Annotated in this window: 44 protein-coding genes and 2 tRNA genes (1 of these 46 running past the window's edge); 20 read left to right on the top strand and 26 right to left on the bottom strand. The window is 73.2% G+C overall.

Annotated elements, in window-relative coordinates; all coding sequences use genetic code 11:
• From ACFSHS_RS08230 to ACFSHS_RS08215, 4 genes are all read left to right on the top strand, one after another.
• Positions 1 to 1,071 carry the 3' portion of a branched-chain amino acid ABC transporter permease gene (locus tag ACFSHS_RS08230; RefSeq protein WP_376873972.1) on the top strand. Its footprint begins 99 nt before the window's first position, so 1,071 of the gene's 1,170 nt are visible here — the last part of the coding sequence; its start codon lies beyond the left edge, outside the window; it ends in the stop codon at positions 1,069 to 1,071.
• 86 nt (positions 1,072 to 1,157) lie between these two features.
• Positions 1,158 to 2,519, top strand: a complete 1,362-nt coding sequence (locus tag ACFSHS_RS08225) for an ABC transporter substrate-binding protein (RefSeq protein ID WP_376873970.1) — start codon at positions 1,158 to 1,160, stop codon at positions 2,517 to 2,519.
• Between the two features lie 231 nt (positions 2,520 to 2,750).
• A complete protein-coding gene (locus ACFSHS_RS08220) occupies positions 2,751 to 3,746 on the top strand; it encodes a UDP-glucuronic acid decarboxylase family protein (protein ID WP_376873968.1) in 996 nt (331 codons plus the stop codon).
• Positions 3,747 to 3,872: 126 nt separating this feature from the next.
• Entirely contained in the window at positions 3,873 to 5,510 is a 1,638-nt protein-coding gene (locus ACFSHS_RS08215; protein WP_376873966.1) for a substrate-binding domain-containing protein, read from the top strand.
• Between the two features lie 149 nt (positions 5,511 to 5,659).
• Here the strand turns inward: ACFSHS_RS08215 and ACFSHS_RS08210 are convergent, their stop codons facing one another.
• From ACFSHS_RS08210 to ACFSHS_RS08165, 10 genes are all read right to left on the bottom strand, one after another.
• A complete protein-coding gene (locus ACFSHS_RS08210; protein WP_376873964.1) occupies positions 5,660 to 6,592 on the bottom strand; it encodes a glycosyltransferase family 9 protein in 933 nt (310 codons plus the stop codon).
• A 59-nt stretch (positions 6,593 to 6,651) separates the two neighbouring features.
• Positions 6,652 to 8,037, bottom strand: coding sequence for a D-glycero-beta-D-manno-heptose 1-phosphate adenylyltransferase (gene rfaE2 / locus ACFSHS_RS08205; protein WP_376873962.1), 1,386 nt, complete (start codon positions 8,035 to 8,037; stop codon positions 6,652 to 6,654).
• Positions 8,034 to 8,717 carry a D-sedoheptulose-7-phosphate isomerase gene (locus ACFSHS_RS08200; protein WP_376873960.1) on the bottom strand — a complete coding sequence of 228 codons (684 nt, stop codon included), beginning with the start codon at positions 8,715 to 8,717 and terminating at the stop codon, positions 8,034 to 8,036. The genes rfaE2 and ACFSHS_RS08200 overlap by 4 nt, the downstream gene beginning before the upstream one ends.
• Positions 8,714 to 9,922, bottom strand: a complete 1,209-nt coding sequence (locus tag ACFSHS_RS08195; RefSeq protein WP_376873958.1) for a glycosyltransferase — start codon at positions 9,920 to 9,922, stop codon at positions 8,714 to 8,716. The genes ACFSHS_RS08200 and ACFSHS_RS08195 overlap by 4 nt, the downstream gene beginning before the upstream one ends.
• Positions 9,923 to 9,977: 55 nt before the next feature.
• The gene (locus tag ACFSHS_RS08190) at positions 9,978 to 10,958 is read right to left on the bottom strand and encodes a glycosyltransferase (protein ID WP_376873956.1); all 981 of its coding nucleotides are present in this window, start codon (positions 10,956 to 10,958) and stop codon (positions 9,978 to 9,980) included.
• A complete protein-coding gene (locus ACFSHS_RS08185) occupies positions 10,955 to 11,968 on the bottom strand; it encodes a glycosyltransferase family 9 protein (RefSeq protein WP_376873954.1) in 1,014 nt (337 codons plus the stop codon). The genes ACFSHS_RS08190 and ACFSHS_RS08185 overlap by 4 nt, the downstream gene beginning before the upstream one ends.
• A complete protein-coding gene (locus tag ACFSHS_RS08180) occupies positions 11,965 to 13,464 on the bottom strand; it encodes an HAD-IIIA family hydrolase (protein WP_376873952.1) in 1,500 nt (499 codons plus the stop codon). Before ACFSHS_RS08180 ends, ACFSHS_RS08185 begins: the two co-directional genes overlap by 4 nt.
• 91 nt (positions 13,465 to 13,555) lie before the next feature.
• Positions 13,556 to 14,056 carry a MarR family winged helix-turn-helix transcriptional regulator gene (locus ACFSHS_RS08175; RefSeq protein WP_376873950.1) on the bottom strand — a complete coding sequence of 167 codons (501 nt, stop codon included), beginning with the start codon at positions 14,054 to 14,056 and terminating at the stop codon, positions 13,556 to 13,558.
• 25 nt (positions 14,057 to 14,081) lie between these two features.
• Positions 14,082 to 15,074, bottom strand: coding sequence for a hypothetical protein (locus ACFSHS_RS08170; protein WP_376873948.1), 993 nt, complete (start codon positions 15,072 to 15,074; stop codon positions 14,082 to 14,084).
• Positions 15,075 to 15,232: 158 nt separating this feature from the next.
• Positions 15,233 to 16,522 carry an Nramp family divalent metal transporter gene (locus ACFSHS_RS08165; RefSeq protein ID WP_376873946.1) on the bottom strand — a complete coding sequence of 430 codons (1,290 nt, stop codon included), beginning with the start codon at positions 16,520 to 16,522 and terminating at the stop codon, positions 15,233 to 15,235.
• Between the two features lie 90 nt (positions 16,523 to 16,612).
• On the opposite strand from ACFSHS_RS08165, the gene ACFSHS_RS08160 reads away from it, so the two are divergent.
• Entirely contained in the window at positions 16,613 to 17,938 is a 1,326-nt protein-coding gene (locus tag ACFSHS_RS08160) for an alpha-hydroxy-acid oxidizing protein (RefSeq protein ID WP_376873944.1), read from the top strand.
• 412 nt (positions 17,939 to 18,350) lie between these two features.
• On the opposite strand, the gene ACFSHS_RS08155 is transcribed toward ACFSHS_RS08160, so the two are convergent.
• Positions 18,351 to 19,715 carry an aminotransferase class V-fold PLP-dependent enzyme gene (locus ACFSHS_RS08155; RefSeq protein WP_376873942.1) on the bottom strand — a complete coding sequence of 455 codons (1,365 nt, stop codon included), beginning with the start codon at positions 19,713 to 19,715 and terminating at the stop codon, positions 18,351 to 18,353.
• Between the two features lie 130 nt (positions 19,716 to 19,845).
• Between ACFSHS_RS08155 and ACFSHS_RS08150 the strand changes: the two genes are divergently transcribed.
• Complete coding sequence (locus ACFSHS_RS08150) at positions 19,846 to 21,624, top strand: putative bifunctional diguanylate cyclase/phosphodiesterase (protein WP_376873940.1); 1,779 nt, start codon at positions 19,846 to 19,848, stop codon at positions 21,622 to 21,624.
• A gap of 57 nt (positions 21,625 to 21,681) precedes the next feature.
• Here the strand turns inward: ACFSHS_RS08150 and ACFSHS_RS08145 are convergent, their stop codons facing one another.
• The 4 genes from ACFSHS_RS08145 to ACFSHS_RS08130 all read right to left on the bottom strand — a co-directional run bounded on the left by ACFSHS_RS08145 (position 21,682) and on the right by ACFSHS_RS08130 (position 24,756).
• Entirely contained in the window at positions 21,682 to 22,911 is a 1,230-nt protein-coding gene (locus tag ACFSHS_RS08145; protein WP_376873938.1) for a DUF4032 domain-containing protein, read from the bottom strand.
• A gap of 285 nt (positions 22,912 to 23,196) precedes the next feature.
• Positions 23,197 to 23,269, bottom strand: a tRNA-Arg gene (locus ACFSHS_RS08140).
• A 20-nt stretch (positions 23,270 to 23,289) separates the two neighbouring features.
• Positions 23,290 to 23,378: transfer RNA gene (locus ACFSHS_RS08135), tRNA-Ser, on the bottom strand.
• 169 nt (positions 23,379 to 23,547) lie between these two features.
• Positions 23,548 to 24,756: an MFS transporter gene (locus ACFSHS_RS08130; protein WP_376873936.1), complete on the bottom strand. Its 1,209-nt coding sequence runs from the start codon at positions 24,754 to 24,756 to the stop codon at positions 23,548 to 23,550.
• Positions 24,757 to 24,858: 102 nt separating this feature from the next.
• On the opposite strand from ACFSHS_RS08130, the gene ACFSHS_RS08125 reads away from it, so the two are divergent.
• The 7 genes from ACFSHS_RS08125 (at position 24,859) to ACFSHS_RS08095 (ending at position 32,287) form a co-directional block, all read left to right on the top strand.
• Entirely contained in the window at positions 24,859 to 25,389 is a 531-nt protein-coding gene (locus ACFSHS_RS08125) for a CGNR zinc finger domain-containing protein (protein WP_376873934.1), read from the top strand.
• Between the two features lie 118 nt (positions 25,390 to 25,507).
• Positions 25,508 to 26,944, top strand: coding sequence for a bifunctional phosphatase PAP2/diacylglycerol kinase family protein (locus ACFSHS_RS08120; protein ID WP_376873932.1), 1,437 nt, complete (start codon positions 25,508 to 25,510; stop codon positions 26,942 to 26,944).
• Between the two features lie 452 nt (positions 26,945 to 27,396).
• Positions 27,397 to 27,945, top strand: coding sequence for a DoxX family protein (locus tag ACFSHS_RS08115; RefSeq protein WP_376873930.1), 549 nt, complete (start codon positions 27,397 to 27,399; stop codon positions 27,943 to 27,945).
• Positions 27,942 to 28,991 carry a PHP domain-containing protein gene (locus ACFSHS_RS08110; protein ID WP_376875154.1) on the top strand — a complete coding sequence of 350 codons (1,050 nt, stop codon included), beginning with the start codon at positions 27,942 to 27,944 and terminating at the stop codon, positions 28,989 to 28,991. The genes ACFSHS_RS08115 and ACFSHS_RS08110 overlap by 4 nt, the downstream gene beginning before the upstream one ends.
• Before the next feature lie 346 nt (positions 28,992 to 29,337).
• On the top strand, positions 29,338 to 30,210 hold the full coding sequence (locus ACFSHS_RS08105; RefSeq protein WP_376873928.1) for a glycosyltransferase family 2 protein: 873 nt from the start codon (positions 29,338 to 29,340) through the stop codon (positions 30,208 to 30,210).
• A 107-nt stretch (positions 30,211 to 30,317) separates the two neighbouring features.
• Complete coding sequence (locus ACFSHS_RS08100; RefSeq protein WP_376873926.1) at positions 30,318 to 30,815, top strand: metal-dependent hydrolase; 498 nt, start codon at positions 30,318 to 30,320, stop codon at positions 30,813 to 30,815.
• A 524-nt stretch (positions 30,816 to 31,339) separates the two neighbouring features.
• On the top strand, positions 31,340 to 32,287 hold the full coding sequence (locus ACFSHS_RS08095) for a glycosyltransferase family 2 protein (protein ID WP_376873924.1): 948 nt from the start codon (positions 31,340 to 31,342) through the stop codon (positions 32,285 to 32,287).
• A 63-nt stretch (positions 32,288 to 32,350) separates the two neighbouring features.
• On the opposite strand, the gene ACFSHS_RS08090 is transcribed toward ACFSHS_RS08095, so the two are convergent.
• Genes ACFSHS_RS08090 through ACFSHS_RS08070 form a run of 5 tightly spaced genes read right to left on the bottom strand, consistent with a single transcriptional unit; the run spans position 32,351 to position 39,588 of the window.
• Positions 32,351 to 33,259: a glycoside hydrolase family 16 protein gene (locus tag ACFSHS_RS08090; protein WP_376873922.1), complete on the bottom strand. Its 909-nt coding sequence runs from the start codon at positions 33,257 to 33,259 to the stop codon at positions 32,351 to 32,353.
• Positions 33,256 to 35,088 (bottom strand): hypothetical protein, encoded by a 1,833-nt coding sequence (locus ACFSHS_RS08085; RefSeq protein WP_376873920.1) that lies wholly within the window; start codon positions 35,086 to 35,088, stop codon positions 33,256 to 33,258. Before ACFSHS_RS08085 ends, ACFSHS_RS08090 begins: the two co-directional genes overlap by 4 nt.
• Positions 35,085 to 36,383, bottom strand: a complete 1,299-nt coding sequence (locus ACFSHS_RS08080) for a glycosyltransferase family 2 protein (protein WP_376873918.1) — start codon at positions 36,381 to 36,383, stop codon at positions 35,085 to 35,087. Before ACFSHS_RS08080 ends, ACFSHS_RS08085 begins: the two co-directional genes overlap by 4 nt.
• Entirely contained in the window at positions 36,380 to 37,846 is a 1,467-nt protein-coding gene (locus ACFSHS_RS08075; protein ID WP_376873916.1) for an oligosaccharide flippase family protein, read from the bottom strand. The genes ACFSHS_RS08080 and ACFSHS_RS08075 overlap by 4 nt, the downstream gene beginning before the upstream one ends.
• Complete coding sequence (locus ACFSHS_RS08070; RefSeq protein WP_376873914.1) at positions 37,843 to 39,588, bottom strand: glycosyltransferase; 1,746 nt, start codon at positions 39,586 to 39,588, stop codon at positions 37,843 to 37,845. The genes ACFSHS_RS08075 and ACFSHS_RS08070 overlap by 4 nt, the downstream gene beginning before the upstream one ends.
• 479 nt (positions 39,589 to 40,067) lie before the next feature.
• On the opposite strand from ACFSHS_RS08070, the gene ACFSHS_RS08065 reads away from it, so the two are divergent.
• From ACFSHS_RS08065 to ACFSHS_RS08045, 5 genes are all read left to right on the top strand, one after another.
• The gene (locus tag ACFSHS_RS08065) at positions 40,068 to 41,294 is read left to right on the top strand and encodes a glycosyltransferase (protein WP_376873912.1); all 1,227 of its coding nucleotides are present in this window, start codon (positions 40,068 to 40,070) and stop codon (positions 41,292 to 41,294) included.
• Positions 41,291 to 42,211, top strand: coding sequence for a sulfotransferase (locus tag ACFSHS_RS08060; protein ID WP_376873911.1), 921 nt, complete (start codon positions 41,291 to 41,293; stop codon positions 42,209 to 42,211). The genes ACFSHS_RS08065 and ACFSHS_RS08060 overlap by 4 nt, the downstream gene beginning before the upstream one ends.
• Before the next feature lie 11 nt (positions 42,212 to 42,222).
• Entirely contained in the window at positions 42,223 to 43,470 is a 1,248-nt protein-coding gene (locus ACFSHS_RS08055; protein WP_376873909.1) for a glycosyltransferase family 4 protein, read from the top strand.
• A 125-nt stretch (positions 43,471 to 43,595) separates the two neighbouring features.
• Positions 43,596 to 44,114, top strand: a complete 519-nt coding sequence (locus ACFSHS_RS08050) for a hypothetical protein (protein WP_376873907.1) — start codon at positions 43,596 to 43,598, stop codon at positions 44,112 to 44,114.
• 45 nt (positions 44,115 to 44,159) lie between these two features.
• Complete coding sequence (locus ACFSHS_RS08045) at positions 44,160 to 45,065, top strand: sulfotransferase family protein (protein WP_376873905.1); 906 nt, start codon at positions 44,160 to 44,162, stop codon at positions 45,063 to 45,065.
• 229 nt (positions 45,066 to 45,294) lie between these two features.
• On the opposite strand, the gene ACFSHS_RS08040 is transcribed toward ACFSHS_RS08045, so the two are convergent.
• The 3 genes from ACFSHS_RS08040 to ACFSHS_RS08030 all read right to left on the bottom strand — a co-directional run bounded on the left by ACFSHS_RS08040 (position 45,295) and on the right by ACFSHS_RS08030 (position 50,447).
• Positions 45,295 to 46,575: an O-antigen ligase family protein gene (locus tag ACFSHS_RS08040; protein ID WP_376873903.1), complete on the bottom strand. Its 1,281-nt coding sequence runs from the start codon at positions 46,573 to 46,575 to the stop codon at positions 45,295 to 45,297.
• A gap of 606 nt (positions 46,576 to 47,181) precedes the next feature.
• Positions 47,182 to 48,579: a hypothetical protein gene (locus tag ACFSHS_RS08035; RefSeq protein WP_376873901.1), complete on the bottom strand. Its 1,398-nt coding sequence runs from the start codon at positions 48,577 to 48,579 to the stop codon at positions 47,182 to 47,184.
• A 389-nt stretch (positions 48,580 to 48,968) separates the two neighbouring features.
• The gene (locus tag ACFSHS_RS08030; protein WP_376873899.1) at positions 48,969 to 50,447 is read right to left on the bottom strand and encodes a tyrosine-protein kinase domain-containing protein; all 1,479 of its coding nucleotides are present in this window, start codon (positions 50,445 to 50,447) and stop codon (positions 48,969 to 48,971) included.
• Positions 50,448 to 51,367: 920 nt separating this feature from the next.
• Between ACFSHS_RS08030 and ACFSHS_RS08025 the strand changes: the two genes are divergently transcribed.
• The gene (locus tag ACFSHS_RS08025) at positions 51,368 to 51,595 is read left to right on the top strand and encodes a hypothetical protein (RefSeq protein ID WP_376873897.1); all 228 of its coding nucleotides are present in this window, start codon (positions 51,368 to 51,370) and stop codon (positions 51,593 to 51,595) included.
• 103 nt (positions 51,596 to 51,698) lie between these two features.
• Positions 51,699 to 52,946: a CDP-glycerol glycerophosphotransferase family protein gene (locus ACFSHS_RS08020; protein WP_376873895.1), complete on the top strand. Its 1,248-nt coding sequence runs from the start codon at positions 51,699 to 51,701 to the stop codon at positions 52,944 to 52,946.
• A 623-nt stretch (positions 52,947 to 53,569) separates the two neighbouring features.
• Here ACFSHS_RS08020 and ispD read toward each other — a convergent pair.
• The 3 genes from ispD to ACFSHS_RS08005 form a co-directional block, all read right to left on the bottom strand.
• Positions 53,570 to 54,991 (bottom strand): 2-C-methyl-D-erythritol 4-phosphate cytidylyltransferase, encoded by a 1,422-nt coding sequence (gene ispD / locus ACFSHS_RS08015; protein ID WP_376873893.1) that lies wholly within the window; start codon positions 54,989 to 54,991, stop codon positions 53,570 to 53,572.
• Between the two features lie 103 nt (positions 54,992 to 55,094).
• Positions 55,095 to 56,492, bottom strand: coding sequence for an alkaline phosphatase PhoX (locus ACFSHS_RS08010; RefSeq protein ID WP_376873891.1), 1,398 nt, complete (start codon positions 56,490 to 56,492; stop codon positions 55,095 to 55,097).
• A gap of 76 nt (positions 56,493 to 56,568) precedes the next feature.
• A partial coding sequence (locus tag ACFSHS_RS08005) for an Ig-like domain-containing domain (protein WP_376873889.1) occupies positions 56,569 to 57,671 on the bottom strand: 1,103 nt, incomplete at its 5' end.

Raw genomic sequence — 57,671 nt, 5'->3', positions numbered from 1 at the left:
GTGGGCGGACGGTCGTTCCTGCCGAAGTCGACGCTGCTGCGCCACCTGGTGCTCGTGCTCCTCGCCGTCGTCGGCGCCGTGGTGCTGCTCGAGATCACCGACCCGTTCACGAATTCGCAGCTGGCCCAGCTGAGCTACTACGCGATCGCCGCCGGCGGCCTCACGGTCCTCACCGGACTCAACGGCCAGATCTCCCTCGGCCACGGTGCACTGATGGCGGTCGGCGCGTACACGACGGCCCTGTTCCTCCAGGCCGACGACCCGCCGCCGCTCGCGGTGATCCTGCTCGTCTCGGTGCTGACGGCGACCGTCGTCGGCGCCGTGGTCGGCGTCGCCGCGGCCCGCCTGCACGGGCCCTACCTGGCCGGCGCGACCCTGGCACTGGCCGTGGGCCTCCCCGGGCTGGCGATCTACTACCACGACACCCTCGGTGGCGAGCAGGGCCTGCGCGTGCGGGCCCCGCAGCCGCCGGACGTGTTCAAGGACTTCATCGACTGGGTGTCGGGCAATCCCGCGACCGGCACCAAGTGGCTGGCCTACGTCGGCGCGATCTGCCTGATCATCACCTACTTCCTGCTGGCCAACCTGGTGCGCAGCCGGATCGGCCGCACCTGGCGGGCGGTCCGCGACCAGGACGTCGCCGCCGAGCTGGCCGGCATCAACCTGGGCGCCTGGCGGGTCCTGGCCTTCACCGTGAGCGCGGCCGCCGCGGGGCTCGCCGGAGGGGTGCTGGCGCTCGTCATCCGGCTCGCGGCGCCCAGCGGCTTCACCCTGGTGCTCTCGCTGGCGCTGCTCACCGCGATCGTCCTCGGCGGGCTGGGCAGCCTCCTGGGCGCGCTCCTCGGCTCGGCGCTGCTGGTCTTCCTGCCGCCGTTCGTCACCGACCTGGGCGTCGACCTCGGGCTGAACAACACCGAGGCGGCCCAGCTGGCGCCCTTCGTCTACGGCGTCGTCCTGATCGTGGCGATGATCTTCGCTCCGGCGGGCTTCGTCGGCACCATCCGCCTGCGCTGGCTGACCTACCGGGCCAAACAGCGTGCGGCGGCCGCCCGCGCCGCCAGCGGGGGGTGAGGACCCGACCGATCCGGCGAGTCCCACTCCCCCGCCCTCATCAGACTCCCGGGCACCGAAGCCCGGGCCGCACCAGAGGAGAACTGTTGTCCAGATCCTCCCGACGTCTCGTGTCCTTCCTGGCCGCAGCCACCGTCGTCTCCACCGTCGCCGCCTGTGGTGGCGGCGGCAACGATGACGACGGTGGCGGCGGTGGTGGTGGCGGCGCCGGCGCCAACGAGGCCTCCGACATCGGTGTCACCGAGGACACCATCACGCTCGGCGCCCACTACCCCCTGACCGGCGTGGCCGCGCCCGGCTACAGCGAGATCCCGACCGGCGTCCAGGCGTACTTCGACTACGTCAACAAGAACGGTGGGGTCTACGACCGGCAGATCGAGTACATCTACCGCGACGACGCCTACAACCCGACCAACACCACGCAGGTCGTCAACCAGCTGGTTCTGGAGGACGAGGTCTTCGCCATCGTCGGCGGCCTGGGCACCCCCACGCACAGCGCCGTCCTGGACTTCCTGAACAGCGAGGGCGTGCCCGACCTGTTCGTGTCCTCCGGCTCGCTGCTGTGGGGTGAGGACCCGGAGACCAACCCCTACACCTTCGGCTGGCAGACCGACTACCAGAGCGAGGGGAAGATCATCGGCGAGTACATCGCCGAGGAGTTCCCGGACGCCAAGGTCGGTCTCTTCCTGCAGGACGACGACTTCGGTGAGGACGGCGAGTCCGGCATCCGCCAGTACCTCGACGACCAGATCGTCGCGGCGGTGCGCTACACGCCGGGCAACACCAACGTCGCCCCGCAGATCTCCGAGCTGCAGGCCGCCGGGGCCGACTTCGTCGTCGGCTTCAACGTGCCCAGCTACACCGCCCTGTCGCAGCTGACCGCCCTGCAGCTGGGCTACCAGCCCGAGCAGTGGTTCTACTCGAACGTGGGTTCGGACCCGACGCTGGTCGGCTCGCTGCTGGCCCGCTTCTCGCAGGGTGCGGTCAGCGACGCCAGCCTGCTCGACGGCGCACTGACCACCGGCTACCTGCCGACGGTGGACCAGACGGACAACCCGTGGATCCAGCTGTTCCAGCGGATCTGGGACGAGTCCGGCCAGGAAGGTGAGCTGACCAACTACCGGGTCTACGGCATGGCCCAGGCGTACACCACGGTCCAGGCCTTGCAGGCCGCCGGCCAGAACCCGACCCGCGACGGCATCGTGGAGGCCATCGAGGCCGTCGGTGCCGAGTGGGAGGGCCCGGTGTTCGCGCCGTACCGCTACTCCGAGGACAGCCACATGGGCACCAGCGGCATGTCCATCGAGCGCATCGTCGGCAACGGCTCCGAGGAGGTCCAGCCGGTCCGGGTGACCGACATCGGCGACGCCGAGATCGAGGAGTTCGACGGCGAGGCGGCCACGCCGCCCGACAACGGCATCCCGGACGAGGAGCCGTACGACGGGTGAACGAGGGCCCCGTCCTCCTCACCCCTCGTAGGTCCGGGGTGAGCCTCTGGACGGGGCGGTCCGGCGGGCCGCCGGTCTCCTTCGGGAGGCCGGCGGCCCGTCGCCTTTCCGCATCCGGGCTGCCGATTCCGCTGGCACGACCGATGATCAACTCGTACGGCCGGCGACGTGTGCGCCCCCGGGGCCCGGGTAGGGCCGCAGCGGAAGTGGCGCGCGGAGGAGGAGCGGACGATGACGCAGGGAACCCGACCGGTGCGCGAGGTCCGCACGATCCGGCGGGCGGTGGTGACCGGCGGCGCGGGCTTCCTGGGCTCCCACCTCTGCGAACAACTGCTCGAGCGCGACGTCGAGGTCGTGTGCCTGGACAACTTCCTCACCGGCTCCCCGGAGAACGTGCTCCACCTGATGGACCACCCGGGTTTCCGGCTCCTGCGCTGCGACGTGACCGACTACGTGCACGTCCCCGGACCCGTCGACCTGGTGCTCCACTTCGCCTCTCCCGCCAGCCCGCTCGACTACCTGAAGATGCCGATCGAGACACTCAAGGTCGGCAGCCTCGGAACCCTGCACACGCTGGGACTCGCCCACGACAAGGGCGCCCGCTACGTCCTCGCGTCCACCTCCGAGGTGTACGGCGACCCCCTCGTGCACCCGCAGCACGAGGAGTACTGGGGCAACGTCAACCCGGTCGGTCCGCGGGGCGTCTACGACGAGGCCAAGCGCTTCAGCGAGGCCCTGACCACGGCCTACCGGACGTCGAAGGGCACCGACACCGGCATCGTGCGCATCTTCAACACCTACGGGCCCCGGATGCGCGCCGACGACGGCCGGGCCATCCCCGCGTTCGTCGGCCAGGCCCTCGACGGACGGCCCCTGACCGTCGCGGGCGACGGCTCGCAGACCCGCTCGATCTGCTACGTCGACGACACCGTCCGAGGTGTCCTCGCCATGGCGTTCTCGTCCCACGCCGGACCGGTCAACATCGGCAACCCCGACGAGCTGTCGATGCTGCGGCTCGCGCAGTGGATCGCCGAGCTCACGGGCTCGGACTCATCCGTCGAGTTCATCGACCTGCCCGTGGACGACCCGAAGGTCAGGCGCCCCGACACGACCCGGGCCGAGCAGCTCCTCGGCTGGCGGCCCACGGTGACCTCCGAGGAGGGCCTGCGCCGCACGGTCGCGTGGTTCGCCGCGCAGCGGACGGGGGCCGCCCTGCAGGCGGGGTGACCCCTGGGCTGTGACCGGGGACCGGTGACCGGCCTGTGTCCGGGACCCGCGGGCGTGGGCAACTAGGCTCGGGAGTGGCGGGCTCGGGGGGCCGCGCTGTCCTCCAGTCGACCACAGAGAGCGAGCATGGGCCGTCACGCCGATACCACCGCCCCCCGCCGTCCCGCGCTCCTCCCCCTCCTCGCCGTCGGCGTGGTCCTCCTGCTGGCGGCCGGCGGGGTGGCCTGGTGGCTGACCGCCTCGGGCGGCGGGTGCGACACCCGCCAGCAGGTGGCGGTGACCGTCGCGCCGGAGCTCGGGGAGCTGGCCGAGGAGCTGCTGGCCGCGCCGGTCGAGCTGGACGGCGGTGTCTGCGCCGTGGCGGAGGTGAGCACGCAAGAGCCACTGCAGACCGTCGGTGACCTGGCCGCCCTCGAGGCCGGCGCCCTGCCCGACGTCTGGGTGCCGGACTCCTCCCTGTGGGTGGCCCGGGCGGCGGACGCGCCCCTGGAATCCGTGGGGTCGCTGGCCTCCTCGCCGGTCGTGCTGGCCACCAGCCGCGACGTGGTGGAGTCCTTGGGCTGGGAAGAGACGGCGCCCGGATGGGGACAGGCCCTGGCGGGGGCGCAGCCGCTCGCGGTGCCCGACCTGGCCACCAGCGCCGAAGGGCTGGCCGCACTCGGCGCCGTCCGGACCGCGCTCGGCGGCGGGGCGGAGGCCGACAACGCCGTCGTCCAGGCCGTCCTGGCCGCCGAGCGCGGACCGGCGGTGTCGGTCGCGGACGCGCTGGCCGCGGGGCGCGCGGGTGGAGCGGACGCACCGCTGGTCCCGGTGAGCGAGCAGGAGGTGTACGCCGCCAACCAGGACGCGGAGGAGTCCGCCCTGGTCGCCGTGTACCCGGCCGAGGGCAGCCCGTCGCTGGACTACCCGGTCGTGCGCGTCGGCTCGGCATCCGGGGAGCGGGCCGCGGCCGTCGAGGCGACGGTGCGGGCACTCACCTCGGAGGCCGCACGGACCGCCGCCTCGGCCGCGGGCTTCCGCGGTCCCGACGGCGCAGCACCCCGCGCGACGGATGAGGGCACGGGGATCCGTGCGGAGGCCCCGGAGCCCCTGGAGCTGGACCCGGCGGAGGTGCAGGCGCTCCTCGCGCGGCTGACCAGCCTGGCCGCGCCCTCGCGCATCCTCGCGGTGTTCGACGTGTCGACGTCCATGGAGGCGCCGGTCGGCGGCGGCACCCGCGCCACCCTGGCCCGGGACGCGGCCAAGGCCACCCTGTCCCTCGTGCCGGGCGACTTCGCACTGGGCCTGTGGGTGTTCGCCTACCAGCTCGACGGCGGGCAGGACTGGGCCGAGCTCGTGCCGATCCGCGAGCTCGACGCCGACGTCGGGGGTCGCCCGCAGCGGGACCTCCTCGACGAGCAGCTCGACAGCATCCCCGACCGGCTCACCCCCGGCGGCACGGGCCTGTACGACACCACGCTGGCCGCCGTCCGCGCGGCCCGCGAGGAGTACGACCCGACCGCGGTCAACAGCGTCCTCGTGCTCACCGACGGCACCAACGAGGACGACGGCACCGGCATCGGCCTCGACGAGCTGCTGAGCACGCTGCGGGCCGAGGCGAACCCGGAGCGGCCGGTCAAGGTGATCGGCGTGGCGCTCGGCCCGGACGCCGACCTCGGGGCACTCCGGCAGATCGCCGAGGCCACCGCCGGTGCCGCGTACTCCGCGGTCGATCCCGCCGACCTGCAGACCGTCCTGTTCGACGCCCTCCGCCAGCGCGGATAGTCCGTCGCGGACGCTCTGCCTCTGCCCACTCGTGTGGGCAGAGGCAGAGCTTCCGGGGAACGGGTGCCCCTGAGCCCCCGGAGGGGGCTCCCGGAACGAAGGAGCGCCGGGGGAGCACCCCGGCGAGCCAAGGTCAGGGACGAGGGAGGTCAGACGCGCTCGAGCAGGGCGTCCAGGGCGACGACGACCTCCTCGACGGTCACCAGTGCCAGGGCCGGATCGAGCTCGGTCCCCCACGGGTCGCCCGTGCCGTCCCCGTGCCAGAGAACGACGTGCAGCCGCCCGCCCCGCTCGTGCCGGATCGGTGGTCCCCACAGCGCGGGCGACACCGGCCCGAAGAGCACGATCGAGGGGCGGCGGTAGGCGGTCGCGAGATGGGCCACGCCGGTGTCCCCGCTGACCACCACCCGCGCGGCGGCCACCACGGCGGCCAGCTCGAGCGACGACGTCCGGCCGGCGAGGACGGCCTCCTCCCCCAGCCCGGCCAGCTCCGCCACCGAGCACGCCAGCGCCACCTCGGCCGGGCCGCCGGTGATCCGCACGTCGTGCCCCTGGGCCGCGAGGTGCCGGGCGACGGCGGCGAACCGCTCCGGCGGCCAGCGGCGACCCGGATACGCCGCGCCCGGGTGCACCACCGCCGCGCCGGAGACGGGCGGAGTGACGGCCGGGACGGCCAGGTCGAGGGCGTCGGGGTCGGCCTCGACGCCCAGCCCCTCGGACACCAGGCGGCACCAGCGCCGCACCTCGTGCTCGTCGGGGTACCAGGTGGGCCCCGGATAGCCCGGGCTGTCGAAGGTCAGCAACCGGTCGGGCTGCAGCTCGGCGACGATCACGTGGGAGGCCGGCCCCTTGCCGTGCAGGTCGACGGCCAGCTCCGGCGGCGGGCCCGGCCAGTCCAGCGGCTCCAGCTCACGCGCGGGGAGCACCTCGTCGACGGCATCGATCAGCCGGGCCAGTGGTTCCAGGGCGGCCGTCGTCGCCAGCACCAGCCGGTGGCGCGGAACCGCGGCCCGCACGGCCCGGATCGCCGGGACCCCGGTCAGCAGGTCACCGAGCCCCAGCGGCCGCAGCACCACCGCCACAGGCCGCCTCGCAGGGGCCCGCCGCGAGCTCGCGAGTGGCGGGGGGCGAGGTGGTCCTTTCACACGCGGGAGCGCTCGACCAGCGCCGTCGTCGAGTGGCCGTCGAGGTAGGGCAGGACCACCGCCTGCCCGCCCCAGGTCCGGAGCACCGCGGCCTCCGGGAGGTCGGCCCCGGCGTAGTCGCCGCCCTTGGCCCACACGTCGGGCCGGAGCCGGTCGAGCACCTCCGCCGGGGTGTCCTCGTCGAAGACGACGACGGCGTCCACGAACTCCAGCGCCTCCAGCACCCGCGCGCGGTCGGTCGCGGTGACCAGCGGCCGGGAGGGTCCCTTGAGCCGGCGCACCGAGTCGTCGGAGTTGATGCAGACGATCAGGCAGTCCCCGAGCCCGCGCGCCGCCCGCAGGGTCGCGACGTGACCGGGGTGCAGCAGGTCGAAGCAGCCACCGGTGGCGACCACCGTGCCGCCGGCGGCACGGACCCGCGCCAACAGCGCGTCCACCGTGGTCGCACCCTCCACGGCCGGCTCGGGCCGGACGTCGGTGTCCCATGCGCTCGCGCCGCCGCGCCCGACGAACGCCGACGCGGCGGCCACCGCCGCGGTCACGGCCTCGCCCGTCACCGCCCCGTCGGCCAGTGCGAGCGCCGCGGCCGCTGCGAACGAGTCGCCGGCGCCACACGGATCGCCCCCGGCGACCGGCACGGCCGGCACGACCATCGGCGCCCCCTCGCCGTAGGACAGCAGCGCCCCGCGTGCGCCGAGGGTGACCGCGACCGCGCCCACGCCCCAGCGCCGGATCAGCGCCTCCGCGCGGGCACCCACGGCCGCGAGCCCGGAGCCGTCGGCGGGCACGTCGGTCGCCACGCGGGCGGCCTCGGCGCCGTTCGGAGTGACCAGGCGGGCGTTCGACACCGGGTCCGCGCCACGCGGGTGCGGGTCCCAGACGACCGGGCCCCGGGCCGCGGCCAGCGCCGCGCGCACGTCCGGCGCCGACGTCGTCCCCCGGCCGTAGTCGGCGACCAGCACGGCGGCGGCGTCGCGGATGGCGGCGGCCGCCTCGTCGGGCAGCGACCCGAGCTCGGCGACCGGCGCTCCGCTGTCGAGCCGGACGACGGAGTGGTCGCCCACCCGCACCCGCTGCTTGACCGCGGTGCCCCCGGTGGCGGGGATGCCCAGCAGCCGCACGCGGCCGTCGAGCAGGGCGCGCAGGCGGGCGGCGCCGTCGTCGCTGTCGACGGGCGCGACGAGCACCACCTCGCGGGACGTCGCCGCGGCCGCGATCACCGCCGCCAGCGCGGCACCGCCCGGGCGCTCCCGGGTCTCGACGTCCTCGACGACCGGCACCGGCGCATCCGGGGTCAGCCGCGACGCGGTCCCGACCAGGTCGACGTCGAGCAGCGCGTCACCGACGACCACCAGGGGTGCCCGATCGGGGCGCCGGCTCATCGCGCCGTCCCCAGCACCGGCCCGGAGGGCACCCGCGCGGGCTCGGCGAGCACGGCGGCGTCGAAGGCCGCGCACACCAGGTGCAGGGCCACCAGGTGGCACTCCTGCACGGTGGCCGTCCACGGGGAGTCGATGCAGACGGCGTCGTCGGCGGCGGCGGCCAGCGGGTTCGGCTCGGGCCCGGTCAGGGCCAGCACGGTGATGCCGCACTCCCGGGCCCGGCGTGCGGCCGCGACGGCGTTAGGACTGCGCCCGGAGGTGGACAGCAGCACGAGCACGTCCCCGGCGCGACCGTGCGCCTCGACCTGCCGGGCGAACAGCTCGTCGGCCGGGTAGTCGTTGGCGATCGCGGTGAGGCTCGAGGTCTCCGCGGTGAGGCAGATGGCGGAGAACGGCGGCCGGTCGGCCCGGTAGCGCCCGACCAGCTCGGCGGTGAGGTGCTGGGCCTGCGCGGCGCTGCCGCCGTTGCCCGCGGCCAGCAGCCGGCCGCGCGACTCCCCGCACAGGACGTCGGCCAGCAGGCCACCCCAGCGGTCCAGCGCGTCGACCTGCTCGCTGAGCGATGCGAGCGCCGCGGTGAGTGAGGCGACGTGGTCGCTGCCGGTCAGGTGCGTGCAGGTGTCCGGCGAGGGGACCCCGGCGGCCGTGTTCTCGAAGAAGGAGTGCGGCGGGATGCTCATCGGGCGACCTCCACGGGACGGCGGCTGGCGAGGACCTGTCGGTAGACGGCTTCGGTGTCGGCGACCACGCGGCTCCACCGGTAGCGGGCGCGGGCGCGGCGCACGCCCGCGGCGCCGTAGGCGGCCCGGCGCTCGTCGTCGGCGAGCAGCGCCGCGAGCGTCTCCCCCAGCCGGTCGGGGTCGCGCGGCGGAACCAGGTCACCGGTGATGCCGCCGACGACCGTGTCGACCAGACCACCCACGGCGGTGGCGACGACCGGCCGGCCGCACGCCATGGCCTCCAGCGGGGTGATGCCGAACGGCTCGTACCAGGGGACGGCGAGCACGACGTCGGCCGACCGCACCCAGGCGGGCACGTCGGCCCGGGCCACGGCGCCTGCGAACACCACCCGGTCGGCGACCCCCTCGGCCTGGGCGATCCTCCGCAGCCGGCGCACCTCCGGGTCCGCGTCGATCCCCTCGGCCGGCGGCCCGCCCACGACGACGAGCTCGGCGTCGGGGACCGCGCGCAGCGCCCGCACCGCGTCGTCCTGGCCCTTGCGCTCGACGAGGCGGCCGAGCACCAGCAGCCGGGGCCGCCCCGAGCGGGGGGCCACGGGACCCCGGGGCGTGAACACCGACGTGTCCACCCCGCACGGCACGACCGTGGCGCGGTCGCTGGGCAGACCCAGCCGGCGCAGCTCGAACACCTCGTCGGAGCAGGTGGCGACCACGTGGTCGACGTCGCGGCACAGCCCGCGCTCGAGGCCGATCCGCCCCGCCGGCGACGGGTCGGCCGCGCCCTGGTGCCGGCGCTTGACCGACCCGAGCGCGTGGAAGGTCTGCAGGACCGGAGTGGGCAGCTCCGCGGCCGCCTCGACCGCCGCCAGGCCGCTCATCCAGAAGTGGGCGTGCACGACGTCGGGCGGAGCGATCGACCACCGGTCGCGCAGGACCGCGGCGAACTCGGCCATGTACGGCAGCAGCTCGTCCTTCGGCAGCTCCCGCGGCGGTCCCGCGGGCACGTGCGCGACGTCGTAACCGTCCTGCGTTCGCACCCGCTCGGGCAGCGCGTCGTCGTCGCGCCGCGTGTGGACGGTGACCTCGTGCCCGCGCCGGGCGAGACCCGCGGCCAGGGCCGCGACGTGCACGTTCTGGCCGCCGGCGTCGACGCCGCCGATCGCGGCGAGGGGGCTGGCGTGCTCGCTGACCAGGTCGATCCTCATCGGACTCCCTCACGACGGCGGGCAGGGCGGAGGTGGCGCGAGGGGTGCTCGGTCGTCACCGGGTGACCTCCTCGAGGAGACGGTCCCAGTCGTGCAGGAACCGGCCGAGGCCGTAGCGCTCCAGGGCCGCGGCGCGGGCCGCCTTGCCGGCCAGGCGCGCGGCGTCCTGGTCGTGCAGGAGCTCGCGGACCGCCTCCCACAGCCGCTCCGGCCGGGTGGAGAGGATTCCCGCCTCCGCCGGCACGGCCTCCACGGCCTCCGTGGTGGCGAGCCCGACCACCGGCATGCCCAGGTGCATGGCCTCGAGCAGCGAGAGGCCCAGGGAGGTCCAGCGGACCGGGTGCACGTAGACCCGGCGCCGGGCGAGCTCGGCGTGCATGGCCGCCTGCGGCGGGTCGTCGTGCAGCGCGACGCGATCGGGGTCCAGGCCGTACTGCTGGTGCAGGCCGGACAGCCCCATGCCGAAGACGTCGACCGGCGCGGCCGCCGCCAGGCCGGGCAGCAGGTCGGCGCCCACCGTGCGTCCCCGGCGGACCGGCTCGTTGGTGACGACGGCGGCGCGGGCCAGCTCGCCGGTGTACCGCTCCCCCGGGTCGACGATGCCGTGCTCGATGACGGTCGTCGGGGCCCGCCCGTTGTCGTAGAAGAGCCGGTTGAAGTGGGTGACGTGGGCGATCGGGATGTCGTCGCGGTCGGCCATCGGGTGCCGGGTGTGCGGGACCGGCCCGTCGCCCGGCTCGAGGCCCGGCGCGTTGTGCTCGAGGAATACCGCGGGCAGGTCGCGGCCGGGCTCCCGGCCCAGCCACTCCCGAACCAGCTCCAGGTCCCGCCGCCGCTGGAGGACGACGACGTCCACCTGCTCCTCGCGCAGCGCCTCGGGGGTCACCTCCCGCGCCGACGCCGGCCAGTCCCAGGTGCGGGCGCGCCCGAGCCCGTCGGCGTCGCGGTCCGGCGTCACGGGCAGCAGGTAGTCGTGGCGGCCCTGCACGAACGCCGTCGTCCAGGAGCCGTGCACGTGCCAGAGCAGGACGTTCATCGGGTCACCAGCTTCTCCACCGCCGCGACCACGTCGTCGGCCGTCACCGAGGTCAGACAGGGGTGGCCGGGCACGGGGCACTCCCGCGCCCGGGTGTCGCGGCAAGCGGCGGACTGGTCGCCGAGCAGCACCGTGGGCACGCCGTAGGGCGCCCAGCGGACGGCCGGGACGACCGGCGCGAACAGCGAGACCACGGGCGTCCCGACCGCGGCGGCCAGGTGCGCGGGGCCGGTGTTGCCGACCACCACGGCGGCGGCGCCGTCGAGCAGCGCGGCCATCTCGGCGAGCGTCGTGGCCCCGCCGAGGTCGGTGCCCGCGGAACCGGCCACGGCGGCGGTGAGCGCCGTCTCCCCCGGCCCTCCCGTGACGAGGACGCGGTGGCCGGCGGCGGCCAGCGCCTCCACGGCCTCCGCGCAGCGGTCCGGCGGCCAGGCGCGCGCCGGGACCGACGCCCCCGGGTGCAGCACCACGTAGCCCGGCTCGTGTGCGATCTCCGGCAACGGCCGCCGCACGGCCAGCCGGCCCCCGTCGCCTGCGGGCAGCGCGAACCCGGCCGCGCGGGCCAGGGAGAGCGCCCGCTGGGGCTCGGGGAGGTCGTCGTCCACCCGGTGGCGGACGTCGAGCAGCGAGCCGGGATAGTCCACGCTGATCGCCGAGATGCGGGGCACCCCGGCGGCGCGCAGCAGCAGGGCGAGCGGCAGCGGCGACTGGTGGAAGGACGTCGAGATCACCGCCTCGTCCGGCGCGAGGGCGCGGACCCGCTCGGTGAGCTCCGCGAGGTCGTCGGCGCCGACGGGCGGCGGATCGCCGAGGATCCAGGGGCAGCGCCAGGTCCAGACGTCGTCCACCCCGGGGAGCAGCCGGGCGGCCTCGGCGCCGGCCGGACCGGCCAGGAACACCACCCGCTCGGCGCCCGCGGCGATCGCGCGGACCATCGGGCCCTGCAGCAGGACGTCCCCGGCGTTGTCCAGCCGGGCGACCAGCACCGTGCGGCCGCCGGCGCCGGTCACCATCTCCCCGCCAGGACGTCGTCGACCGCGGCGGTCAGGGTCTGCGCCCGGCGGGCGGCGGCCTGCACCTCGGCGCGGCGGGTCACCGGCGTCGGCACCATGATCCCAACCGCGCCGGCTGCCTCGGCGGCCTCGACGTCGGCGCCGATGTCACCGATCACCACGCACCGCGCCGGCTCGACATCGAGCTGGGCGCAGGCGGCCTTGACCATGCCGGGCGCCGGCTTGCGGCAGCTGCACCCGTCGTCGGGCCCGTGCGGGCAGACCTGGAGGGTGTCGAAGGGACCGAGCAGCTCGGCCAGCCGGTCCATGCAGGCGTCGACCTGCTCCCGGGTGATCAGCCCGCGCGCCACCCCGGACTGGTTGCTGACCACGCCGACCCGCACGCCGCGGGCCCGCAACCGGTCCAGCGCCTCCTTCGCGCCGGCCACCGGCCGCACCCAGTCGGGGTCGCCGTTGTAGGGGAAGTCGTGGACGAGGGTGCCGTCCCGGTCGAACAGCACCAGGTCGGGCAGCCCCCGCCAGCGCGCCACCCGGCGGTGGCGCACGACGCCGCGCAGCCAGTGCCAGGTGGCCACGGGCGGGATGAGTGCGCTGGTGGCGGCCATCGTGGCCACCTCGGCCCTCGTGCGGGGACCGGGCGCGATCCGGGCCCAGGCGAACTCCGCCGTGCCGGCCAGCCAGGCGGCGGCCGCGACCGCGGCGGCGCGCGGCCGGCCGCCGGCGGCGAGCCCGGCCGCGGCCAGCGCGGCGGCGGTCACCGCCGTGTGCTGCGGACGGCGGCCCAGCGGGGCATCGGCGCGGGTGCGCCAGTCGGGCCCGTGCAGCCGACGCATGAGGACGTCGTCGGCGTTGCCCGCCTGCACGCGGACACTGATCCAGCGGTCGGCCGGCCGGACCGGGTGGGTGATCCACCGTCGGCCGCGCACCAGCCGGGCGCCGGTGTCCATGACCCGCAGCGCGAGGTCGGAGTCCTCGCGGAAGGCGCGGGGGAAGCGCTCGTCGAACCCGCCGACGGCCGACAGCGCCGCCCGGCGGTAGGCGAGGTCGGCGGTGATCCAGCTGCTGGTGGCCAGCCCTGCGGTGCCGCGCTCCCAGTCGGTGGGCCGGCGGTCGGGGGGCAGCGGGACGCGCACCCGCCCCTGGCTGCCCGCGACGTCGGCGGGCAGGCGGGCGAGGTCCTCGGCCAGCCGCTGGTACCAGTCGGGATCGGGCACGACGTCGTCGTCGAGGAAGGCGATCCACTCCGTGCGGGCGGTGCGCCAGCCGAGGTTGCGGGCGCGGGCCGGGCCTCCGCCGCCGGTGCGGACGACGCGGACGGGCGGCAGTCCGGGGCGGTCGGGCCGCAGCGGGCTGCCCGCCGGGCGGTCGTCGACCAGGATCAGCTCGGCCGGGCGGGGCCCGGACGCGGTGGCCAGGGCGTCGAGGAGCACGTCGAGGGATGGTCGCCCGATGGTCGGGACGACGACAGTGCTGGTCCCGAGCCCTCCGTCCATGATCGCCTCCTGCCCGATCGCGTTCCGGCGGAAACACTACGGGCTTGAAGCTTTTCGAGGGCCGACCTCTTCTACCCCTCGGAGAGGCCGTCTAACGCCGCGATCGGGTAGCGGCCGACACCCGGGCGAGCGCGTCGGTGACCAGGGGCGCGTCGTCCCCGAGCATGCCCAGGAGGTGGGCGACGAGGTCGTCGTGCGTGACCGCCGCCTGCTCGACGCGAAGCCGGCCGGCCGGGGTGAGACGGGCGTGCAGCAGCCGACGGTCCCCCGCGGCCCGCTCGCGGAGGACCAGGCCCTCGGCGACGAGCCGGTTCACCGTGCTCGTCACGCCGGCGCGCGACAGTCCGAGCGCCTCGGCCAGATCCCCCATGCTGGCCCGCTCCCCCGGCGACTCGGCCAGGCGGCGCAGCGCCTCGAAGCCGGTCAGGGACAGGTCGTGCTGGCGGTGGAGAGCGGAGTCGACGCGACGGGTGATCCGGTCGTGGACCTGAACGATGCGCAGCCAGGTCTCCGCGGGGCGCGGGGCGACACCCGGGACGGCACCGGCGTCCCGGGGAACACCGCGAGCGAGCGCGTCCTCGGGCCGGGGCACGTCCCCATCGTCGCCGAAAGCGGGCTCAGGCGCTCCCGGTCCCGGCGTGTCGCCGGCCGGCTGCCCGCTGGGAGCCGGCGACGGAGGCCAGGCCGGCGACGGTGCCCACGAGGGCGACCGCCGCGGCGGTGAGCGGAACCAGGTCCCGCCAGCCCTCGGCGGGGGCGGGCCGGCCGGCGCCGGCCACCTGCAGCTCGACGTCGGCGACCACGGCCGAGTCGCTCCCGACCAGGTCCACCGTCGTCGTGCCCGCGCCGCTGCCGTCGGGGATGCGGATCCGCGCCTGGACCGTGCCGTCGGAGGAGGCCACGGCCGTGCCGAGGACGTTCCCGCCGTTCCGCAGCCGGATGGTGACCCGCTCACCGGGCAGGAAGCCTGCGGCCTGCACGGTCACGATCTCCCCCGCGTCCGCCCCGGACGCGAGGGGCTCGCCGGCGCCGGCTGCGGGCACCGCCGAGCCGGACGCCCACGGCTGGCCGGGCGCGGGGGCGGAGGAGGAAGCGCCCGGCGCGCCGGCCTCCGCCGAGCCGCCCGGGGAGGCAGTGGGCGACGTCGTCGTCGGCGGAGCGGGCTCCGGAGTGGTGGGCGCGGCCAGTGCGGCGCAGTCCTCCTGCGCGGGCCGGGTGAAGCTGTACTCCTCCAGCTCGTCGGTCCAGACGGCGCCGGAGCCGTCCTGCGCGGTGTACTCGAGCCGGCCGTCGATGGTCTCGCCGTACGCGACGTCGCCGCTGCGGAGGACCACCGTCTCGCCGGGCTGGAGCACCGCCTCGTCCTCGCCCGCGGGTGCGCGCGTGGTGGCGAGCCGGACCGTGTAGGGCGCGGTACCGGCGACGATCTCCACCACCAGCCCACCGGGGCGGCAGCTGGGCCCGTGGGTGACCCGCGCGTCCGGGCGGGTGGGGTCGTCGATCGCGGCGGCCGGCGCCGCCGCGGCCAGCCCGGCACCGACGAACAGGGCCACGAGACCGGTGAGCAGCCCGGCCGACAGGGCCGGGCGGGCGGGCAAGGCGGAGGTCACGGACCGTACGGCGACGGGCCACCGGGTGGTGCTGATACGTGCTCCCCCATTGCAGTTCTGCTTCGTGCCGAATCATGACGGAAGTGACACTTCGTTTCCAGCCCGTTACCGGCGCGGCGCGCGTGTCGTGCGGCGTGTCACGAGATTCCCCCGCGCGGTCACCCGCCGAGGCCGGCCAGTTCGTTCACGCAGAGGACGAGGAACAGCGCGGCGGCTGCCACGAGAAGGGCGTTGGACAGCCACCCGTTGCGCCACGGGGCAGGTGTGCGGCTGCTGTTGAGCAACCAGACCAGGGTGATCGCGAGGAAGGGCATGAAGAAGGCCCCGAGCGCGCCGTAGGCCACCACGAGCGCGAACGGCTGCCCGACGAGGACCAGCACCATCGGCGGGAAGGTCAGCCAGAGCAGGTACGCCCGGTACGGCAGGCTCCGCTGGGCCGGGCCCTCGGTGAGCTGCCCGCGCGCCTCGCGGCGGGTGCGTACGAAGTCGGTGAACAGCAGGCTCACGCCCTGCCAGACACCCAGCAGCGAGGAGAACGACGTCGCCCAGAAGCCGACGAGGAAGAGCGTGGACACGATCTGGCCGAAGCGGTCGCGGAGCATCTCGTCGAGGTCGAGCAGCCCACGGTCGCCCTCGGTCAGGGTGATGCCCGACCGGTGGAGGAGGTCGGCGCCGACGACGAGCATCGCGACCACGAAGACGCCGGTGGTGATGTAGGCGACCCGGTTGTCCAGGCGCATCACCGTCATCCACGACGCGTCGCGCCAGCCCTTGGCGTTCACCCAGTAGCCGTAGGCCGCCATCGTGATGGTGCCGCCGACCCCGCCCACCAGGCCGAGGGTGTAGATGGCCGACCCCTCGGGGAGGCGCGGCACGAGGCCGGAGAGAGTGGCCCCGAGATCGGGCACCACCAGCACGGCGAGGCCGACGACGACCACGAACATGACCCCGATGAGGATCGTCATCGCCCGCTCGAACAGCCGGTAGTTGCCGAACCACACGAACACCAGGCCGACCAGCCCGGACAGGATCGCCCACGCCTCCAGGGGCAGCCAGGGGAACAGTGCGGCCAGGGGCAGCGCGGACGACGTCATCGCGGTCGCTCCGTAGACGAAGCCCCAGATGAGCACGTAGAGCACGAAGTAGACCGACGTCCACGCGCCGAGCGAGCGCCAGCCGGTGAAGATCGTGGAACCGGTGGCCAGGTGCCAGCGCCCGGTCGCCTCGGCCAGGGCGATCTTCACGACGACGCCGACGACCACCGCCCACAGCAGCGCGTAGCCGAACCGGGAACCCGCGACGAGGGTGGCGACCAGGTCACCGGCCCCCACCCCGGTGGCCGCGACGACGATGCCGGGCCCGACGAGGCTCCACCGCCGGCCCTTCTGCTGCTCGGCCACCGGACGGGGATCGACGTCCTCCCCCAGCGGTCCGGTGGGCTGCGGCACGGCTCCTCCCAGGGATCGCGAGGCCAGTCCAGCCCAGCGGTGCTGGGCTCGCAACCGGCGGGTGAGAGGCCGGTCACTACGGTGGCCGGCGTGGAGGAAGCAGGAGCCGGCCGTCGTCGGCAGAACGAGGTGTACCGGGCCGGCGTCTACGGCCGGCTGCCCCGTGTTCCCGTCGCCGCCCGGAAGCTGCAGGACCGCGCGAAGCGGGCCCTGGACGCCCGGACCTACGCCTACGTGGCGGGCGGCGCCGGGGACGAGGTCACCCAGCGGGCCAACCGGGCGGCGTTCGACCGGTGGGCGGTCGTGCCGCGGGTGCTGCGGGACGTGAGCAGCCGCGACAGCTCCATCGAGCTGTTCGGCCGGCGGCTCCCCGCACCGCTGCTGCTCGGCCCGGTGGGAGCCCTGGAGCTGGTGCACCGGGAGGCCGACCTGGCGGTGGCCCGCGCCGCCGCGTCGACCGGCGTCCCGATGGTCTTCTCCAACCAGGCGTCGGTCCCCATGGAGGACTGCGCCGCCGCCATGGGCTCTGGTCCGGACGCTGCCCCGCGCTGGTTCCAGCTGTACTGGTCGACGTCGGACGAGCTGGTCGAGAGCCTGGTCGGACGGGCCGAGGCGGCCGGGTGCGACGCCCTGGTGGTCACCCTCGACACCACGATGCTCGGCTGGCGGCCGCGCGACCTCGACCTGGGCCACCTGCCGTTCGCGCTGGGCAAGGGCATCGCGCAGTACACCTCCGACCCGGTGTTCCGGCGGCTGGTCGAGGAGCGGGTGGTGGCCGCGGGAGCCCCGGCGCCCGCCGAGCCGGCCGCGTCGGCGAAGCGCGACCGGCAGCCCCGGCCGACGCCCGCCGCGGTGCGGGCCCTGGTCGGGATGGCCCGTGCGTGGCCGGGCTCGCTGCGGGAGAACCTGCGGTCCCCGCTCCCCCGGGCCGCGGTGGAGACGTTCCTCGGCATCTACTCCCGCCCCTCGATCACCTGGGCCGACCTCGCCTGGCTGCGGTCGCGGACCCGGCTGCCGATCCTGCTCAAGGGTGTGCTGCACCCCGACGACGCCCGCCGCGCCCTGGACGAGGGAGTGGACGGCGTGGTCGTCAGCACGCACGGCGGCCGCCAGGTCGACCGCTCGATCCCCGCCCTCGACGCCCTGCCCGAGGTCGTCGGCGCGGTCGCCGGGCGCGCCCCGGTGCTGCTGGACAGCGGCATCCGCAGCGGGGCCGACGTCTTCATCGCCGTCGCGCTCGGCGCCAGCGCGGTCCTGCTCGGCCGGCCGTTCGCGTGGGGTCTGGCGCTGGCCGGCGAGGAGGGCGTGCGGCAGGTGATCTCCGACGTCCTCGCGGAGTTCGACCTGACCCTGGGGCTGACCGGGCACACCGCCGTCGACCAGCTGTCCCCCGACGTGCTCCGCCGCGTCGGCTGACCTGGGTCCTGCCGCGATCATGGCGCCCTGACCACCGTCGGAGCGGCCGGAGTGGCAGGCCGCCATGATCGCCGGGGTCGTCCGTGGAACACGCCGGATACGACACTCCGACGTCGTCTTGACGGATGGTGTGACCCGGCTCACAGTGGTTCTCGGGCGGGAGAGCCGGCAATCGAGTGGCTGTCCACTGCTGGACAGACCGACCAACGCGGCCAGACCGTCAGGCCCGGCCTCCCGCCCCCACATCCTCCGCCCGGCGGTCCGTTCGCGCGCCCGCGACGACGGCGGCTCCGTCCCGGCAGGACCCGCGCGCCGTCGTCCGACGCCGCAACCGTCGCTCCGGCGCCGGACGCACCACGACCCCCGTCCGGCGTCCGGACGGGGGTCGTGCGGTCCTGCCGCCCCGCAGCCGTCAGGCGACGGGCGAGCTGACGAGCGACCGGCTGCGCGGCACGTAGTCACCCCGGCCGTCGAGCACGTAGCGCTCGGCACCCTCGGGCGTGGCCGCGATCTCCCGCAGGGCCTGGCCCAGCAGTGGGATGTCGGTGAGGTAGGTCTGCCGGTTGGCACTGACCCGGACCGCGCCGGGGAGCCGGTGCCTGCGACCGGCGCGCACGTCGGCGTGGAACTGGTCGACCTCCGCCTCGGAGAGGCCGAGCAGGCGGCCCATGTAGGGGTGTGCGCAGAAGCAGCCGCTGCGGGTACCGATCGCGTACTCGTTGGCCAGCCGGGCGGCCAGCAGGCCGTGCGGCACACCCTCGAGGTTGAAGGCCGCGACGGGCAGCCGGTCACCCGTCACCGGACCGAGGCGGTGCAGCCCGGGGACGGAGGCCAGCTCGGAGTCCAGGCCGCGGACCAGGTGCTCCTCGTGGGCCAGGACCGAGGACCAGCCGTCGCTGCGGAGTTCGTCGGCCGAGGCGGTCAGCGCGACGACCCCGAGGACGTTGGGGGAGCCGGCGTCCTCACGGTCGGGGCCATCGGCCCAGACGACGTCGTCGAACGACACCGCCTGCACCGCCCCGCCACCCACGAGGAACGGCTCACCGGTGGCGAACAGGTGGCGCGGGGCCACCAGGGCGCCGGCGCCGAACGGCGCGTACATCTTGTGACCCGAGAAGGCGATGACGTCGACGTTGAGCGCGGTGATGTCCACCGGGCGGTGCGGCACCAGCTGCGCTCCGTCGACCACGACGAGGACGCCGCGCTGGCGTGCCGCGGCACCGATGGCGCGCAGGTCGGGAAGCCAGCCGGTGACGTTCGAGCCACCGGAGACGGCCAGCACCTTCGGTCGGGGGTACTCGTCGAGAGCCGCCTCGACGGCGGCGACGTCGAACGTCCCACGCTCGTCGACCTGCACGGTCCGCAGCCGCGCGTGCCGTGCCCAGGGCAGCAGGTTGGCGTGGTGCTCCACCGCCGTGGTCGCGACGACGTCGCCCTTGGTGAGGCGCAGCCGGTAGGCCAGCAGGTTGAGCGCCTCGGTGGTGTTGCGGGGGAACAGCGCCAGGTGCGTGGCCGGATCGGCGCCGACGAAGCGCACCATGATGTCGCGCGCCTCCTCGTACCGGGCGCTGGTGATCTGCGACCGGATGCCGGCGCCGCGGTGGACGCTCGCGTACCAGGGGAGGAACTCCTGCACCGCCTCGGCGACGGCGACGGAGGCAGAGCTGGTGGCGGCGGTGTCGAGGTCGACGTACTGCCGCGGGCCGCCGTCGAGGACGGACACCCAGAGGTCGTCGCCGACGAACTGGCCGGCCGTGAACGCCGGGGTCATCTCCATGCCAGCCTCATCGAACGGAATCCACCGAAACTTGAGCGACCGCCTCCGGGGCTGCGGCTTTCACACCCAGGGGGGAGGGACGGACGTGTAGTCGTTCAAGTCATCGCCGGGGCGTCCCGATGGGGACGGCATGACGACGCCCGTGTCCGCCGCCGAGAGCCGGCGCCACCCCCGCCGTGCGTTCCGGCTGACCTCACGGGTCTTCTGGGACATGGCCATCTACATGGTCGGCCTCGGCCTGGTGGTGGGACTGATCTTCCCGCCGTTCGCCATCCTGCTCGGGGTGCCCGAGTCGATCGCGGAGCGGCCGATCTTCCGCTCCGCCTGTCTGGTGGCCGGCTTCCTCGTCGGCGCGATGAACTACGCCCTGTGCAAGGGCGTCGTCGGGGGCCGGATGGAGGTGCTCGGCGGCCACCTGCGGTCGGCCACGAGCTCCATCACCTCCGCGACGCGTACCGGCGACTGGTCCGAGGCGGTGTTCGAACGGATCACCGTCGACTCGAACGACCAGATCGGGGAGGCCGGCCGGGCCTTCAACAGCCTGCTGGGCGCCGTGGAGGGACGCAAGGACCTCGAGAACCGGCTGCGCTACCAGGCGTTCCACGACCAGCTCACCGGACTGCCGAACCGGGCCTTCATGATGGACAAGCTCGTCGAGGCCGAGCAGCTCCGCGAGGCCGGGACGCCGTCGGCCGTGCTCTTCCTCGACGTGGACAACCTGAAGGCCGTCAACGACAGCCTCGGGCACGACGGCGGCGACACGCTCATCAAGCTGCTGAGCGAGCGCATGGTCGGCAGCGTCCGGGACACCGACACGGTGGCCCGGCTGTCCGGCGACGAGTTCGCGATCCTGCTCATCGGTCCGGGCAGCGAGCACCAGGCGGAGCGCGTGGCCCACCGCCTCATCGACTCCCTGCGCGCGCCCACGCGGATCGGCGAGCACCTCGTGCGCACCGGCTTCAGCATCGGGCTGGCCACCTCCGGCACCTGCGCGGCCAGCGGCATCGGCATGCTGCGCGCCGCCGACATGGCGATGTACGCGGCCAAGTCCGGCGGCAAGGGAAGGCTCGAGGTCTTCCAGCCCAGCCACCACACGGCACACGTGCAGCGCGACGCCGTCCGCGGTGAGCTCGCCGGCGCCCTCGACGCCGAGCAGCTGGAGCTGCACTACCAGCCCATCGTCGACGTGTCCACGAAGCACATCGTCGGCTTCGAGGCCCTCCTGCGGTGGCGGCACCCCGAGCGCGGCCTGGTGTCCCCGCTCGAGTTCATCCCCCTGGCCGAGGAGACCGGACTGATCGTGCCCATCGGCCGCTGGGTGCTCCAGGAGGCCACCCGCCAGGCCGCCGCGTGGCAGAACCGGTCCCCGCTGGGCCGGTTGCGCATGAGCGTGAACGTCTCGGTGCGGCAGTTCCAGCACCCCGACCTGGTCGGGGACGTGGCGGAGGCGCTGCACCGGTCGGGCCTGGACGCGTCCCTCCTCACGATCGAGATCACCGAGTCGCTCTTCGCGCAGGACACCGAGGAGACGATCCGCAAGATCGGGCTGCTCAAGGACCTGGGTGTCCGCCTCGCCCTCGACGACTTCGGGACCGGCTACTCGTCCCTCAGCTACCTGCGGCGGTTCCCGATCGACACGCTGAAGATCGACAAGTCCTTCATCGACGGCGTCACGACCAGTCCCGAGGGGCACGCCGTGGTGGCGGCCATCACCCAGCTCGGTCAGACCCTGCGCCTCGAGGTCGTGGCCGAGGGGCTGGAGACCGCGGACCAGGTGGAGGCGCTGCGCAGCCTCGACTGCCCGTTGGGTCAGGGCTACCACTTCTCCCGTCCGCTGGCCGCGGGGGATGCGGTGAAGCTGCTGCTGACCGGGCAGAAGCCGGCGCCCACCATGCTCGTCCCCGCCTGATCGGCCCGGCCCGCCGGGCGGGCCGGCCGGACGCTCCGAGGATCCGGCTCGCGGACGCTAGACGGACGCCGCGGTGGCCGTGGACGGCGCGGAGGGCTCCGGCGTCCGGGGCAGCACCGTGGCCACGTAGGACTTCGCGGCGGCCGCCGTCCCGACGTCCACGCCCTCCCGCTCGGACAGGTACCAGCGGTGCTCGAGCACCTCGTGGAAGACCTCGGCCGGCTCCAGCCGCCCGGCCAGCTCCGCCGGCACGGAGTCGACGACGGGCTGGTAGACCTCGGCGAGCCACCGGTGCCCGGCGACCGTGTCCCGCACCGCCGCGCCGTCGCGCTGCTCCAGGCAAGCGCGAAAGCCGTGGACGTCGTCGAGCAGCCGGCGGGCCTGGTTCTCCTGCGTCATCAGGCCGGTCAACCGGGCCAGCTCGTGTCGGTACTGATCCGGCTCGGCGACCCGGGTCTCCACCCGCAGCCGGGTCGCCTCCTCGGAGGTCACCAGCTCCAGCTGCCCGACGCCGAAGCCGAGCGCGTCCAGCTCCCGCAGTCGCTCCGCCAGGCGGACGTCCTGCTCGGCCGGGTGGAACACCTCCTCGCGGGTGACCGCCTCCCACAGCGCCTCGTACCGCTCGGGCAGGCGTTCGGCCAGCTCCCCCGGGTCGATCCCCGACGGGAGCAGACCACCCGTCCGCAGGTCCAGCAGCTCGGCTCTCACCCGCTCCCGCGCCAGGTCGACGTCGTGGGTGCGCTGACCTCGGGTCAGGTGGGGGTGCCGCTCGACGGTCTCGGCGTCCACGAGGTAGGCGGAGAACGACCCGGCATCGGGCCGGAACAGCGTGTTCGACAGCGAGCAGTCGCCCCAGAACACCCCGGCGAGGTGCAGCCGGACGAGCAGCTCGACGAGCGTGTCGATGAGCTGCTGCGCCGAGTGGTCGGCGCGGGGGCTGGAGAAGAGGTACCGGTAGGACATCGAGTACTCGAGGTACCGGGTGACCAGGACGGCGGGCAGGCCGCCCGGGCGGTCGACGCAGATGCCGAGCACCGACACCGCCGGCAGGCCCTCGGCCTCGAACTCGCCGAGCAGCGCGTACTCGTGCCGCGCGAGCGGCTCCGCGATCTCCTTGAGCGCGTGGACCCGGCCCTCCGCCGACACGAAGCGCACCGGGTGCCGCGAGATGCCGCGCTCGGCTACGTCGAGGAGCAGGTCGGCGGGCCACTCCTCGAGGGGCAGCTCCCAGGGCAGGGACAGCAGGCCGGCGGCGTCGTCGGCAGGGGGACGGAACAGGAACCGCATGGGGGTCTCCGCGTGCAGGGACGGTCGATGGGCCTACCGAGCGTCATCGACCGGTCACAGCACGAACAGTCGCAGTATGCCCGGGACGGCACCTGCCGAACCCTGGTGCACGGGGTCCGGGCGCCACTGTGGCGAAGAACGCCTCCCGGCGGGTGTGCGACCGGCGGCACGGTCCGGGCGGATCACCGGACGGCGGAGGTGACCCCACCCTCCCCGGCCCGGGAGACGAATCTGCCGCGCCTCCCCCGTCGGGGCGGCGCGGCAGATCGGTGTCTCAACCAGACGTGCACCCGAAGGGATTCGAACCCCTAACCTTCTGATCCGTAGTCAGATGCTCTATCCGTTGAGCTACGGGTGCCGGTGTTCAGTTGTCGTGCGCGGAGGCTCCGGGATTTGAACCCGGGATGGGGATTAACCCAAACCGCATTAGCAGTGCGGCGCCATAGACCGGACTAGGCGAAGCCTCCCGGGGTCCGAGTCCCCTCGGAACCACCGAGGAGAGAGACTACCAGCGGCTCCCGCGGCGCTCCCAGCCCGGGTGCCCTCTCCCCCGCGATCATGACGTTCCGGTGGCGACGCACCGCTCCTCCCGGGCGTGTCGCCCCGCGCACTCCATGATCGCGGCGGGGAAGAGGCTCAGGCGGTCACCGACTCCCGGTCGGCGCCGGCGGGCACCGACGGCCGCCGTCCGGGCACCAGCGTGACGACGACGGCCAGCGCCGCGCCGAGGGTCGCGAGCACCAGGCTCCCCGGCACCCCGGCCGGGCCCTCGATGAGCGCGCCACCGAGCGCCGCCCCGATCGCCGACGCCCCGACGGTGATCGTCGACAGCCACGTGAAGGCCTCGGTGGTGGCGTGCACCGGCGCCATCGTGCCGATCAGGGTGTTCTGGACGGTCAGCGTCGGGGCGATCGCCGTCCCCCCGAGGAACAGCAGCACGCCCAGCGCCCAGGGGCTGGAGATCCAGGCCAGCGGAGCCAGCCCGATGGTCACGCCGAGCAGCAGCAGGCGGTACTGCCGCGGCAGCGACGTGCTCAGGACGCGGGCGCCGAACCACAGGCCACCGGCCGTCGAGCCGAGCGCCCAGACGGCGAGCAGCAGCCCGGACAGGCCCGGCGACCCGACGGAGTCGGCGAACGCGGGGATGGCGACCTCCAGCGCGCCGAAGCCGAGCATCAGCGCCGCGCCGCTGAGCAGCAGACGGGGCATGCCGGGGGTCAGCACGGTGGAGAACAGGCCGGCGCGGGCGCCCACCACGGGCACGTACGCCCGCGTCGCGGCCGACATCGCGATGCCCAGGGCGCCGGCGACGCCGAGGGCACCGGCCACGGCCACCGCGGCCGCCGCGGACACGAACACCGCCAGCCCCGCGACCAGTGACGGACCCACGACGAAGACCAGCTCGGTCGCCGTCGCGTCGAGCGCGTAGGCGGTGGGGCGGACCCGGACGTCGGCCCGCGACCAGAGCGCACGGACGGTGCCGGACACCAGCGGCGTCGCCATGCCGGCCAGCGCCGCCGCGGCGACGACCACCACGTCGGAGACACCTCCGAGGACGACGGCGATGACCAGCGCGAGCAGGAGCGGATAGGCCGCCGCCTGCGCGAACAGGACCGGGCGGGGGCCCCGGCGGTCGGCCAGCCGACCGAGGACGGGCGCCATGAGGGCAGAGGCGATCCCCAATGTGGCTGACGCGAGCCCGGCAACCGCGTAGGAACCGGTCTGCTGCTGCACCATCAGCAGCAACGCGAGCGGGACCATGGCGGAGGGGAGGCGCCCGGCGAAGCCGGCAAGGAGGAGCACCGGAGCGGAGGGCAGCCGCCAGACGGTGAGGTACGCACGCACGGTCGTTCTCGTTTCACACTTGCAGGGAAGGAATCTGTAGGGGGCTAACGAGCGTTCATCCCCTACGCATTCCGAGGCTAGCATCCACCGGTAGGGAGTCACATGGATTACGACACCTACGGGTCGAGTGCCGTCGAACTCGCCATCGAGCTGGCCAACGCCGATCGCACCGATCCCGAGTGGGCCCGCGCGTTCCTGAGCTCCCACGACGAGTGGTTCACGCCCGGCACGCCGCTGGAGCTCTCACCACGCGAGACGCACCAGGCGGATGCGACCGCCGAGCTGGTGCGCGCGGTCGCCGTGGCCCAGACGCAGGACGACGTCCTGGCCCGGCTCAACGAGCTGCTCGTCCTCGCCCGGCCGCACCCCTACGCCACCGACCACGACGGCGAGCTGCACCTGCACTACGCCCGCCCCGACGCGCCGGTGCTGGAGCAGCTGACCACGACGGTGGCCATGGGGCTGTCGCAGGTGGTCGTCCAGCACGGCTGGCAGCGGCTGGGGGTCTGCTCCGCCGAGGGCTGCGGCAACGTCTACGTCGACACCTCGCGCAACGCCAGCCGCCGGTACTGCTCCAACACCTGCGCGAGCCGCTCGACGGTGGCCGCCTACCGGGCCCGCCAGAAGGCCTGACATCCCAGCTTCCGGTACGGAAATCTGCGCTGGGCGCGTCAGCTTCCTGTACCGGAAGCTGAGGTGGGCCGTCCGGTCCCTGGACGGGCCGACACGTGAACTCCACTAGCGTCCGGGCGTGGCCTCCGCCCGGCAGCTCGATCGGCGCCTGCACGCGTTCATCGGCGGGCTGCCCATGACGCCGGCCGACCGGTGGCTGCGCCGGCTGTCGACCGCGGCCGACCACGGGCGGCTGTGGCTGGCGATCGCCGTCGTGCTGGGCGCCCGGAAGGGGTCGCTGCGCCGGGGCGCCCTGCGCGGCGTCGGCTCGATGGCCTTCTCCAGCGCGCTGGTCAACCTGGTCCTCAAGCGGGTCTTCGGCCGGGTCCGGCCCGACCTGGAGAACCTGCAGGCGCACCGGCGGCTGCGTCGCGAGCCGGGGAGCCTGTCCTTCCCGAGCGGCCACTCCTCGTCGGCGGCGGCGTTCGTCACGGGGCTGGCGATGGAGTGCCCGCCGGCCGGGGCGGCGCTCGCGCCGGTGGCGCTGGGCGTCGGCTACTCCCGGGTGCACGTGGGCGTGCACTACCCGGGGGACGTCGTCGCGGGCCTCGCCGTCGGGGGCGCGGTCGCCGTCGCGACCCAGCACTGGTGGCGGGTCCGGCCCAAGGTGCCGGCCCGGGTGCGCCCGGCCACCGCGGCGCCGGCCCTGCCGGAGGGCGGGGGCCTGGTGGTCGCCGTCAACCCGCGTTCGGGCCCCGACGACTACGACCCCGCGGCCGACATCCGCCGCGTCCTGCCGCGCGCCGAGGTCCTCGAGGCCACCAGGGCCACCGGGGTCGCCGACCTGCTCGCGGAGGCCGCGGCGTCCGGTCGGGCGAAGGCCCTCGGCGTGGCCGGCGGCGACGGCAGCGTCGCCGCCGCCGCGGCGGTCGCCGCCCAGCACGGTCTCCCGCTGGCCGTCATCGCGGCGGGGACGCTGAACCACTTCGCGCGGGACGTCGGCCTGGAGACGCCGGAGGACACCGCCGAGGCGGTCGTCACCGGGCAGGCGGTGCGGGTCGACGTCGCCGAGGTGAACGGGACGCCGTTCCTCAACACCTCCAGCATCGGCGCCTATCCGGAGATGGTCCGCCGCCGAGACGAACTGTCCGGGCGGCTGGGCAAGTGGCTGGCGTTGACGGTGGCCGTGGCACAGGTGCTGCGGACCCAGCAGCCGGTGTCGCTGCTGGTCGACGGGCAGCCCCGGTCGGTGTGGATCCTGTTCGTCGGCAACTGCCGCTACACGCCGCGCGGGCTCTCCCCCGCCTGGCGGCCGCGCCTGGAGGACGGCCTGCTCGACGTCCAGTACCTGCGGGCGGACCTCCGCTTCGGCCGGACCCGCGCCGTGCTGGCCACCCTTCTCGGGCTCAGCTCCCACACCCGCAGCTACGGGCACGCCACCACCAGGGAGCTGCGCATCGTGTCCTGCTCGGGGCCGCGGCAGGTGGCCTACGACGGCGAGATGGGTCCGCACGCCACCGAGTTCCTCTTCCGCAAGCGTGCCCCGCTCACCGTCTACTGCTGCCGCACCGCCTGAGCGCGCCGTCACGGGAAGCGACCGCGCGGACCCGTGTCCTTCCCGCCGCCGCCCGGCTGGCGTCGCGGCGCCCGCGCCGACCGGGAGCGATGAGGCTGCGATGACGCCGACGACCCGCCTGCCCACCGTCGCCCGCCGCGGCCTCGATCCGTCGACCACCGTGCCCTTCCGGGTGGTCGACGGGGTGGCGGCGCACGTCCAGCAGTGAACCCAGCGAGCCGACGGACGGCGCCGGACCGGGCAGGTGCTGTGCACGCTCGACGGCCTGGAGTGGCACCTGGTCGCCACCGTCCTGCGCAGCGGCGCGGCCCGGACGGCCGTCCGCGAGCGCCTCAGGACGGCTGGGCAGGGCCCGGGCCGCCTCGCTACGGTCGGGCCGGGGATTGCCCGGGCGATCTTCCGGGCAGTGCACGCCCCGACGTCCACCGCGGTACCGAGGGAAAGAGGACACCATGCTGGTCCGCCGGATCGCCCGGCCACTGCTCGCCTCGTCGTTCATCTACGGCGGCATCGACACCCTGCGCAATCCGCAGACCCGGGTTCCGGGCGCACAACCGGTCGTCGAGAAGATCACCGAGCAGGCCGACAAGCAGCTGCCCGTCCAGGTCCCCCGGGACGTCGAGCAGTGGGTGCGGATCGACGCCGGCGTCAAGGTCGGCGCGGGGGTCCTCTTCGCTCTCGGCAAGCTGCCCCGGTTGTCCGCGCTGGCCCTCACCGCGAGCGTCGTCCCCACCACCCTGGCCGGGCACCGCTTCTGGGAGCACACCGACCCGAAGGAGCGCTTCGGCCAGCTCTCGCACTTCCTGAAGAACCTCGGCCTCCTCGGCGGGCTGCTGCTTGCCGTCGTCGACACGGAGGGCAAACCGTCGGTGGGCTACCGGGCGCGCCGCGCCGCGAAGAAGGCCACGGACAGCACCGAGAAGAGCCTCGCGAAGGCTCAGAAGCGCGCCGCGAAGGCGCAACGGAAGGCGGAGAAGCGCCTGGAGAAGGCGTCCCGCTGACCGCACCGCTCACACCCGCGGCCGCGCTCCGGAGGATCGCCTTCCTCCTGGAGCGCGCCCGCGAGCCCAGCTACCGCGTCGGTGCGTTCCGCACCGCCGCGGCGGTCGTGGACGCGCTCACCGAGGACCAGCTCGACCTCAAGATCCGCACGAACACGCTCAAGGACCTCAGGGGCGTCGGCCCCAAGACCGCCACCGTCGTCGTCCAGGCGCACCGCGGAGAGGTCCCCGAGTACCTCGCCAAGCTCGAGCAGGACTACGCCGAGCTCGTCCCGGCAGCCGACGACGTCGCCGGGTTCCGGGCCGCGCTGCGCGGCGACCTGCACGTGCACAGCGACTGGTCCGACGGGGGCAGCCCGATCCGCGAGATGGCGGAGGCGGCCATCGCCCTGGGCCACGAGTACATGGCCCTGACCGACCACTCCCCCCGGCTGACCGTCGCCAACGGCCTGAGCCCGGCTCGGCTGGAGCGGCAGCTCGACGTCGTGGCCGCCCTCAACGAGGAGTTGGCGCCGTTCCGGATCCTCACCGGCATCGAGTGCGACATCAACGTCGACGGCAGCCTCGACCAGACCGACGAGCTGCTCGGCCGGCTCGACGTCGTCGTCGCCAGCGTCCACTCCGACCTGCGGGCGGACCCGAAGGCCATGACGGCCCGGATGCTCGCGGCGGTGGCCAACCCGCACACCGACGTCCTGGGCCACTGCACCGGACGGCTGGTGATCGGCCGCCGCCAGCGCAACGGCACGCAGAAGCCGCGGCCGGAGAGCCGGTTCGACGCCGAGGCGGTCTTCTCCGCCTGCGTCGAGCACGGCACCGCCGTGGAGATCAACTCCCGGCCCGAGCGGCTCGACCCGCCCAGGCGCCTGCTGTCGCTGGCGGTCGAGCTCGGCTGCGAGTTCGCCATCGACACCGACGCGCACGCGCCGGGACAGCTGGACTGGCAGGGCAACGGCTGCGAGCGCGCCCTCGAATGCGGGGTACCGGTGGAGCGGGTGATCAACACCTGGACCGCCGAGCGATTGGTCACATGGACGCGGCGATGACACCCGTACGGGTGACACGACCGCACCCCCGTGCGCGCAGCGTCACGAAATCCCATGCATTCGTCACGGCTCCGAGTGGACGCTCACCGTCCTCCCAGCTAGAAAGGGTGCGCCACTCAGCCCAGCGGTGAACTTCCGTGACGCTGGGTGATAAGACGGTCAGTCGACGACGACCCCGTCACCGATGGGGAAACCGGTCGTCCTGCAAAGGGCGGGCCCGGGAAACCACTCGGACTCCAGCGTCAGCACCACGGGGCAGCGATGACCCGCCGGGCGTCCACCTGGTCGCCATGGCCCGGCGGTGAGCAGAGGCGAAACCGGGCCCCTCTCTCAGGAGGGAACCGGCATGCGCGACCGCGCGGTCATCGGCCTGTTCGGCACCGAACCGGCCGGTCGACGACGGCCCCGCGTCAGCGTGGTGATCCCGACGTACAACGAGGCCAAGAACCTGCCGCACGTCTTCGGGCTGCTGCCCGACGACCTGCACCAGGTCGTCGTCGTGGACGGGCACAGCGTCGACGGCACCGTGGAGGTGGCCCGCGAACTCCGGCCCGACGTGACCGTCGTGCGGCAGAACCGTCGCGGCAAGGGGAACGCGCTGGCGTGCGGCTTCGCCGCGGTGACCGGCGACGTCGTGGTGATGCTCGACGCCGACGGATCGGCCGACCCGCGGGAGATCGAGCGGTACGTCGACGCCCTGCTGGCCGGAGCGGACGTCGCCAAGGGCTCCCGCTTCGTCGACGGTGGCGGCAGCGACGACATCACCGCCATGCGGGCGTGGGGCAACCGCTGGCTCAACCGGGGGGTCAACCTCCTGTTCGGCACCCGCTACACCGACCTCTGCTACGGCTACAACGCCTTCTGGGCCTACTGCCTGCCCACGCTGGAGCTCCCGGTCGAGGACCGGGGCCGGTCGAGGAAGCTGTGGGGCGACGGGTTCGAGATCGAGACCATCATCAACACCCGGGTGGCCAAGGCGGGCTTGCGCATCGTCGAGGTGCCGAGCTTCGAGTTCGCGCGCATCCACGGGCAGAGCAACCTGAACACCTGGCGCGACGGGCTGCGGGTGCTCGGCGCGCTGCTCGTCGAACGGCTCAACCGCAAGGGCGCGCGCCGGCCTCCCTCGCCGGTCACCGCCCTGCCGGCCACCGGGACGCCGGCCGACGGCACGCCGACGGCCCTGGCCGAGGCGCCGGCGCTGGGGGCGCAGTCGGCCTGAGCGGCCCGGCCCCCGAGCCGCGGTCACGGGGCGCGGCACGGGCGGGGCAGCGCGCCGGCTCCGTCGCGGCACCTCCGGCGGCGGTCGTCCTGGTCTGCGCGCTGGACGTGGTGCTGCAGGTCCGGTCGTGGCCGGTGCCGGTCGTCGCGCTGCTGGACGAGCCGGCCCACCTCCTGACCGCGTGGCTGGTCCTGTCCGCCCTGCCCGGGGAGCGGCCCCGCGCCTGGGTCCCGTGGGCGCTGGTGGGTGCGGTCGCCATCGACGTCGACCACCTGCCGCTCTACCTCTCCAGCGCCGATGTGGCGGCGCCGGGCGGACGGCCCTTCTCGCACTCGCCGGCGACCCTCGCCGTCCTGGCGGTCACGGCGGCGGGAACGCGCGGGCGGCTGCGCACCGCCGCGCTGGGCCTGGCCGGTGGCGTCGTCCTGCACCTGCTCCGCGACCTGGCCACCGGGCCGGGCGTGCCCCTGCTCTGGCCCCTGACGGATGCCGGCGTGCGGGTGCCCTACGCCGCCTACCTCGCCGTGCTGGCCGCCGTGGCGGGCGTGGCCGCGGCGCGCCGGTACGGAGCCGCCCGACGGCCGGTCAGCGACCCCGGCGGCTGAGCAGACGGGCCAGCAGCGGACCGCGGTAGCGCCGGCACGCGCAGAGCGAGCAGTCCGTGCCCCGCCGGTAGTGCTGGTGGGCCTGCTTGCCGTGACCGCACGCGCAGGCCCGTCCCGCGACCTCGGGCGCCGGCCGCGGGGGTGGCGCGACCGGCTGCTGCACCGGCGGGCGCCCGCTGCCCGCGCCGCCGGGCTCGACCCCGCCGGGTTCGCCCCCGCCGGGCTCGGGCCCGCCGGGTTCGCGCCCGCCGGGCTCACCGTCCCCGGGCGGCGTCGGAGGAAAGCGGAGGGGGTGCACAACGGGTCCTCGGGTCGGTGGGGGCGCGCGGTGGCCACCACGCGGGTGCGGTTCGACGGTAACCCCGCGCGACGTCGACGAGCAGCACCACGCGCCGGGACCCCGCGAGCGGCGACTCCCCTCCCGCGGTCGCGACCGTGCCGCTGCGGTGCGCTCGGCCGATCGGGCGCCCTTGTAGTGTGCGAGCCATGACTGCCGGCCCCCGCCCGGTCGCGGAACGCGACCGGTGAGTGCGGCCCCTCCTGCTCCCTCGCCCCCGCGCACGCTGAGCGTGGTCGTCTGCGCCTACACCCTCGACCGGTGGAGCGACATCGAGGCCGCCATCGAGAGCCTCCGCCGGCAGATCCGGCCGGCGGACCAGATCATCCTCGTGACCGACCACAACCCCGAGCTCCTGCAGCGGGCCCGCACGGCGTTCCCCGACGTCGTCTGCGTCCCGAACGCCGACGCCCGGGGGCTGTCCGGAGCCCGGAACACCGGCGTCCGCACCGCGACCGGAGAGGTCGTCGCCTTCCTCGACGACGACGCCGTCGCCGATCCGGCCTGGGCCGACCGGATGCTCGGCGCCTACCGCGAGCCGGGCGTCGTGGGCGTGGGCGGGCGGGTCGTCCCCCTGTGGAAGGCGCACCGGCCCCCGTGGTTCCCCGACGAGTTCCTGTGGGTGCTCGGCTGCAGCTACGAGGGCCTGCCGGTCGGCCGCGCGGACATCCGCAACCCGATCGGCGCCAACATGAGCTTCCTCCGCCGGGTGTTCGACCGGGTGGGTGGGTTCGACGCCACCATGGGCCGGCTCGGCAAGGACGCCGCCGGGTGCGAGGAGACCGAGTTCGCCATCCGCGCCCGGCGCGGGGACGGGGCGCGCATCGTTCTCGAGCCGGACGCACTCTGCGCGCACAGCGTCTCCCCCGACCGCGTCACGCGCCGCTACTTCCGGCGCCGGTGCTGGGCGGAGGGGCGGTCCAAGGCCCTGGTGAGCGCGCTGGCCGGTGCGGAGGCGGCGCTCGAGACCGAACGGGCCTACGTCCGGCGGACGCTGCCGCGGGGTGTCCTGCGCGGCCTGCGCCAGCTGCTCGGCGGCGACCTGGCCGGCGGTGCCCGGGCGTGGGCGATCGTCGAGGGAACGCTGCTGACGGCGGGCAGCTACCTGCTCGCCCGCCGGCGAGGTCCGCGCTGAGGCCTGCGTCCTCGCAAGGCCCCCCGGGACAGGACCCTGGACTGCTCTCCCCCGGAGAGGATGTCAGCCCGATGTCACCGTCGGTTCCCAGACCCGCACCCAGTCGACCAACAGCTGCGTACCGGACGGCGGCCGGAAGCCCCGCCGGACGGAGAGGTTCACGATGATCATCATCGGGAGTCCGGTGACATCCTGCGCCGCCACGGCGTCGAAGGGCACACCGTCCAGGTAGGGCACGGCGCGGGCACCGTCCCACAGCACCCCATAGGTGTGGAACTCCTCCCGGTAGTCGACGTCGGGGTCGCCGTACATGTCCGGGCCGGTCTTCTTCTCCTCCGGGGAGATGTAGTTGAACGAGGGTCGGCTCTCGCTGCCGCTCTCGAGGAACTCGGCGACGTCGATCTCCGGCGGCCAGCGGTCGAGTGGATGCAACCAGAACGCCGGCCAGCACCCTTCGCACCGTGGGAACCGGATCCGGGCCTCGATGTACTGCACCGGGCGGAGGGCCACGTCCGGCGTCGTCTGGACCACCCCGGAGCTGTACTCGTACCGGTGGTCGTCGAAGGTCCTCGGCTCGGGCGAGGTGGTGATGACGAGGCGACCGTCGTCCACCGTCACGTTCTCCGGACTGAACCAGGCGTTCTCCAGCGGCGGGTTGAAGGGCGCGTCCCCGTCGCCGCCGCCGTACCGGTTCGGGTGCCAGATCGCCGGGTCCAGGGCCGGTCCCTCGAACTCCTCGGCGAAGACCTGGTGCCAGTCGCCCGGGGGGCCCGCGTAGCGGCCTTCCCCTGGAACCTCCCGTGGAGGTATCGACACCCCGATGGCGAGGGGCAGGAGGAGGAGGGCCGTGATCCGCAGCCGCAGCACCAGTTCCCGGCGCGACCGGGCGCCGGGGAGGGCGTCGCCCGCCGGTGGGCGCCGGCCGGCCGCGGACCGGTGCCGGCCGACCCGGTGGCGGTCGGGGCCTCTCATGCGCGACAGCGGAACAGCCGGGTCTGCCCTTCGGCGAACACGGGGGTGAAGGCCGGGTCGGTCTCGAGCGCGTGCACGTATGCCCGGTAGACGTAGAGCTTGGCGACCCCGAACAGCCGGACGTGGTCGTCGGCGGATGGCCCCACCGCGACGTAGACGGGACCGGTCCCCGGCTGCTGGGCGCAGAGATCGCGGGTGAAGGCCAGGAGCCGGGTCTCGTCGGTGGCGGCCTCGGGGAAACCCGGCTGGGCGGCGATCCCCTCCAGCCCCTCCCTCGCGCGGGGCAGGTGATGGGGATAGTCGGCCGTGGACCAGACCGGGAAGGAGAACGCGAAGGGCAGGAGCACCGAGCCCTCCGGGGTCTCCTCCTCGAACCACTCCCCAGCGGCGACGTCGGAGGCGGCCACGCTGTAGCTGAGCTCGCTGGCGAAGTTGGCCGGCAGTGCGAGCAGCGCCATGACGGCCCCCGCCAGCGTCGCCAGGAGCCGTCGTTCCGGCGTCCACGCCGGCTTGCCGTCGAAGAGTTGCAGGGCGATCACGAAGGCCAGCCACGGCAGCGCGAACAGATACGCGCGGAAGATGCCCTCGTTGCCGTACGGCTGGCCGAGCACGAGAGCCAGCGGCACCGCGACCATGCCGAGCGGGACGACCATGCGGCCGGCGCGGCCGCGCCAGGCGACGGCGGCCAGCACCCCCCACACCGTCAGCAAGGCGACCATGACCATGAGCAGCCGCGCCCCCCACAGCGCGGTCTCGTAGTCCTCGAGCGGGTCGCTGATCGGCACGGTCGGCGGCGCGACGTTGTGGAAGCCGAAGTCGAACAGGTCGTAGGTGCTGTGCAGGAACGGCCACGCCTGCAGCAACCACGCTTCCTCGATCGCGAGGAAGACCACGGGCAACCACGGGCGGGCCGGCCGCAGCAGGACGCACACCACCGTGGACTGCGCCAGGAGCAGCATCGGGGACAGCGGGTGCGACACCACGACGTAGACGAAGCCCACGACCATCACCACCGCGCCCCAGCGGGAACGCCAGAACCGGCTGGGGCGGGGCAGGTCGTCGTCGGCGGCGGTGGGGAAGCGTTCGGCGAGCCGGGCGAACCGCATGCCCTCGATGCCGGGCGGGACCGAGCGCAGCAGCCCGCCGAGCACGAACAGCGCGACCGGGAAGGCCAGGGCCTGCGGCGCGAAGTAGTTCTGCCCGATCCAGTCGCCGAGCGTGTACAGCAGGACGCCGCCGTAGCGGATGCGCCGGGACGTCGTCAGCCCCCCGAGCACCCAGTACACGGCGGCCGCGGCGACCAGGGCAAGCGTCGGCTGCGCCCACTGCGCCACGTCCTGCACCGGGATCCCGGTCAGCCGGTGCAGGCCAGCAGCGAGATAGAAGAAGCCCGGGAAGTTGTGGTAGATGTCGATCGACCGGTCGACGGTCCCGTTCGCCAGCAGGTACTCGACCACCCCGATGTGCTTGTACGTCCAGGGGTAGCGGGGCACGTCGTACACCAGCGCCGTCGTGGCGAAGAGGATCGCGACGAGCAGCACCTGCGGCGCCACGAGCAGGTGCGAGACGGGTCGCCGCGACAGCAGCGCCCACAGGTGGACCAGCACGGTGAGCGCGAAGGCGGCGTACCAGCTGCCCGGCAGCGCCGTCAGCAGCCCCCAGCCGCCGGTCTCCTCGAGCTCGACGCCCCGGAGCGACCACAGCCACAGCGCGAAGGCCAGCAGACTGCCCACGGGCACGACCCACGCCCGCCACGCGTGCCAGGCCGGGGCGGCGTGCCGGGCGGCGACCACGACCGGCGGCGGCGCAGGGGCGGTGTGGGCGGTCATCTCGGTCCTCTCCCACGGGCGTGGAGGTCCCGTCGGGACCGCAGGTACAGGGCCGGACCGGCCGCGACGCCGAGGAGCTCCCGCAGCAGCGCCCCGCGCGGAGCGGCGGCGTCCGGGAGCCGTTCGCGGGTCTGGGCGCGGATGCCCGCCATCCGGCGCAGGCCCAGCGGGATGCGGCCCAGCAGCTCGCGGCGGGTGTCGGGCTGCAGCAGGCACTTGGTCAGGAACGCCGACAGGCCGGTCCCGTAGCCGAACATCTGGGTCAGGAGAGCGGCGTGGTCGGCCCGGTGGTGGTGCCAGACCAGGGCGGCCGGCTCGTAGACGAGCGTGCGGCCGCTGCGCAGCATCCGGACGAAGACGTCGAGGTCCTCACCGCCCCGGGTGCGGGTGCCGGCGCCGAGCGCCTCGTCGAAACCGCCCAGCTGCCGCAGGACCGCGCGGTCGAAGGCGACGTTGGCGCCGGTGCCGAAGATGCCGGGCGAGTAGGGGTGCAGCGGATCGGCCGCCACCGGGCCCGTGGCCACCTGTCCGCGTCGGTCGAACACCAGGGGCTCGCACCGGGTCGACCACGAGGCGGCCCGGGCGTCGAAGTACTCCTCCGCGGGGCCGGAGATGCCGGCGGTCGCGACCAGGCCGGTGACGCACCCGACGTCACCCCGGCGGCGGAACCCGCGCACCAGCCCCTCGACCCAGCCGGGATCGACCGCGACGTCGTCGTCGGTGTAGGCCAGCCACCTGCCCCGCGCCTCGGCCAGGCCCCGGTTGCGGGCGCACGACAGGCCCGGCCGGGGCTCGACGACGTAGCGGACCCGCCCGTCCGCCGCCGCCGACACGACCCGCCGCGTGCCGTCGTCCGAGGGGGCGTTGTCGACGACCACGACCTCCAGGTGCGGATAGGTCAACTGCCGGAGCCGGTCGAGGCACGCGGCCAGGGCGGCGGGACGGTTCCGCGTGCAGACGACGACGGTGACGAGGTCGTCGGCGACGACGTGGTTCGGGCAGGAGGGCAGCGCCGGGGGGACCGCCCCGCCCCCGTCGGCCGGCAGGCCCTCGGCGGCGAGGTGGCCGGCGATCCGGTCGGCGAACTGGCGGCGCGCGGCGCGGGCGAGGTCGCCGGCACGCGGAGCGGTGCCCTCCATCGGCACCGTCAGGTATCCCAGCGGCTCCCCGTGCAGGCGCACGAGCACGCGCGCCCGGGCCTCGTCGCCCCGTGGGCGGACCGCCTCGACGCCCCGCTCGCCGGACATCTCCCACTCGCCGCACCAGATGCCGCGCCCGGTCGGTGGCGCCGTCACGCCGGCACCTTCCGGCGGGGGGACCGGACGGTCGCGTAGGCGCGGGCGAACCAGCCGAGGCAGGCCAGCGCGAGCCCGGCCCGGACGACGAGCCCGGGCACGGTCACCGGGAGCAGGACGACCAGCAGCGCGAGCGCACCTCCGGTCAGGGTCTGGACGAGCCCGGTCCGGGTGGTACTGAACGGCCGCCCGCGGGTGGGGAGCAGCAGGAGCAGGTGCTGCAGCGAGTAGGCGGCGGCCGTGGCCAGGGCGGCGCCGAGGATTCCCAGGGCAGGGATCCACCACAGGTTGAGGGCCACGTTGAGCACGGACGCGACGACGGCCGCCCCGGCGATCATCCGGGTGCGCGAGGCGGCCAGGAGCGTCCGGGTCGCCGACAGGCCGGCCGTGTAGGGGACGGCGCTGACGATCACGACCGCCGTCACCAGGAGCAGTTCGTCGGGCCGGAACTCCGCGGGCGCCCACAGCCGGAGCACCAGCGGGGCCGCAACCGACAGCCCGGCCATCACCGGCGCCAGCAGGCGGTAGAGGGCGTCGCGGCTGGCCGTCACCACCGCGTCGCCGTCGGCCCCGGCGCCGGCCGCGAAGAAGCGCGGCAGCCACACCGAGTTGAGCACGCTCAGCACCAGCATGGGTAGCGCGGCGATGTTGTACGCGACCGAGTACTGCGCCACCGCCGCCTGACCCAGCTCCTCCTGGATCAGGAACCGGTCGGCGGCGCCGAGCACGAACGACCCGAGCATCGCCGGGACCAGGGGAAGACCGAAGAGGAGCGCGCCCCGGACCAGGGGCAGGTCGCGGGGCCGCAGCGACCGGAGCCGGGTGAGGGACAACCCGACGCCGACCGCCAGCAACTGCGCCGCCAGGCGGCCCAGGACGAAGGCCTCGCCCGTGGGCGCGAGGACGACCAACATCGCGAGGGCGAGCACCTCGGCGGCCACCGACTGCAGCAGACTCACCACGCTGAAGCCGAGGAGGCGGTCCTGGCTGCGGAGCAGCGCGAGGACGGTCGCCGTCACGGCGGAGGCCCCGGCCCAGACCACGGCCAGCCGGACCGCGCCCATGTACTCCCCGAAGCCCAGGGGGCCGCTCCACCAGGGGCCGGTGAGGTCGGCGACGGCGGTGACCGCGGCGGCGCCGGCGATGCCGAGCACGAGCAGCCGGCGGGCGGCGTCGGGCCCGCGCTCCGCGAAGTGCTTCTGGACGGCGACCTGCAGCCCCAGCCCGCCCAGGACGCAGAGCACCTGCATGAGGGCGTTGGCCGCCGCGAAAGCACCGAACTCCGGGGCGCCGAGGAGCCGGGTGGCCAGCGGCGTCGCGAGCGCGCCGACGAGCACCTGGAGGAACCAGAACAGCAGGTAGAGGGAGTCGCGGCCGAACAGGCCGGTCATGGCGGAGGCGACCGCGTCCTCGTCCGGTCTCGCCGTGTCCTCGGGTGCCTCCGTGCGGGGGCGCGGGCTCACCGGCGGACCCTGCCGACCGCACGGAGCACGCCGCGGGCGACGCCGCGCAGCTCCCGCTCCGCCTCGCGCGCCGGGTGCCGCGGCGGACGAAGGACGGCGGCGACCAGCGCCGCTGGCGTCGTGTCGCGGCGCACTTCGAGCCGCGGGTACGCGAACCGCCCGCGGACTCCCCCGGAGGGCCGTCGTCCCTCCAGCGCGAAGGCCGCCGCGTAGCCCGCGCGGCGGGTGGCCGCCCGGACCCGGGCGTCGTGCTCGCCGTGCGGATAGGCCAGCACCGGCGCCACCGGCAGACCACGCGCGCGGAGCCCGGCCAGTGGCTCGGTCAGCTCCCGGCGCAGCCGAGCGTCGTCGGTCTGCGTGAGATGGGCGTGCGTGTGCGAGTGCGCGCCCAGCGACCAGCCCCGGCCGGCCAGCTCGTGCAGCTCGGCGAGGCCGAGCAGCGGCAGCTTCGCCGCGCCGCGGCGGGCGTCCCACTCGTTCCAGCCGCCGATCTGATCGCTCACGAGGAGCACCACGCCGGGGATGCCCCGCCGCTGCAGGAAGGGCGCGGCGTGCGCCAGCAGCCCGGCGTACCCGTCATCGAAGGTGAGCAGGACGGCGCGCTCGGGCAGCGGCGCCCCGTCCAGGGCGGCCAGGAACTGGTCGAGCCCGATCCAGCTGACCCCGGCGTCGGCCAGAGCGTCGAGGTGCCGCTCGAACAGGTCCGGTGCCACGCACCAGTCGCCGATGACGGGGTCGTCGACGTCCTCGACGGCGTGGTAGGCCAGCACCACCGCGGGATCCCCCGTCCCCAGCCCCCCGGCCTCGGCGAGCCCGCGCCAGTACTGGGCGTCCCGCACCCGGGCGAAGGCCCAGCGGGTCGGCACGTCCGCGGCACCGCGCCGGGCGCGGGCGACGACCGGCGCGGCCAGCGCGCGGGCGACGCCGGAGGGCAGGACGGGCGCCCACCGCCGCAGCAGCCGGCCCGTCACCGTGCGGGCACCGTGCTGCTTGGCCAGCGTGCCGGCCAGCGCCGGGTGCTTCCGCAGGAGGGCGGCGTCGGCCCGGCCGCCCTGACGCCACTGCCGCAGGTACTGGTCCGGCGTCACGACGTAGCGCTGCCAGGTGATCGCACCGGCGGCGTACCGGACGACTGCGCCGCCGGCCAGCAGCCGGTGCAGGAAATCGGTGTCCTCGGCGCCGAACGCCCCGTCCACGTTGAACGTCTCGTCGAAGCCGCCGGCCTGCCGGAAGACGTCGGCGCGGACCGAGAGCTGGCCGGTGAGCAGGTCGCCGAGGGCCAGCTGACCCTGCGTGCGGAGGAGCCGCTCGTGGCGCAGCCGCACCCACCGCTCCACCCCGCGGGTGAGCAGGGTGCGCGGTGAGTCGGGGTGCAGCGGGATGTGGCCGACGGCGGCGTCCGCGCCCCGGCCGAGCACCGCGTCGTGCTCGAGCAGCAGCCTGGGGTCGGCCACCATGTCGTCGTCGAGGAAGAGCAGGAACTCGCCGGTGGCGCGGGCGGCGCCGGTGTTGCGGGCGGCGGCCGCGCCGCGATTGGGCTGCTCCACCACGGTCAGGGGGAACGGGAGGGCGACGGCGCGGGCGGCGTCGGCGGTGCCGTCGGTCGAGCCGTCGACGACCACGACGAGCTCCACCGGCCAGGGCGCCTCCAGCCGGGCCAGGGACGCCAGACTCTCGAGCAGGACGTCGCGACGCTGGTGGGTGGGCACGACGATGCTGAACCGGGCCCCGCTCAGCGTCACCACTCCCCTTCCGTCCGCGCCACCGGATGGACGCCGGCCCGGAACTGCGAAAATACGCGTCGCAGCAGTGTCGTCGCCTCTCGTGTCCCCCGACGGAGGGGACAGCTCGGTGCTCGGCGCCTAGCGCCGTCGGTCCGGGCGATGTCCGCCCGAGCCGGTGACGTCTGCACCGCCCGACCGGGGCGTGACGCCGGCAGGTGCGGCTGCACGCGGTGCGCCGGCTGTCGGCGACCGGTGGCGACCGTCGGCGCAACAGTGGCGTGCGGCCGGCTGCCGTGGAGCACTCCTACGGGGCGCGGGCATGGCCCGCGGTGTCCGGGACCCGGGCCCCTGCCGTCGTGACGCACCCGTCCCCGCTGGACGAGATTCGCGCATCGGCGTTCGCAGCACCTCCACGAGGCCATCCACCTCGCTACGGTGGCACGACTTCAGGGCGGGACCGGATCCCGGGCCCGGCGGAGCACGAGCACGGGGGTGCCATGGATCGGCTGACGGATGCCGGCGTCACCGCCACGTCGTCCCTTGCTCCCGGCCGTCACACCAGCGCACCGTCGCGGCGACTGCGCATCCTCCACGTCAGCGAGACGTACGGCGGCGGGGTCGAGACACTGGTACGCCAGTTCACCGCCCAGCAGATATCGCGCGGGCATTCGGTCCACCTCCTGGCGCCGCCCGGCATGGCCTCAGTCCAGGGAGTCGAGCGGAGCACGTGGGAGCCGCGGCGAAGCCGGCCGACGTCCGTCGTCCCCGCGGTGCGCACCCTGCGGCGTACGGTCCGGCTGCACCAGCCCGACGTCGTCCACCTGCACTCGTTCGTGGCCGGCCTCCTCGGGCGGCTGCCCGTGCCGGCCCCGCTCAGGTTGGACGTGCCGGTCCTGTACCAGCCGCACGCCTGGTCGTTCCAGGTCTTCGGCATGCGGTCGGCGGCGACCGCGATGCGCGCCTGGGAGCGACGGGCGTCGTCGCGGACGGACGTGCTCCTGACCAACTGCTCCGACGAGGTCGAGGAGGGACGCCGGTCCGGCATCACCACCGCCGCGAGAGTGCTGGGTGTCGCCGTCGACCTGGAGCGCTTCCGGCCGGCGTCCGAGGCGCTGCGCGAGCGAGCCCGGCGCGACCTCGGCCTGACCGCCCGGCACGTCCTGCTGTGCATGGGGCGGCTGGCGCACCAGAAGGGCCAGGATCTGCTCGTCGCGGCCTGGGAGCAGCGGCGGCCGCCGGACACGGTGCTCGTGCTGCTCGGCCCCGGCGACCCGGCACCCCTGCGCGCGCTCGCCCCCACTCAGTGGGGGCGGAGCCTGGTCGCCGCAGGCGGGCAGGACGACGTGCGGCCGTGGCTGTGGGCCACGGACGTACTGCTCCTGCCCTCGCGCTACGAGACGATCGGCCTCTGCGTGGCCGAGGCCATGGCCTGCGGGGTGCCGGTGGTCGCCACGGACGTCAACGGGGTCCGGGAGACGGTGGTGGCCGGTCCCGCACGTCCGGCCGGGGCGGTCGTTCCCGTTCGTGACATGGACGCACTGCTCGACGAGGCGAAGACGCGGCTCGAGGACCCCCTGCTGCGTCGGACCGAGGGCATGAACGGTCGGGCGCGAGCGGAAGAGCTGTTCCGGCCGGAACGGCTGGCGGACCGGCTGGAGGACGCCTACCGCGACGCCGTCCGGGCGCACAGAGAGAGGACCGGCGAGAGGGAGACGACCTCATGAGCGACCGCACGATCCCGACGTTCCTCGTCGCCGGAGCGGCGCGCTCTGGGACGACGGGCCTGGTCGAGGGCCTCAGGTCGAATCCCGCGGTGTTCGTCACCTCGCCGAAGGAGCCGCACTACTTCGCCCTGCACGGTCAGCAGCCCGACTTCCGGGCGCCGGGGGACGCGCAGACCATCAACAGCGTCGCCGTGACCGACCGCCAAGCGTACCTCGACCTGTATCCGAGGTCGTCGCCGCACCTGGCGCTGGGTGACGCGTCGGTGTCGACGCTGTACTACCACGAGCGGGCCCTCCCGGAGATCCGGGCGCTGAACCCGGACATGCGCGTGGTGGTGCTGCTTCGGGAGCCGGTGGAACGGGCGTACTCCAGCCACCAGTACCTGCGCGCCCGGGGGTTCGAGCCGTGCGAGGACTTCCTGGCGGCCGTGGCCGAGGAGCCGCGGCGGCGGGCCGAGAACTGGCACCACCTGTGGCACTACACCGCGATGAGCCAGTACAGCGAGGCGGTGGCCGCGCTCCAGGCGGAGCTGGCACCGGGACATCTGGGCATCTGGTTCTACGACGACCTCGAACGGGATTTCGCCGGGACGGTCAGCCAGGTACTGAGGTTCATCGGCGTCCCCCCGGTACAGGGAGAGGGCGAGCAGATCCCACGGGTGAACACATCGGGCAAGCCTCGGTTCGAGCCCCTGCAACGGGCGATCTGGTGGGCCACCCGCCACGAGGCGCTGCGCAGCGGTGTCAAGCGCGTCACCTCGTTCCGCTTCCGGGAACGGGTGCGCCGGATGACTCTGCGCCGCGAGGGGCCTCCCGCAGAGGCATACGCGCAGCTGCGGCCACTGTTCGCGGACGATCTGGCCAGACTGCGCAAGCTGCTGCCGGAGCCGCACCCGGCCTGGCTCGCCACGGCATGAGGGCAGGACCGATGCGCATTCTCCAGCTGCACAACCACCACGCCGGCCCGGGCGGCGGAGCGATGGAGGTCCTGGCCCACGAGGCCGAGCTCCTCCAGGCCGCCGGGCACGACGTCGACCAGTTCACGCTCGCCCCCACGGAGCAGCTCGGCCTGTCGGGCGTGCGTGCCGGGGCGAAGGCGGTCTGGAACGTCGAGGCCGCGCGCGGGGTCAGGGCGAGAATTGCCGCGTTCCGGCCGGACGTCGTGCACGTGCACACGCCCTTCCCGCTGATGTCACCGGCGGTCTTCCGTGCCGCCGCGGCCGAAGGGGTACCGGCGGTGACGACGCTGCACAGCCATCGGTACTCCTGTGTGGCGGGCACCTGCTGGCGCGACGGGCACGTCTGCGAGGACTGCGTCGGCAGGCGCCTGAAGCTGCCGGGCGTGCGGCACCGCTGCTACCACGACAGTGCCGCCGCGAGCGGTGCCCTGACCCTCGGCCTCGTGACGCACCGCGCCCTCGGCACCTTCCACCGCCAGGTCTCCTGCTACCTGGCCCTCGCCGACTTCTCGCGCCGCCTGCTCATCCGCGACGGATTCCCGGCAGACCGTGTCCTCGTCAAGCCCAACTCCGTCCCGGACCCGGGTTTCCGCGCCGAGCCCCGTACCGACGAACGCCGGCTCGTCTTCGCCGCACGACTGGTCGACGTCAAGGGCGTCGCCACGCTGCTGGAGGCCTGGCGGCAGGTACCGGCCGGGATGAAGCTGGTCATCGCCGGGGACGGACCGCTGCGACCTCTGGTCGAGCAGCACGCGAGCACCGATCCCTCGATCGAGTACGTCGGCTGGGTCGGCGAGGCGAAGGTGCTCGAGCTCATGGCCGGGGCGGAGGCCGTGCTCGTCCCGTCCGAGTGGTACGAGGGGGGGCTGCCCCTGGTCGCCCTGCGCAGCCTCTCGGTCGGCACGCCCGTGGTGGTGACGGACCTGGAGAACATCTGTGCCGACGTGCTGGCCGACGACGTCGGCTGGGCGTTCCCGGTGAAGGACAGTGCAGCGCTCGCCGGAACGCTGGCCGGCCTCGTCGCGGACCCGCGGACCACGCGGGAGCGGCGTCGCCGCGCGCGGGACTCCTACGAGCGCCGGTTCTCCCCCTGGGTGAATTTGGCCCGGCTGGAGGACGTGTACCGCTCCGTCACGGCAACCGGGTCCGGGCCCGGCAGCCAGGCCTTCCGGCACGACCGCTTCAGCTCGGGTGCCCCCATGCCGGGAGGGGACTGACCGGGTGGACGAGGAGCCGTCTTCTGCCGACCGCCGGCGGGTCAGCCGCCGATGGGCCTTCTCCCTGGGTGGAGTGCTGCTAGCCGGCCAGAGCGGATCCGTTTCCGCCGCCACTCCCGACTGACGTGGTCGTCGACTACGTCGACCAGCACGATCGCGAGTTCGGGGTCGCGCCGGTCTGCGCGGTGCCGAAGCACTCCGGCGTGCAGACCGACCGGAGCACCTACTACGCGACCAAGACCCGACCACCCTCTGCGCGGTCGATCAGCGACGCGGCGAGCACGGCGCTGATCGAGTGGTTGCACGCGCAGACCTTCGGCGTCTACGGCGCCCGCGACGTGGACGCCGAGCTGCACTGGCACGGTCATCCGGTGGCGCGCCATCCATCACTCCGGCAAGGGGTCCCAGTACGTGGCAATGCGCGCTACACCCAGCGCCTCGCCGACGCCGGCGCCGTCGCGGAGTACATCGACTGGTTCAACCGCCGACGGCTGCACGGCGAGATCGGCTTCGTTCCACTCGCCGAGTACGAGGACACACCCACTACGTTCACGACCCCACCCCGACACCCGTCGGAGCGTCAATTCAGGCCTCCACTGAATTCGCGCGGGAAAGAACGGCAAGTCGCAGCTTCGCAGTCGTAGCATGTCCACAAACCGCCAATGTTGGCCGCCCACCGGGAGTGCCTTATGGTCGCCCGCACGTCGTTTGGACCCGATGTCGTCATCGCCGGCGCCGCACGCAGTGGCACCTCCGCGCTGGCAGCCCAACTCAGTGTGCACCCGAACATCGATGCCGGGAAGGTCAAGGAGCCGAACTACTTCAGTCGGCACCTGGACCGCGGCGAGCAGTGGTACGAGAGCAACTTCCGAAGTCGCAGCGACAGCGTGCTACGGCTCGACGCGAGCACGTCGTACACCTCGCCGCTGTATCCGCACGCAGTGGAACACCTGGCGACCGTTTCGCCGGAGGCGTACGTCATCTATTCCGTGCGACAGCCCAGCGAGCGTGCACTATCGCACTACCTCCTGCGGCGGCACTACTTCCACATCGATGATGCGCCGACGTTCGGTGAGGCGCTCCGCGACACCTCGCTCTACGTCGACCAGGGCGACTACAGCCATTGGTTGCCACTGCTGAGCAACTCGTTCGGCCCGGAGCGCTTGTTGGTGGTGCCCTTCGAACTGATCACCGCACAACCTCGGCACGCCACCGAGGAGGTCTGTCGGCAGCTTGGAATTGAGTCTCTCCCTGACGCGGCGAAGGAGGGGGAACTGCACCGCAACGCCGTCGTGGAATACCGCAATGAACACATCCGTCGGATTGCCGGGAAGTTTCGCCACAGCCGCGCATATCCCGCGGTGCGATCGCTGGTGGGCGCCGATCGGCTGCGTAAAGCTCGGGGATTGATCACGCGGCCGCCTACTCTGCCGACAAGAGACGAGTCCATGCAGTCGTGCTCGCCCGACCAGCTGACCCAGCTGCAGGCACTGGACAACCGTGCCGGCGAGGCAACGCGCACGTACCTCGAAGCTCAGGATGAGCGTCTGGGACTGCACTGGGCGCCGCTGTCCTTCGCCGCGGCAACGACGTAGCAGCGGGGCGGTCGGCCGAACGTCGGCGCAACCGCGTGAGGTGGGTTCAGGTCCCATCCGGCGACGAACCAGCCGCCACTTCGCGACCTACTACGCCGACGTGACGATGGCCGCGCTCGCAGGAGCTCGACGGCGCCCAACCGAGACGCCGCGGGACAACGCGTCGCCAACCGGAGCTCGACTGCTACGACGCTGCGCCGGATCAGTGGTAGCGGCCATGTCGCCAGGCTCAGACACCGGCGCGCTCCCCTTCAGGGCGCAGTGCGAAAGCGGGTGAAGGGACGGCACGTCGAGCGGCCAGGACGCCAAGCACGAAGCCGAGCGCCAGCCAACCCACCGGCGAGATCTGGCCGCCACCGATGGTCACCATCCGCACCAGCGGTAGGCACAGCGCCGCCGCCACCGGGACCATGGACGGCGGCAGCCGGTCAAGTCGGGCAGCGAGCCACCACAACGTCGCCGCCACTATGCACACGAGGAAAAGGGCCGGTATTGCAGCGAAGACTCCATTGCGCAGCAGAGTGTCGAACACGAGGTTGTGCGTCGACACGCCCACCGTGTCGTAGCCCCCGGTGACCCAATGGTCGGAAACGGCATCGAAGGCATCCCTGTAGTGACCGGTGCGCCCTTCATAGCTAGCGGTGTCGATGAAGAAGCGGTTGTAGATGACCGCGCCGAAACCGGAGACCGCCACCCCACCGAGAGCCACGACGCTGGCCGCCACGATGGCCAGCTGCCGTCCGGACATCTCCCCCCGACGCAGAGTGCGCAGGGCCGCCAGCAGTGGCCACATGATCGCGGCAAGCACCACCGCGCGGCTCATCGACAGCAGGAGCAACACGGTGCCGAGCACTATCGCAAGACGGTGCAGACGCCTCTGCCACCGGGTGGGATTCGCACCCACGCGCATGGCCCAGCTGGAGATCAACATCGAGAGCAGGAGCGCCCCGAAGATCTCGTGCCGAAGGTTGCCCGCGACCTCACCCTCGGCTCGCCCGAAACCCACGAACGCCGACTTGAAGATCTCCTTCTGGAAGATCTCCGGGTCCGCGGCAGCCACGGTCCTGCCCAGCACGGCCACCGGATTGACGCCATTGACCGCCATGGCCAGGCCTAGGCCGATCAGCAGGCTGACGCACAGCACGACCGAGGTCAGCCGGGCGGCGGCAATCACAGCGGTATCTGTCACTCTCAAAGCCCGACAGAAATAGCCTGCGATGGCGACAGCGCCCACCAGGTACAACAGTTGCCTGGCGACAGGCACGAGGGACAGTCCGAGGTACAACTGTGAGGCAGCAATTGCTCCGATCATGTACAGGTTGGCCACCACGAAGGCTGCCCCTGTCTTCAGCGCGGGAGCGTATGTACGGGCTCGGAGCCGCAACAGGAGGTATGCGGTGAAGCCCAAGATGGCCAATTCATGCAGGGAATCCAGACCGAACGGCGCCGCCGGCGCAGCGATCCACTGCAGGGGAAGGAGTGCGAACAGGACGAGCAGGGCGGCGCTCACCGGAGACCACCGGAGAGCCGAGCCCCCGACGGCCATGGCGGCACGTCACCTGAGATGCCGAACCCGTCAGGCAGCGTCCGCACGCTGGAGGCGTAGAAGCCCATCCGCGGATGCTGCCACAGATGGTGCCGGTTCTCGGCGCGGCGGCGCCTCCTTCTCGAGGCCCTCGACCGGGTCCGCTCATGGTCCGGGCCCGCGTGCCCGAGCCGCGTGCCCTCATGTACCGGCACGTGCCGTACGCACGCTTGCCCGGGTCCCGCAGGATGACCACGAACCGCGTCTCCGTGTTGATGCGGCGGATCCCCTCGACGGCCAGCGGCGTGGTACGGCGTCGGCAGCGACCCATCGCCGATGGCGAAGGGGCCACTCCACCCGAGAACGGCCCGTGAAACGCATGGCCGTCCGTCACCGCCGTCCGGTTGGCTTGGGGTGACGCGGCAAGAAATCAGACGGGGGGGCGCGAGCGGGACAGAGGCGACGAAACCGTATGCCCCGGCCACCCCGCCCGACATGACCGCCGATACCCCGACGACATGCTCGTTGAGATGCACGTGGCTGGTGCGCCCACGAGCCGCGCAGCCTTGCGGGCTACCGGTGGCGGTCGTCTCAGCCGAGTTCGACGATGACGAGGTCTCCGGCGACCTCGACGGTGATCTCGGTTCGCGGTGGTTGAGTGCGAACCGGCACGTCGCTGTAGCGGGGGACGTACACGGCCGCCGGCCGAGGCGTGCGCAACTGGACCCTGACCGATGCCGCCGGAACATCGAAGCCACGCCCCCTGTAATACTGCGACTCCACCTCGACATCTCGCCACAGCAGCAGGTAGTGCCGCCCGTCGCGCTTGTACGCGACCAGTCTCTGCAACCGATGACTGGACCAGATGTCTGCCTCGAGTGGCTGTGTCCGAGGTCGTTGTCCACGATCGTCCATGAGTCGCAGGAAGCGTTGAGTCGCGAAGAACTCGGGCTTGCGTCGCCAGTTGTCCGGGCTGGCGTCCGAACGTGAGTCGGGAACCGCGACCAGACCGTAGTGGGCTTCTGGATCGCTCGTGAAGTTGATGCTCTGCTGTGTCTCGGTGTTTATCGGGTCAGGGTCGTCCAGCAGCTCGAAGCGGCCGTAGATGCTGCCGCGCTTGAAGAAGTCGCATATGCCACGGACAGCGTAGGTAGCGGCCGCTTCCTCGCTGACCGTGGCTCCTCTGTTGGTTGCTCGAGAATCGTTGTAGCCAGTCTCCGTGAAGAACCAGCGGTCCGCGTGGGGAAAACATGGGCGCAGAATCTCGAGATGTCTGTCGATGTTCTTGGTGGGGCTGACCCCCCGGTTGTACATGTGGGCGTTGCCCCAGTCACTCCAAGCGGACAGATCGCCCAAGAGGCGCGCGCGCTCCGGTGTGACGTCGGTGCGCGTCGATGGACCGACCACGGGCACGCCGTCGAAAGCGCGGTCGGAGCGAACGCGTTCCCACAGGATCCGCTGCATCAGGCGTGCGTGGGCCGCCCACTGAGGATCAACCTCGCCGTTGACCACCGAACCGTCGACCTCGTTGCAACCGCCGAGGGAGTGCAGCAACGACCCCAAGCCGTCGAGCCTTGGGCCGTAGAACTCGGTGAAGACCTTCAATGCCGCGTCGGTCGCCTGCTCCGCACGGGGCCAGTCCGCCAGGGTCGCTACTGTCGCGTGCCAACGCACTCCGGACGCCGCCAGCCTGATCTGCATCGCGCGTTGCTGTTGGGCTCCGAGTGACGAGCCCGTCGCCACGCGCTCGCGGACTGTTCGGACGCCCAAGTCGGTGATGAGATCGAAGACCGCATCGGCGTACTGGTACACCGACTTGGCATAGAACGACTTGATATTGATGGCATAGTTCTCGCACAGGTCGTCGGACCAGTGCGCACGCAAGCTGGAAGTCGGCTCACGACGAACTGGTGCGTCCCCTGCCACGACTGCAGCAGCTGCTGCAATGCCAGCGGTCAGGACGGCACGTCGAGACCACTTGGTCGTCATCTCCCCGTCCTTGGTCATCAACACCGCGTCGTCGGCCTGGTCTCCGGGCAATTCTACCGGCCGGGCAGTGCGAGCCCGGCGTCTGCGGCCCTTCGCCTGCAGCAGACCTACGTGTCGCAGCGTTGCGTCGTGAGGATCCTCCAGCTGCACAATCGCAACGAAAGTCTTGGCGGGGTCATCGACGTGCTGCGCACGAGTCCTGGCTGCTCACCGAGGCCGGTCCCAATGGCGGCGCCTACAAAGGCCGAAACGTCGTCGAGCGCTCGTTCACCGCAGTCAAGAACGTGCGCAATCCGGCCACCGCCACGACGAGTTCGCGGTATCTGCGGCGGCGACGTCCTGGCCCCCATCATCACCCGGCTCCGCGCTTTCCGCAGATGCGCCATGGGCTATGGGGATTGACGAGGCGACGCGAATTTCTCAGCACCATAGGTGCGGGCGCCATCACGGTCGGCGGGCCGCCTGGCGAGGTCCTCTTCCGCGTCGTCGAACGAGGCGTCCAGCAGCTCACCCTGCCGGGCGGCCATCGTCCCCGTCGCACGTGCGCCTCTCCGCCGAGGGACGTCGCAGACCACGATGCCGCCGACCGTCCCACCCACCTGTTCGATGCGCTCGATCGCAGCCGCCAGCTCCTCCTTGCGGGAGACGTCACGGCGCACCACCAGCAGGGTCAGATCGGCGCTGCCGACGATCTCGAGGGTGTCGACGACAGGTAGCACCGGGGAGCTGTCGATCACTACGAGGTCGAAGGTTGCGCGCAGCTCAACCAGCAGACTCGCCCAGCGGGGGGCGGCCATGAGCTCTCGGGACCGAGAGGTGGCGCCTCGGGAGGGAAGGACACGTAGTCGCTCGAGGTCGGTGCGCACGAGAGCGCCCTGCAGCCGCGCCCGCACGTCAGAGCTGTCGGTCAACGTCTCGATGACACCGGGACCAGGAGGTAGCTCGAACAGTGAGTCGACGCCGCCGTCGCGAAAGTCTGCGTCGACCAGCACGACGTGGAGCCCGGCTGAGGATGCGGCGACGGCCGTGTTGACCGCTGTCTGGGTCTTGCCCTCCGCGGCGGACGCGGACGTCACCAGCACGACTCGGCCACGATCATGCTGCCCCGCTCGCGGCGGGATCTGAGACAGTCGGTACCGGAGGGTGGCCGCCAGCATCCGGTACGCCTCGCTGGCTTCGGACTCCGGTGCGCTCAGCGTCACTGGGGCGCGGCGGATCGCCCGTCGGCCATGCGGGATCCGCCCGAGGACGGGGCGCCGGGTTGCTGCCACTGCATCGCGCTCGTCGCGCACCGACTGGTCGAAGTAGTGGCGCAGGAAGGCCAGCCCGAGGCCCAGCAGCAGCCCGAGCGCGCCCGCGAGAGCCATGGTGGGGGTCACCCGGGGGGAGGCCGGACTTTCCGGCGGCGTCGCAGGGGCGAGGATTTGAGCGGTCTGGACGGCGCTTCTCGCGCGACCGTCCAGGTACTGGTCGGACAGGGCATTGGCGATGGCGGCGGCCTCACTCGGGTCATGCCGCGTCGCTGTGATCCTGAGGACCGACGCCCCAGTGGGGTCCGGCTCCACCGCCACGGAGTTGACCAGGTCACCAGGTGCCTCATCGAGTCCGAGGGAACCGATGACCTTGGACACGGAGTCGACCCCGGTTACCGCCCGGGCCTCGGTTGCCACCTGGTTCTCGGTCAGCCCGTTCCCCGGCCCGGTGGGCGCACCGAGCAGCACCTCCGCGGTGGCGACATAGCTCGGCCTCGCCTGGCTGACGTAGAGCCAGCCGAGAGCGAGGCAGACGAGCACTGTCGCGACGATGACGTACCAACGCCGACGAAGCACTCCCACCTGATCACGCAACTGTATGAGCTCGTCGCTCATCGCTCTCCTCCACCACACCTCAACATGAGGACCCCCGTAAGCATCGCCGCGCTGCGCCACCAGCCTGCGTGCAGACATCGCCCCTGGAGGGCGAGGGGCCAAGCTAACGCACCGACAACCGCCGGGGGCAGCCTCGGCGCATGGCCCCGAGCGATATCTCTGCGCGGACTCGGTGACTGACGACGACCATGGTCTGGCGGAATGGCTGGCCATCGCCTCGGGACGCCGTACGCCGAAGGCACGGTCCTACCGCGCCCATCGACGCCGACCGCTGGGCGATGACGGAGGGGACGCTGCGGCTGGGCGCCGGCAGCAGCAGCTCGTTCGACGGCGGTTGCATGTCCTGGGGGCCGATCCCTGCCACGTGAGCGTGACCGTCGATCCACGGACCGGTGACGCCGACCCCGACCGCACGGAGGCGCTGGTCGGCTTCAGGGCCAGCGCTGCGGCGCGTCGGGTCACCGTGCTGCAGCCGTACCAGGACCACAACGCCCGCGTTCCGGCGGTCGTCCACGACGACGGCCGATCGGACCCGCGGGACCGCATCGATGTCCCGATCCCTCGGGCCGAGGCGTCCCGGACTGCCTGCCGGGCGTCCGACGCTCGCCATCCGGGCATCGGACCATCACGCACCGTGTCGACCCTCCGCCATGACCGGGGCCGGGCCCGCCCGCCGAGGAAGGACCACCATCGGGAGCCACTTTCTCCTAGAGCCTCACCCCCGACATCTGCGGTCGGCTGCCGTTCACGTCCCGGGCGATCGCGGCGGGACGTGGTCAGGACTCTGGCCTGCAACACGGGGGTAGTCGTGAACTTCAGGGAGATCATCTCTGCACTCGGGGTCGCCTGGTGGCTGCCGGTCCTGGGGCTGATCCTCGGGGGCTCGGGTGCACTCGTCCGGGGTCAGCAGATCGGACGTCGTGCCGCGCCGGGAGGTGTCGAGCACCGACGCCGGTCACGGCCAGCCCGACGCACCAGAACGCCGGCACGAACTGGGAACCGGATCCCCCGTGCCCTACGTGCCGGCCGGACCGGCGGACGGGGGCCCGCAGGCGATCCACGAGCGCGACAACCAGGTCGCCGTCGGGCGACGGCTGCCGCCAGTGCCGGGCACGACGGTCCACAGCAACGGGCACTGCGAGCGGTGAACGCCCGCAGTCGCTTCGCGGTCGGCGACGCCTCGGGCGGGCGAGCCGGACCGAGCGTTCCGATTCCCGCGGGTCGACCACGACAGGAGAGGCAGGAGGCAGCGTGACGATCAGCGCGAAAGCACGACTCTGGACCTCGATCGTCCGGCCGCTGCACCGGCTCCTGAGCCTGCCCCCGGCATCCCCGCGCAGGGTCTGCGTCAGCGGGCACCCGGATCACGAGGAGAACAGCCTGATGGCCGCGATCCTGCTCGCGGAGGCCGGATCCCTCGAGGTGACCCTCCTGGCCGAGGACCCGCCGGACGCCCGGCGGTATCTCGGGGTGCTCAACCGGAGCGGTGCGCCCATCGAGGTCGTCGACAAGCAGTCGCTCCGCGGTGTGCTGCGGGCCAGCAGGGCCGGGATGCTCCTGGTCACCCACGGGCTCTACGGATCGCCCGACCTCACCGCCCGCAAGCTGGTCGTCAACATGTGGCACGGCTTCGGCCCCAAGGCGACCCGGGCATCGACGTCCCTGCGCAATCCCGTGGTCGCCACCGTCATGACCTGCAACTCACCGGTCTGGGCCGCCGCGGCGACGCGGGAGCTCGGCTCACCGGACACGAAGCTGATCCGGACGGGGAATCCACGGCAGCTGGCGTGCCGCACGGCACCGGACCCGTCGTTGTTCGACCGCCTGGGGCTCCGGCCCCGCTCGTACGTGCTGTGGATGCCCACCTTCCGGTCGTCCACGTCCGTGACCGGTCGGAGCTGGCGGGATGCTCCCACGTTGTCGAGCCGATCGCCCGACGGCGAGGTCCCCGGCGCCACGGAGACGCTGGCAGGACTGGCTCGGGACGCCGGCGTCGAGGTCGTCGTCAAGCCTCATCCAGCCGACGCCGACCGCTTCGAGCGGAGCGGACTGCGGGTTCTCACGACCGACGAGATATTCCGCGCCGGCATGAGCCTGTACCAGTTCATCGGGGCGTCCGCGGCGATGATCAGTGACTACTCCAGCGTATGGGTCGAGTACCTCGACCTCGACCGCCCCCTCCTTCTCTACTGCCCGGACATCTCGGAGTACCTGACGGGGCGCGGGCTCAACGAGCCGTACATGACCGATGTGGCGCGCGAGCTGATCACCGACGAGCCGGCGGTCGTGGCGGCCTTCCTGGAGCGCGTGCGAGCCGGCGGCGACTGGCGCCCGGAAGCACGCGCCGCCACGCGGACGGCACTGGGACTGGACGGGCTGGAACTGGACAGGGCCGCCATGACCGATGCTCTCCTGCAGGAGCTGGCCGCCTTCGAGCGCAGCCGCGGCCGCGGTCGGGAACGAACCCGAGGTGCGCCCACCAGCGCCGTGTCCGGGTAGCCGGACGAGACGACCCGGGTCCACGAACCCGGTGGAGGCGGCCGTGCCGACGACGGACCGGGACATGCCGGCTGCCACGGGCCTGCTCGTCTACCTCGCGACGCTGCCCCGCAGTGACAGGTCCCCGTGGACACGCCGGTGAGGATCCTGTGGCTCCTCCATCTCGAGCGGTGGCCCTCCTCCTGATGGCACCGCCGACTGCGGCGAAGATCCGAGCCACGAGGCGCGAGCCAGTGCGATCACGAGCCTGCCGCCCGAGGAGTAGGGCTTTCCGGATCCTGCTCGGCGGGGGGCACTGCGGGCTCTCGACGCCCATGCCGATCCTCGATGCCGTCATGGCCGCATCGCAGCGGCTGGCCGTCAGAGCCGCCTCCGTGGTGGTGGTGGTGGTGCGCCCGTTCACGGCTGGGGCGGCCTGCTCCAGCTGGTGGAGTGAACCGCCTTCGGACTCGTGCTGGCCGCGGAGACCCGGCACCGGATGGAGGAGGCGCCGCTGCGGCTTCGCCTGCGCGCGCCCGGAGCGGGACGGTGGTCGGTGGTCCGCTGACGCCGGACCGCCGTCTCGGTCAGCATGTCCGCTCCGACACGAGGTCCTGGAGCGGCGGAGAGCTCGGCGGGGTCCCTTACGCGTCCAGCGCCCCGGTGACGTCCAGTCCCATGCCCTGCCGGACGTCGACGACGTGTCCGGTCAGCGAGGACGTGAGAACCTCGAGGGAGGCCTGGGCCACCGCGCGGGGATGGAGCAGGCTGTCCGGAGCCTCCGCTCCGAAGGCCCGGGTACGCATGGGAGTGGCTGTCCGTTCCGGGTTGATGCAATTGACCCGGATCCGGTCAGGGGCCCACTCGTCCGCCAGGGCCTGCGTCAGGTTGACCGTGGCTGCCTTCGCCGAGGAGTAGAGGCTGTATCCACTCCGGCCGCGCGTGTGCGAGCTGGACGTGAAGAGCAGCAGGGAACCACGCGACTCCCGGAGATGCGGGTAGAAGGCCTGCGCGATGGTGATGGGAGCGAGGTAGTTGACCTCGGTGGCCAGGTACACCGTCTCCTCACTGGTCGAGGCCAGCGGCCCGATCGGGAGCATCCCGGCGGCGTTGACGACGTAGTCGACGCGGCCGAACTCCTGCAGCACCTGCTCCAGCGCACGGTCGATGTCATGCTTTCGTTCGACGTGCGTGCCCGTGGTCGACCGGCTGAAGGACCTCACCTCGGCTCCGTGTGACGCTGCCAGATCGGCGATCTCCGCGCCGATGCCGTAGGCGCCACCGAACACGACCACGCACCGGTCGCGGAGGGCGGCACGCAACTGGTCGACCGAGCGCGGCTCGGGCGACGGCGTGGTGTGCAACTGGAACAACCGGTCGGCGAGGAAGACGTCGATCGGCTGCGTGATCTTCAGGTTGCACTCGTCACCTGGCACGACGGCGATCGGTACGCCGGGGCAGTAGCGGAGCACGAGGGTGCAGTCGTCCGTGGCCGTCGAGAAGGTCGCGTCCGCAGCCGCTCGGCGATGGGCCCGCCGGATGACGGAGAGCTTGAAACCCTGCGGTGTCTGTCCACGCCGCAGGAGGGCACGCGGCGGCACGTCCCTGATGAGCCGCCCATCCGGCCCGTCCACCTCGACGATTGTGTCCGCGGACGGGATGGCGGTGTCCACCGCCTGATGGGTCTCGAGCGCCCGGACGCAGTCGGCGATGATCTGCTGGCTCACGAGGGGCCGCACGGCGTCGTGGAGGAGGACGTTGCACTCCTCGTCGCCCAGCGCCTCCAGCGCTTTCGCGGTGGTCCCGTTCCGGGTCTCGCCGCCCTCGAGGACCTGGGTCACCTTCGGATAGGCGCCGGGCCTCAGCACGTTCCGGATTGCGTCGAGATGCCCCGGCGTCATCATGACGATGATCTCGTCGATGACCTCCGACGCCTGGAAAGCCGCGATCGTGTGCTCGATGATCGGCTTTCCCGCAACCCTGATCAACTGCTTGGGAACGTTGAGGCCGACGCGTTCACCGGTACCCCCGGCCAGCACGACGGCCACCGTTCGGTGAGCACTCATGGACGCCTTTCCTGAGCCATCGGAACTCCTGCAGCAGGCGGTGTGAGTCCGGAGCGAGAGGCTCTCACTTCGGAAAAGCGCTGGGAAGACGTCACGGCGTGCCTCATGACCCGTCCGTTCGACTCAACTCGTCGAAGGGTCCGCGGATCATGAACGTGTACCCCGGACCTTGCAGATTGGCGAAGAGGCTCTGCCCGTCGGCGGAGAACACCGGGCCGCAGAACTCCTCGTCGGCGTCCTCGGCGACGTTGCGCCGGGCGAGGAAGAACGTCTCGCCGGTGACCGTGGCTCCGAGCAGGTGGACCGCACCTCGGCCGTCCTCGGCGATGATCACCCCGCCGTGCGGGGAGACCGTGATGTTGTCGGGGCCGTCGGGTTCGACGTCGGTCTCATCGGCCACTCCGAAGCGCAGCTGCAGCGTCAGCGTCCCGGCGCGCGGGTCGAGGTACCAGACCTGCCCGTCGTGCGGATGCACGCTGCCGTCGCGGGTCCGGGCGTAGGAGGAGACGACGTACGCACCGTCGTCGGCCCACCACATGCCTTCGAGCTTGCGGCCTCGGGTGATCTGGTCGTTGCGGAACTGCCGGCGTACCGACAGCTGCTCGGCATCGCGGTCGGGAACCGGCACCCAGTCGGCGCGGTACGTGGTGCCCACGTCGGTGGCCTCGGACAGGTCGGGCACGTGCCGGCCGTCGTCCGTCGACGCGCGAAGCGCCTCCAGAGTCCCGGCGTCGTCGGCCAGCCGCCGGAGACTCCCCCGGCCCAGAGGGCGAACGTCGGCCGGGGCGGTCCAGCGGTAGAGGCAGCCGTGCGGCTCGTCCGCGTCCTCGGTGAGGTAGAGGACGTCCTCCGCGGGATCCACGACCACCGCCTCGTGCGCGAACCGTCCCAGCGCCTTGATGGGCTTGGGGTCACGGTTGGCGGCCTCGTCGAAGGGGTCGACCTCGAACACGTAGCCATGTCGCCGGTCGCGGGCGTTCTCGGTCTCCTCGCAGCTCAGCCACGTCTCCCACGGAGTGCGGCCACCGGCGCAGTTGTCCTCCGTCCCGGCCAGGCTGACGTAGTGCCGCACCACCGTGCCATCAGGATCGACGACGAGCGTCGTCGTGCCACCCCCTGCCGCTGGGTCGTACACCAGGCCACCGACGTGCGGCACCCGATACCGCTCGTTACCGCCCACCTCGTGGTTGAGGACCAGCACGGTGCCCGGTCCGTCGCGGCGCGGGAAGGCTGCTGCGCCATCGGGATCGGACGGGGCGACGTGACCCGACTCGAGCAGGGTGACACCCTGCTCCGCCAGCACGCGATATCGGAAGCCCTGGGGAAGGTCGAGCAGGCCGTCCGAGGTCAGCAGCGGGCCTACGCCGGCCGACGCCTCGGCGCCGAAGACCGCACGGCAGCCACCGACGAGGACGATCCCGGCTCCCGCGGCAACTCCACCGAGGAACTTCCGACGGGAGACCGCCGCTCCGACCGCGGACGGCTCGGGCGAAGGGGACATGACACCTCCGATGCATTGTTCGCTGGGCCCAGCCATCACGGACCGGCCACGCGCTCCGCGCGACGTCGGCCGGCTGTCACGCGGCCGTGGTGAAGCTCCAGGTGATCGTCGTGGCCAGGGGGTTGCCCGCGAGGTCTGCCACACCGCCCACGCCTCCACTGACCGTCACGGTGTACCGGGTCTCGCCGGCCAGGGGCTGGTCGGGATTGAGGATCCACTTGTTGGTCGTGCTGCTGCGGGTCACCGACGCGACCACCGCCGGCCCGCCGTCGGCCGGCGTGAGGGTGAAGGTCGTGGTGGTGACGTTCTGCACCGGCTCGCTGAAGACCATCGAGACGTTCGCCGTGCGGCTGATGCCCGTCGCGTTGACGCCCGGGTACCGACCCGTCGGCGTGGGGGCGGGGCCGGTCAGGAACTCCCAGGTGTCGTCGGCCGCCAGGGTGTTGCCGGCGGAGTCCCGGATGCCGGTGGTCAGCGTGGCCCGGTAGCGGGTGTCGGGAGCCAGGTTGGCGTCCGGGTCCAGGGTGGCGACGAGGCTGGTGGAGTTGAAGGTCACCACGGCGGCGACCGACTGGCCCGTCGCGACGTCCGCCAGCGTGAACGTGCTGCTGTCGACGTTTCGCACCTCGGTGCTGAAGGTCGCGGTGACATTCGTCGCCACGCCGATGCTGTGGGCGCCGGGCGCCGGGGACCGGTTCGTCACGACCGGCCCGCTGCTCGTGGCAGCCGCGGTCGTGAAGCTCCAGCTGGTGGGCGCGAGGGCGTTGCCCGCGGCATCGGTGATACCGCTGGTCAGTGCCGCCGTGTACTGGGTGTTCGCGGCCAGGTCCGCGTCCGGGTCGAGGGTGGCGACCCGGGTCGTGCTGTCGTAGGCCACGGCGGCGCCCACGGCGGCCCCGCCGGCGGTGGGCGCCAGGGTGAACGTCGTCCCGCTCACGCCGGTGACGTCTTCGCTGAACGTGGCGGTCACGTTGTCGCCCACCGCGACCCCGGTGGCGCCGGACGCCGGGCTGGTCGACGTGACCGTCGGCGGCGTCGTGTCGCCACCCCCGCCGGCAGCCGCGGTCGTGAAGCTCCAGCTGGTGGGGGCGAGGGCGTTGCCCGCCGCATCGGTGATGCCGCTGCTCAGCGTCGCGGTGTACTGCGTGTTCGCGGCCAGCTCCGCGCTCGGGTCGAGCG

Origin of the sequence: Blastococcus deserti, assembly GCF_042682525.1 — a bacterium.
Lineage (GTDB): Bacteria > Actinomycetota > Actinomycetes > Mycobacteriales > Geodermatophilaceae > Blastococcus_B > Blastococcus_B deserti.
Note: the sequence above shows the minus strand (reverse complement) of the source record. Positions and strands in the feature narration are given on the sequence as shown.

Excerpts from the sequence above, each read along its gene's own strand:
- ACFSHS_RS08115 (WP_376873930.1), top strand. The coding sequence starts at position 27,397 with ATGCTGGTCCGCCGGATCGCCCGGCCACTGCTCGCCTCGTCGTTCATC.
- ACFSHS_RS08145 (WP_376873938.1), bottom strand. The coding sequence starts at position 22,911 with ATGCGGTTCCTGTTCCGTCCCCCTGCCGACGACGCCGCCGGCCTGCTG.
- ACFSHS_RS08060 (WP_376873911.1), top strand. The coding sequence starts at position 41,291 with ATGAGCGACCGCACGATCCCGACGTTCCTCGTCGCCGGAGCGGCGCGC.
- ACFSHS_RS08220 (WP_376873968.1), top strand. The coding sequence starts at position 2,751 with ATGACGCAGGGAACCCGACCGGTGCGCGAGGTCCGCACGATCCGGCGG.
- ACFSHS_RS08010 (WP_376873891.1), bottom strand. The coding sequence starts at position 56,492 with ATGTCCCCTTCGCCCGAGCCGTCCGCGGTCGGAGCGGCGGTCTCCCGT.
- ACFSHS_RS08105 (WP_376873928.1), top strand. The coding sequence starts at position 29,338 with ATGCGCGACCGCGCGGTCATCGGCCTGTTCGGCACCGAACCGGCCGGT.
- ACFSHS_RS08195 (WP_376873958.1), bottom strand. The coding sequence starts at position 9,922 with ATGAGGATCGACCTGGTCAGCGAGCACGCCAGCCCCCTCGCCGCGATC.
- ACFSHS_RS08150 (WP_376873940.1), top strand. The coding sequence starts at position 19,846 with ATGACGACGCCCGTGTCCGCCGCCGAGAGCCGGCGCCACCCCCGCCGT.
- ACFSHS_RS08065 (WP_376873912.1), top strand. The coding sequence starts at position 40,068 with ATGGATCGGCTGACGGATGCCGGCGTCACCGCCACGTCGTCCCTTGCT.
- ACFSHS_RS08055 (WP_376873909.1), top strand. The coding sequence starts at position 42,223 with ATGCGCATTCTCCAGCTGCACAACCACCACGCCGGCCCGGGCGGCGGA.
- ACFSHS_RS08125 (WP_376873934.1), top strand. The coding sequence starts at position 24,859 with ATGGATTACGACACCTACGGGTCGAGTGCCGTCGAACTCGCCATCGAG.
- ACFSHS_RS08190 (WP_376873956.1), bottom strand. The coding sequence starts at position 10,958 with ATGAACGTCCTGCTCTGGCACGTGCACGGCTCCTGGACGACGGCGTTC.
- ACFSHS_RS08030 (WP_376873899.1), bottom strand. The coding sequence starts at position 50,447 with ATGAGCGACGAGCTCATACAGTTGCGTGATCAGGTGGGAGTGCTTCGT.
- ACFSHS_RS08090 (WP_376873922.1), bottom strand. The coding sequence starts at position 33,259 with ATGAGAGGCCCCGACCGCCACCGGGTCGGCCGGCACCGGTCCGCGGCC.
- ACFSHS_RS08085 (WP_376873920.1), bottom strand. The coding sequence starts at position 35,088 with ATGACCGCCCACACCGCCCCTGCGCCGCCGCCGGTCGTGGTCGCCGCC.
- ACFSHS_RS08215 (WP_376873966.1), top strand. The coding sequence starts at position 3,873 with ATGGGCCGTCACGCCGATACCACCGCCCCCCGCCGTCCCGCGCTCCTC.
- ACFSHS_RS08035 (WP_376873901.1), bottom strand. The coding sequence starts at position 48,579 with ATGACGACCAAGTGGTCTCGACGTGCCGTCCTGACCGCTGGCATTGCA.
- ACFSHS_RS08045 (WP_376873905.1), top strand. The coding sequence starts at position 44,160 with ATGGTCGCCCGCACGTCGTTTGGACCCGATGTCGTCATCGCCGGCGCC.
- ispD (WP_376873893.1), bottom strand. The coding sequence starts at position 54,991 with ATGAGTGCTCACCGAACGGTGGCCGTCGTGCTGGCCGGGGGTACCGGT.
- rfaE2 (WP_376873962.1), bottom strand. The coding sequence starts at position 8,037 with ATGAGCCGGCGCCCCGATCGGGCACCCCTGGTGGTCGTCGGTGACGCG.
- ACFSHS_RS08200 (WP_376873960.1), bottom strand. The coding sequence starts at position 8,717 with ATGAGCATCCCGCCGCACTCCTTCTTCGAGAACACGGCCGCCGGGGTC.
- ACFSHS_RS08155 (WP_376873942.1), bottom strand. The coding sequence starts at position 19,715 with ATGGAGATGACCCCGGCGTTCACGGCCGGCCAGTTCGTCGGCGACGAC.
- ACFSHS_RS08180 (WP_376873952.1), bottom strand. The coding sequence starts at position 13,464 with ATGGACGGAGGGCTCGGGACCAGCACTGTCGTCGTCCCGACCATCGGG.